The organism is Arenibacter aquaticus (genome assembly GCF_003957295.1).
Taxonomy (GTDB): domain Bacteria; phylum Bacteroidota; class Bacteroidia; order Flavobacteriales; family Flavobacteriaceae; genus Arenibacter; species Arenibacter aquaticus.
The window spans coordinates 1-57,671 of the sequence record NZ_RQPJ01000005.1 but is presented as its reverse complement, the minus strand read 5'-3'; the positions used below and the strand labels follow the sequence as shown (position 1 = coordinate 57,671).

The 57,671-nt window shown below is 40.2% G+C and carries 38 protein-coding genes and 2 tRNA genes (1 of these 40 running past the window's edge); 23 read left to right on the top strand and 17 right to left on the bottom strand.

Going from position 1 to position 57,671, the window contains the following annotated elements; genetic code table 11:
* Both EHW67_RS09730 and rho read right to left on the bottom strand, forming a co-directional pair.
* Positions 1-480, bottom strand: the 5' portion of a protein-coding gene (locus EHW67_RS09730; RefSeq protein ID WP_126162196.1) for a hypothetical protein. It extends 213 nt beyond the left edge of the window; the window shows 480 of its 693 coding nt (coding positions 1-480); its start codon is at positions 478-480; its stop codon lies beyond the left edge, outside the window.
* A gap of 240 nt (positions 481-720) precedes the next feature.
* Entirely contained in the window at positions 721-2,409 is a 1,689-nt protein-coding gene (gene rho / locus EHW67_RS09725; protein WP_126162195.1) for a transcription termination factor Rho, read from the bottom strand.
* Positions 2,410-2,608: 199 nt separating this feature from the next.
* On the opposite strand from rho, the gene EHW67_RS09720 reads away from it, so the two are divergent.
* The gene (locus tag EHW67_RS09720; protein ID WP_126162194.1) at positions 2,609-3,019 is read left to right on the top strand and encodes a DUF4293 domain-containing protein; all 411 of its coding nucleotides are present in this window, start codon (positions 2,609-2,611) and stop codon (positions 3,017-3,019) included.
* 141 nt (positions 3,020-3,160) lie between these two features.
* Here the strand turns inward: EHW67_RS09720 and EHW67_RS09715 are convergent, their stop codons facing one another.
* Entirely contained in the window at positions 3,161-3,658 is a 498-nt protein-coding gene (locus tag EHW67_RS09715) for a metallophosphoesterase family protein (protein WP_126162193.1), read from the bottom strand.
* A gap of 170 nt (positions 3,659-3,828) precedes the next feature.
* Here EHW67_RS09715 and truA point away from each other — a divergent pair, with 170 nt between their 5' ends.
* Complete coding sequence (truA, locus tag EHW67_RS09710) at positions 3,829-4,581, top strand: tRNA pseudouridine(38-40) synthase TruA (RefSeq protein ID WP_126162192.1); 753 nt, start codon at positions 3,829-3,831, stop codon at positions 4,579-4,581.
* The gene (locus tag EHW67_RS09705) at positions 4,574-6,340 is read left to right on the top strand and encodes an ABC transporter ATP-binding protein (RefSeq protein WP_126162191.1); all 1,767 of its coding nucleotides are present in this window, start codon (positions 4,574-4,576) and stop codon (positions 6,338-6,340) included. Before truA ends, EHW67_RS09705 begins: the two co-directional genes overlap by 8 nt.
* Positions 6,341-6,362: 22 nt before the next feature.
* Here EHW67_RS09705 and EHW67_RS09700 read toward each other — a convergent pair whose 3' ends face one another.
* Positions 6,363-7,148, bottom strand: coding sequence for a diadenylate cyclase (locus EHW67_RS09700; RefSeq protein WP_126162190.1), 786 nt, complete (start codon positions 7,146-7,148; stop codon positions 6,363-6,365).
* A 118-nt stretch (positions 7,149-7,266) separates the two neighbouring features.
* On the bottom strand, positions 7,267-8,094 hold the full coding sequence (gene folP, locus EHW67_RS09695) for a dihydropteroate synthase (RefSeq protein WP_126162189.1): 828 nt from the start codon (positions 8,092-8,094) through the stop codon (positions 7,267-7,269).
* A gap of 108 nt (positions 8,095-8,202) precedes the next feature.
* Between folP and EHW67_RS09690 the strand changes: the two genes are divergently transcribed.
* The 5 genes from EHW67_RS09690 (at position 8,203) to EHW67_RS09670 (ending at position 12,032) form a co-directional block, all read left to right on the top strand.
* Positions 8,203-8,751, top strand: a complete 549-nt coding sequence (locus tag EHW67_RS09690) for a DUF1599 domain-containing protein (protein WP_126162188.1) — start codon at positions 8,203-8,205, stop codon at positions 8,749-8,751.
* Between the two features lie 83 nt (positions 8,752-8,834).
* Positions 8,835-9,932: a BT_3928 family protein gene (locus EHW67_RS09685; RefSeq protein ID WP_126162187.1), complete on the top strand. Its 1,098-nt coding sequence runs from the start codon at positions 8,835-8,837 to the stop codon at positions 9,930-9,932.
* Positions 9,933-10,005: 73 nt separating this feature from the next.
* Positions 10,006-10,758, top strand: coding sequence for a triose-phosphate isomerase (tpiA, locus tag EHW67_RS09680; protein WP_126162186.1), 753 nt, complete (start codon positions 10,006-10,008; stop codon positions 10,756-10,758).
* A 140-nt stretch (positions 10,759-10,898) separates the two neighbouring features.
* Positions 10,899-11,735 (top strand): 50S ribosomal protein L11 methyltransferase, encoded by an 837-nt coding sequence (gene prmA / locus EHW67_RS09675; RefSeq protein ID WP_126162185.1) that lies wholly within the window; start codon positions 10,899-10,901, stop codon positions 11,733-11,735.
* Positions 11,736-11,756: 21 nt separating this feature from the next.
* Positions 11,757-12,032 carry an ATP-dependent Clp protease adaptor ClpS gene (locus EHW67_RS09670; RefSeq protein WP_126162184.1) on the top strand — a complete coding sequence of 92 codons (276 nt, stop codon included), beginning with the start codon at positions 11,757-11,759 and terminating at the stop codon, positions 12,030-12,032.
* A gap of 222 nt (positions 12,033-12,254) precedes the next feature.
* Here EHW67_RS09670 and EHW67_RS09665 read toward each other — a convergent pair whose 3' ends face one another.
* The 7 genes from EHW67_RS09665 to EHW67_RS09635 form a co-directional block, all read right to left on the bottom strand.
* Entirely contained in the window at positions 12,255-12,668 is a 414-nt protein-coding gene (locus EHW67_RS09665) for a DUF6691 family protein (RefSeq protein WP_126162183.1), read from the bottom strand.
* Between the two features lie 130 nt (positions 12,669-12,798).
* On the bottom strand, positions 12,799-13,359 hold the full coding sequence (locus tag EHW67_RS09660) for a YeeE/YedE family protein (RefSeq protein WP_126162182.1): 561 nt from the start codon (positions 13,357-13,359) through the stop codon (positions 12,799-12,801).
* Between the two features lie 97 nt (positions 13,360-13,456).
* Positions 13,457-15,514 carry an FN3 associated domain-containing protein gene (locus tag EHW67_RS09655; protein WP_126162181.1) on the bottom strand — a complete coding sequence of 686 codons (2,058 nt, stop codon included), beginning with the start codon at positions 15,512-15,514 and terminating at the stop codon, positions 13,457-13,459.
* Between the two features lie 16 nt (positions 15,515-15,530).
* Positions 15,531-17,024, bottom strand: coding sequence for a DUF1501 domain-containing protein (locus tag EHW67_RS09650; RefSeq protein ID WP_126162180.1), 1,494 nt, complete (start codon positions 17,022-17,024; stop codon positions 15,531-15,533).
* Between the two features lie 2 nt (positions 17,025-17,026).
* On the bottom strand, positions 17,027-19,327 hold the full coding sequence (locus tag EHW67_RS09645; protein ID WP_126162179.1) for a PSD1 and planctomycete cytochrome C domain-containing protein: 2,301 nt from the start codon (positions 19,325-19,327) through the stop codon (positions 17,027-17,029).
* 224 nt (positions 19,328-19,551) lie between these two features.
* Positions 19,552-20,268 (bottom strand): LytR/AlgR family response regulator transcription factor, encoded by a 717-nt coding sequence (locus tag EHW67_RS09640; RefSeq protein ID WP_126162178.1) that lies wholly within the window; start codon positions 20,266-20,268, stop codon positions 19,552-19,554.
* Positions 20,268-21,338, bottom strand: coding sequence for a sensor histidine kinase (locus EHW67_RS09635; RefSeq protein WP_238389889.1), 1,071 nt, complete (start codon positions 21,336-21,338; stop codon positions 20,268-20,270). Before EHW67_RS09635 ends, EHW67_RS09640 begins: the two co-directional genes overlap by 1 nt.
* A 324-nt stretch (positions 21,339-21,662) precedes the next feature.
* Between EHW67_RS09635 and EHW67_RS09630 the strand changes: the two genes are divergently transcribed.
* The 12 genes from EHW67_RS09630 (at position 21,663) to EHW67_RS09575 (ending at position 48,782) form a co-directional block, all read left to right on the top strand.
* Complete coding sequence (locus EHW67_RS09630) at positions 21,663-23,540, top strand: sodium:solute symporter family protein (protein WP_126162176.1); 1,878 nt, start codon at positions 21,663-21,665, stop codon at positions 23,538-23,540.
* Positions 23,541-23,704: 164 nt separating this feature from the next.
* On the top strand, positions 23,705-24,670 hold the full coding sequence (locus EHW67_RS09625) for a glycoside hydrolase family 130 protein (RefSeq protein ID WP_126162175.1): 966 nt from the start codon (positions 23,705-23,707) through the stop codon (positions 24,668-24,670).
* 53 nt (positions 24,671-24,723) lie between these two features.
* On the top strand, positions 24,724-25,797 hold the full coding sequence (locus EHW67_RS09620) for a carbohydrate-binding family 9-like protein (RefSeq protein WP_126162174.1): 1,074 nt from the start codon (positions 24,724-24,726) through the stop codon (positions 25,795-25,797).
* 56 nt (positions 25,798-25,853) lie between these two features.
* Positions 25,854-28,178, top strand: coding sequence for a beta-N-acetylhexosaminidase (locus EHW67_RS09615; RefSeq protein ID WP_126162173.1), 2,325 nt, complete (start codon positions 25,854-25,856; stop codon positions 28,176-28,178).
* A 170-nt stretch (positions 28,179-28,348) separates the two neighbouring features.
* Positions 28,349-30,586 (top strand): GH92 family glycosyl hydrolase, encoded by a 2,238-nt coding sequence (locus tag EHW67_RS09610; RefSeq protein ID WP_126162598.1) that lies wholly within the window; start codon positions 28,349-28,351, stop codon positions 30,584-30,586.
* 21 nt (positions 30,587-30,607) lie between these two features.
* Positions 30,608-32,848, top strand: coding sequence for a DUF4838 domain-containing protein (locus EHW67_RS09605; protein WP_126162172.1), 2,241 nt, complete (start codon positions 30,608-30,610; stop codon positions 32,846-32,848).
* Between the two features lie 11 nt (positions 32,849-32,859).
* Entirely contained in the window at positions 32,860-34,350 is a 1,491-nt protein-coding gene (locus tag EHW67_RS09600) for an alpha-L-fucosidase (RefSeq protein ID WP_126162171.1), read from the top strand.
* Between the two features lie 596 nt (positions 34,351-34,946).
* Complete coding sequence (locus tag EHW67_RS09595) at positions 34,947-38,054, top strand: SusC/RagA family TonB-linked outer membrane protein (protein WP_126162170.1); 3,108 nt, start codon at positions 34,947-34,949, stop codon at positions 38,052-38,054.
* A gap of 10 nt (positions 38,055-38,064) precedes the next feature.
* Positions 38,065-39,537, top strand: coding sequence for a SusD/RagB family nutrient-binding outer membrane lipoprotein (locus EHW67_RS09590; RefSeq protein WP_126162169.1), 1,473 nt, complete (start codon positions 38,065-38,067; stop codon positions 39,535-39,537).
* Between the two features lie 198 nt (positions 39,538-39,735).
* Complete coding sequence (locus EHW67_RS09585; protein ID WP_238389888.1) at positions 39,736-42,972, top strand: VCBS repeat-containing protein; 3,237 nt, start codon at positions 39,736-39,738, stop codon at positions 42,970-42,972.
* A gap of 545 nt (positions 42,973-43,517) precedes the next feature.
* Entirely contained in the window at positions 43,518-46,910 is a 3,393-nt protein-coding gene (locus tag EHW67_RS09580) for a SusC/RagA family TonB-linked outer membrane protein (protein ID WP_126162167.1), read from the top strand.
* Between the two features lie 18 nt (positions 46,911-46,928).
* Entirely contained in the window at positions 46,929-48,782 is a 1,854-nt protein-coding gene (locus tag EHW67_RS09575) for a SusD/RagB family nutrient-binding outer membrane lipoprotein (protein ID WP_126162166.1), read from the top strand.
* A 397-nt stretch (positions 48,783-49,179) separates the two neighbouring features.
* On the opposite strand, the gene EHW67_RS09570 is transcribed toward EHW67_RS09575, so the two are convergent.
* Positions 49,180-51,102, bottom strand: a complete 1,923-nt coding sequence (locus EHW67_RS09570) for an FG-GAP-like repeat-containing protein (RefSeq protein ID WP_126162165.1) — start codon at positions 51,100-51,102, stop codon at positions 49,180-49,182.
* Positions 51,103-51,467: 365 nt separating this feature from the next.
* Here EHW67_RS09570 and EHW67_RS09565 point away from each other — a divergent pair.
* The 3 genes from EHW67_RS09565 (at position 51,468) to EHW67_RS20370 (ending at position 53,107) form a co-directional block, all read left to right on the top strand.
* Positions 51,468-51,541, top strand: a tRNA-Pro gene (locus EHW67_RS09565).
* Between the two features lie 227 nt (positions 51,542-51,768).
* The gene (locus EHW67_RS09560; protein WP_126162164.1) at positions 51,769-53,013 is read left to right on the top strand and encodes a site-specific integrase; all 1,245 of its coding nucleotides are present in this window, start codon (positions 51,769-51,771) and stop codon (positions 53,011-53,013) included.
* Positions 53,012-53,107 (top strand) — tRNA-Arg (locus EHW67_RS20370). Before EHW67_RS09560 ends, EHW67_RS20370 begins: the two co-directional genes overlap by 2 nt.
* A 167-nt stretch (positions 53,108-53,274) precedes the next feature.
* Here the strand turns inward: EHW67_RS20370 and EHW67_RS09555 are convergent.
* The 4 genes from EHW67_RS09555 to EHW67_RS09540 form a co-directional block, all read right to left on the bottom strand.
* Positions 53,275-53,484 (bottom strand): hypothetical protein, encoded by a 210-nt coding sequence (locus tag EHW67_RS09555; RefSeq protein ID WP_126162163.1) that lies wholly within the window; start codon positions 53,482-53,484, stop codon positions 53,275-53,277.
* Between the two features lie 23 nt (positions 53,485-53,507).
* The gene (locus tag EHW67_RS09550) at positions 53,508-54,116 is read right to left on the bottom strand and encodes a plasmid pRiA4b ORF-3 family protein (protein WP_126162162.1); all 609 of its coding nucleotides are present in this window, start codon (positions 54,114-54,116) and stop codon (positions 53,508-53,510) included.
* Between the two features lie 1,165 nt (positions 54,117-55,281).
* Positions 55,282-56,169: a PorP/SprF family type IX secretion system membrane protein gene (locus tag EHW67_RS09545; protein ID WP_126162161.1), complete on the bottom strand. Its 888-nt coding sequence runs from the start codon at positions 56,167-56,169 to the stop codon at positions 55,282-55,284.
* A gap of 18 nt (positions 56,170-56,187) precedes the next feature.
* On the bottom strand, positions 56,188-57,671 hold a 1,484-nt coding region (locus EHW67_RS09540; protein ID WP_158285116.1), incomplete at its 5' end, for a gliding motility-associated C-terminal domain-containing protein.

Here is a 57,671-nt window from a genome sequence, read left to right as displayed (position 1 = left end):
TATATAAAATCCGTAATCTCTATCGTCTTCTGTTTTTAGAGTAGGGATGATAAAGAAAGAATTTTGTTTGGGATGTTTAATTTCCCTTCCGTCTTCAAAGGATTTTTTATCCGGGTAGTTAGAAAAGTAAAACCGAAGCGTAGAAATTTCCACGTTGGCCTTTTTGGCTTCCTGCTCAATATAGGCAAGGTAATCTTTAATAGTATTATAGTCATAATACCCAAAGCGGGCCACATCAAATTTTTTCTCAGGGGCTTGTTCATTTTCAAATTTCTCTATTAAGCCTACCCTGCGCTCCCCATAGGCGTCGTACATGGATTTGGCTTGGGCAACGCTAACAATTTGTTTAGGGGCGGTAACTTCCGATACTTCCTGCACGGTTACCGGTTTTTTATCTTTTTTGGTTTCACAAGACAGAAATCCTATAACAATTAGGGATGTTAAAAATAATTTCAAGAAATTTTTTCTTTGGTTTTTCATAAGACGGGTTTTTACAAGTTTTTTCTTTGAATAAATGTTGCATTTATGAGTAGGATTGGGGGAAAACCCTTGTTAAAATTAAAAAGTTAAATTACACATTATTATATAGCTACAAAAATTTCAAGAGCTTAGGCGGCATTTTTTTTTATATATAGTAATAGAAAATAAAAAATCCCATTTGGTTACCAACCAAATGGGATTAAAGATTTTCCCTTTATATAAGGGGTATACTGCTAGTAATTATTGATTCATTGTCATCAAAAATTCCTCGTTGTTTTTTGTTTGCTTAAAGCGTTGCTCAATGAATTCCATGGCTTCTACAGGATTCATATCGGCCAAATACTTTCTCATGATCCACATTCTTTGAATGGTATTTTCATCCAACAACAGATCATCACGTCTTGTACTAGAGGAGGTAAGGTCAATGGCAGGGAATATTCTTCTGTTGGATATTTTTCTGTCCAATTGTAATTCCATGTTACCGGTTCCCTTAAATTCCTCAAAAATCACCTCATCCATTTTGGATCCGGTTTCTGTAAGTGCGGTGGCAATGATAGATAATGATCCTCCGCCTTCTATGTTACGGGCGGCACCAAAGAAACGTTTAGGTTTATGAAGGGCATTGGCATCCACACCACCACTCAAAACCTTTCCGGAAGCAGGTTGAACCGTGTTGTATGCACGCGCTAAACGAGTGATGGAATCCAGAAGGATCACTACATCATGTCCGCATTCTACCAAGCGTTTGGCCTTCTCCAATACTATATTGGCAACCCTAACATGCTCTGTAGCCTCTTTGTCAAATGTGGAGGCTACTACCTCTCCGCGAACGTTGCGTTGCATATCGGTAACTTCTTCTGGGCGCTCATCTATCAGAAGGATAATTTGGTATACCTCAGGATGATTGGCTGCTATACCATTTGCGATATCCTTTAGGAGCATTGTCTTACCTGTTTTAGGTTGAGAAACAATCATGCCCCTTTGTCCTTTTCCTATTGGAGAGAATAAATCTATGATCCTCGTGGAAATGGTACTTTGTCTTTCAGCTAAGTTAAATTTCTCTTGAGGGAATAAGGGTGTTAGATGCTCAAAAGCTACCCTGTCCCTTACTACTTGGGGGTCAACTCCATTAATTTTATTAACCTTTATAAGAGGAAAATATTTTTCCCCTTCTTTAGGTGGACGAACGTTGCCAAGAACGGTATCCCCTGTCTTAAGTCCAAATAGTCTTATCTGTGATTGGGAAACATATATATCATCTGGTGAGGAAAGATAATTGTAATCGGAAGATCTTAAGAATCCGTATCCGTCCTGCATTATGTCCAAAACACCTTCGCTTTCTATAATACTATCGAACTCAAATTCGGGTTCTTTGTATTTATTTCTAAGGTCTTTATCAAAGTTGCTATTGTTCTTGTCCGAACCGCCCTTTTGATGATGGGTATTTTTTTTATGCTGAGGTTTATTGTTTTGCTGGGTGTTCTGTTGTGAACTATTTTGTTGTGAACCGGTCTTTTGGTGCTCTTTTTTTCCTTGATTGGACTTATTGTGCTGCCTTGGTTTACGCTCAGGTTTTTGCTCTTCCTTTTTATCTTCAGTTGTTGGGGCAGGAGTCGGGCTAGAAGCCGTCTTTTGATCCGCATTGGTGTCCTTGCTCTCTTCTTTCTTTGGGGCAGGAGACTTGGTTTCCTTTGCCTGTGGCTTTGCCTTCACAATTCTGGACCTTTTGGGTTTGGGTGCCGGCTTGTCCTCTTCGGTAGACTTTTCGGTCCTTGCCTCTACAATTTTCGGGTTCGATGCCTGTACATCCAAAATTTGATAGACCAAATCCAGCTTCTTCAAAGTTTTAAACTTGGCTACATTTAGTCCCTTGGCTATCTCTTGAAGCTCAGGAAGCTTTTTTGATTTTAAATCTGAAATCTCAAACATTAAGTGTTGAATAAATTATACTTATTACGAAAATACGAAGTGTATGTTGTTCTTGTCTTGGATAATATAAAGGGAATGAAATTCCCTTTTGGTAAGTATTCTGACTTATAACGAAGCAATATTACAAATTATTTTCAATATTTTGGGGATAATTTTTAAAAAGACGCTTATTTTTGCGTCAAAAATTGGTTTAAATAGCATGATTCAAAGAATACAGACAGTTTATTTAATGGTAGTTATACTATTGGGGGCGGTTCTTCCGTTCTTTGTAAATCTGTGGTCCGACGCTGCGGGAAATGAAATTTTTGCCGAAAATGAGGTGTTTATTTCAATTGCTTTTTATATTATTGCAGTACTGGCGCTTTTAGCCATAGTATTATTTAAAAATAGGAAAAAACAATTTGTGGTAAACAGATTGAATATAATATTGAATCTTTTTTTACTAGGATTTTTCGTTTTCCGATCGCTAAATTTATCCGGAGAGACCAACGTTTCTGAGAAGGGTATTGGGATGTTGATTCCTGTATTTTCTATCGTTTTTTTAGCCCTGGCCAACAGGGCGATCAAAAAGGATGAAGATCTTGTAAAATCTGTTGATCGATTGCGTTAAGCCTAACATCTTAGTAGTATTAGTGCGTTAAACCCGGGGTAGTGCCCGGGTTTTTTATTGGAAAAAACTGCCTTGCAATTTCTGCATTTCCCTTTTTTGGGGGATATATTAATTTTAGCCCTTAATGGAGGCTCATGAAAATTACCCCCTTTTGCCCAGTTCTATAATTTCCAGGTCCTTTATATTTTCCTTGTCAATAACAAATCGCAACATGGTCCTTATTTGATGAAATCCTTGGATACCGCACGCACCGGGATTCATATGCAAGAGGTTTAATTTTTTGTCCCACATGACTTTTAGGATATGCGAGTGCCCGGAAATAAATAGTTTGGGAGGGTTCTTTTTAATCTCTTCCCTAATTCGCACATTGTATTTGTTGGGGTAACCGCCAATGTGGGTTATCCAAACATCAACATCTTCACATTTAAATCTATTGTCCAACGGGAATTCCAATTGTAATATATGATCATCTATGTTGCCGTAAACTCCCCTTAGCGGTTTAAATTTTTGTAAACTGTCTACTACTTCTAAATTGCCGATGTCACCAGCATGCCATATTTCATCGGCTTCCCTAGCATATTTTAGAATCTTTTCGTCTATGTGTCCGTGAGTGTCCGATAGTAGCAGTATTTTTTTCATTCTTAGCCTTAATTGTATTTAACGTTGCCTATGGCGCTGTCAAAGGTAGTGGTTTCATTGTTCCAATTAAATAAAGAGTGCTGTAGTTGTCCGGTGATTTTCTGTGATGGGCTTATTTATTTCTCCTCAATAACAAGTATCTTTGGCAACCATAATTAGATAATATACTTTTGAGGTATTTCGTTCAATTTTCTTATAACGGTAAAAACTATCATGGCTGGCAAAAGCAGCCAAACGCAATAACTGTGCAAGAGGTATTGGAGAAAGCACTTTGTTTGCTTCTAAAAGAGCCTATTTTATTGACTGGGGCAGGGCGTACCGATGCCGGTGTTCATGCAAGGGAAATGTATGCGCACTTTAATTCCCAAGCAGTATTTAATTGTGAGGAGTTAAAGTATCGTCTAAATGCCTATTTGCCCAATGATATTGGGGTGAAAGTAATCTTTAAGGTACATGGGGATGCGCACGCCCGTTTTGATGCCTTGGAACGTGTATACGAATATTGGGTAGTACAGGAAAAAAATCCATTTTTGACCGATTCAGCATATTATGTGAAATATCCGTTAAATATTGAGCAGATGAACAAAGCTGCCACTATTTTAGTGGACTATAGGGATTTTGAATGTTTTTCCAAATCCAATACGGATGTTAAAACCTATATCTGTGATGTGAGAGGAGCCCATTGGGAACAGCAGGAAGGTAAACTGGTTTTTACCATTAGAGCGGATAGATTTTTGCGCAATATGGTGCGGGCTATTGTAGGAACCCTCTTGGATGTAGGGATGGGCAAATCGTCCTTGGCAGACGTAATCGCTATATTGGACAGTGGGAATAGGAGTAGGGCAGGGGTATCTGTGCCCGCACATGGATTATATTTAACAGCAATAAAATACCCAGAATTAAGTATTGAGCACAATGGATAAGGACACGGGAAAAGCATTTGATTTTAGATTGTTTAAGCGGTTGTTGCGGCATGTAAGACCTTATTTAACAACCTTCTATGGTGTTGTCTTGGCGGCAATATTGCTATCGGCCTTTGCGGTACTTACGCCAATTTTGGTTGGGGAGGTCGTAGACAATGCCATTACAAACAAAGACGGTGATAAATTGCTGATATTGACTCTGGCCATGTTGGGAACCTTAATTGGAGAGGTGTTGAGTCAGCTCTATTTTAATTACTATGCCAACTGGTTGGGAGAATCGGTTATCATGGATATTCGGATCAAGCTTTTTGATCACCTCATGGGCTTTAAAATGAAATACTATGACAATTCTTCCATAGGGCTGTTGGTGACCCGAGCGGTGACCGATATGCAACGAATTGGGGAGATATTTAGTCAAGGTTTTTTTGTAATCGTATCAGACCTTTTAAAAATGCTGGTTGTGGCAGTGGTCATGATTGTGGCCAATTGGAAGTTGTCCCTCATCGTTTTTGCAGTTTTGCCCATTATTTTATATGCTACAAGGTTGTTTCAAAAGGCCATGAAGGTAGCCTTTATAGAGGTAAGGGCACAAGTTTCCAACCTAAACTCCTTTGTGCAGGAGCGTATTACGGGAATGAAGATAGTGCAGTTGTTTACTAGGGAAGAAATAGAAAAGGAAAAGTTTAGGAAGATTAATGAAAAACATCAAAATGCTTGGCTAAAAACAGTTTGGTACAATTCTATATTTTTTCCAGTTGCCGAAATTGTTTCTTCTATAACCGTGGGCTTGATTGTCTGGTATGGGGGACTTCAAAATGTTGCCAATATAAGTAGGGAAGAATACGGTACCATCTTTATGTTCATATTACTTTCCAGTATGTTGTTCCGTCCTCTTCGTCAAATTGCTGATAAGTTCAATACCCTTCAAATGGGGATGGTTGCTGCCAATAGGGTGTTTAAAATTTTAGATACCAGTAGCAATATTGAAGACCTTGGGACCGTAGAAAAGCAGGAGGTGGAGGGGCGTATAGAGTTTAAAGACGTACGCTTTGGTTATTTGGAAAATGAAGAAGTGCTGCACGGTATATCGTTCAACGTCAATGCAGGGGAAACCATAGCCATAGTTGGGGCAACGGGGGCCGGAAAATCAACTATTATTAACTTGCTCAACCGGTTTTATGAAATTAATTCCGGAGCTATATTGGTAGATGGGGTCAATATTAAGGACTATAAGTTAAATTCTTTAAGGTCTAAAATTGCGGTGGTACTGCAAGACGTATTCTTGTTTGCCGATACCATTGCCAATAATATTTCCTTAAAGAACCAGGATATTAGCTTAGGAGATATGGAACAGGCCGCTAAACAAATTGGGGTACATGAGTTTATTTCCAGTCTGCCAGGAGGGTATACTTATAATATAAAAGAAAGGGGGACCATGCTATCCAGTGGACAACGACAACTCATAGCATTTTTAAGGGCCTACGTAAGCAATCCCAGTATACTGGTGCTGGACGAAGCTACTTCCTCTGTTGATACTTATTCGGAGCAGTTGATACAACGTGCTACCGAGAAAATAACCGAGGGTCGTACCTCTATTATAATAGCACATAGACTGGCAACAATAAAAAAGGCAGATAGGATTTTGGTAATGCAAGATGGAAAGATAGTGGAAACGGGTACACATAAAGAGTTGTTGCGTAAAAAAGGTTATTATCAAAATCTATATGAATCTCAATTCCTGGCTGAAGAAGTGGCCTAATGATTGGGGTACAACAATTGGGCTACATAAGGTCTGCCTTGATTAAACTGGACAATTCTGACAGGTCTTTGTAAAGAACAAATTCCCCATTTTTTATATAGGAGATTAGTCCGGTCTCTTCACTGACTATTAGGGCCAACGAATCTGTTTTTTCGGTAATGCCAACGGCAGCACGATGTCTAAGACCAAAACGCAATGGTATGGTGCGCTCGTTGGAGACGGGGAGTATTACCCTAGTTGCAACAATAAAGTTGTCTTCAATAATGGCGGCCCCATCGTGCAAGGGGCTGTTCTTATAGAAAATACTTTCCAATATTGGCTGGGTAATCTCTATGTACATTTTGTCGCCGGTAGATTTAACAAAGTCCAATGAATTATTTCTTGCAATAACAATTAAAGCTCCGGTTTTTGAGTTTCCCATTTTTTCACAGGCTGCCAAAATAGCATCTACATTGGTGCCAATGGTGAGGCCATCTTCCTTTAAAAATTTAAAGTGTTTTAGGAAGTTGCGTTTGGAAGCCAGATTGGTGGAACCTACCATTAGGAGGAACTTCCTGATTTCCTGTTGAAAAACAATAATCAAGGCAATTAGTCCCACTTGCATAAAGCCCCCTACCATGCTACTGATCATTTTCATTTCCAAGACTTCGGTAAGTTTCCAAAAGCCCCAAACAATAACGATACCTATAAAAATATTAATAGCCACCGTTCCCCTAACCAATTGGTAGACATAATACAAAAGTACGGCCACCAAAAAGATGTCTAAAATATCAGTAATACTAAAATCTAGAAAGTTTAAAAAATCCAAGGCTGTGGTTTTTGTAAAAATAGGAAATAAGCCAGTACTGCAAATTAAATTATTAAAAAATGTTTCCGGTAGCTTTGTACCGTATTCCCCAATACGGACAATTATCAGGGGTCATCCTTTATTTTGTGTCAATAGTATTAAACAGTGTAATACATTCCATAGCCTCCTTTACGTCGTGTGCCCTTAGAATTTTGGAGCCTTGGCCCAAGGCGTACATATGCAAAGCGGTTGTGCCGTTTAGGGCTTCCTTGGGGGTGTTTTGCAAGAGTTTGTAAATCATGGATTTTCTACTGATACCGGTAAGTATGGGCAGTTCTAACTGCTGTAATAAGCTGAATTTTTTTAGAATTTCATAATTCTGTTCCAAGGTTTTTGCAAAACCAAAACCAGGGTCTATAATAATATCCTGGATCCCTGATTCCCTGGCCAAGGCTACTTTTTCTGAAAAATAGAAAATCATTTCGCCAAGAAGGTCCTTATAATGGGTTTTATGTTGCATGCTGTTAGGGTTTCCCCTCATGTGCATCAAAATATAAGGGGCCTTGTATTTACCCACAGTAGATATCATTTTGGAGTCCAAATTACCGGCCGATATGTCATTTATGATAGCTGCACCATGTTTAAGGCATTCCTCCGCAACAGTGCTTCTAAAGGTGTCTATAGAGAGTATAATATCGGGGAAGTGATGTATTAGTAGTTTTACAATAGGAACAATACGTGCCAACTCCTCTTTTTCCTCTACATAATCGGCACCCGGTCTAGAACTATAAGCGCCCACGTCTATAAAAGTGGCTCCTTGCAGCAACATGGAATTCACCTTCTTTAATAAGTCATCTTCACTTTTATAGCTTCCCCCGTCATAAAACGAATCGGGCGTAATATTAAGGATTCCCATAACTTTTGGGGTGTCCAGATCAAGTAACTGTCCTTTGCAGTTTAAGGTCATATTATTTTTGATATAAAATGGGGCAAAACTTTGGGAAGTTAAGTTTAAACCTCGATTTTTGAATAGTTTAAAATTTTAAGCGAAATTTACACAAATTTGAAACATTAAATGCACAATACTTCGGAGCAATACAATGCCGTTATTAAGATTTGCAGGGATCTCTTCTTAAAAAAAATGCAAGATTACGGCAGTGCATGGCGAATTCTACGACTTCCCTCACTTACAGATCAGATATATATTAAGGCGCAGCGTATTAGGGGCTTGCAGGAAAATGAAGTGCACAAGGTAGATGAGGGGGAAGTTTCCGAATTTATTGGGATAATCAATTACTCCGTTATGGCCTTGATTCAGATTGAAAAGGGGATCGTGGACCAGCCCGATCTTTCTGCTGCCGAAGCAATAGACCTCTTTGATAAACATATTTCCGTCACCAAGACATTGATGGAAAATAAAAATCACGATTATGGGGAAGCATGGCGGGAGATGAGGGTGAGTTCATTGACCGATTTAATTCTACAAAAGTTGTTGCGGGTTAAGCAAATAGAGAACAATAAGGGCAAGACATTGGTAAGCGAAGGTATAGATGCCAATTATCAGGACATGATTAATTATGCCGTTTTTGCAATGATCCACCTAGGGGTGGCAGAAAAGGCTTGAGAGTTTGATATTAATGATGTTGAAAAAAAATTATCCTGTGTGTTGTATTTGCAAGGCTCGTTTAAAAAGGAATTTATTAAAATATGAAATATATAGTGACACTATGCCGCATTATTGTGGGGCTATTATTTATTGTTAGTGGATTTATAAAATTAAACGACCCGGTTGGCTTTTCTTTTAAACTGGAGGAATATTTTAGTCCGGGCGTACTTGATTTGGAGTTCCTAATGCCCTATGCTTTGGCAATCTCTATTTTGGTCGTCATTGCAGAGGTGCTTTTAGGGATAATGCTATTGGTAGGATTCCGTATTAAGGTCACGTTATGGAGCATTTTGGCCATGATTGTGTTTTTTACCTTCCTTACTTTTTATTCCGCATATTTTAATAAGGTTACCGATTGTGGCTGTTTCGGGGACGCCATAAAACTAACACCTTGGGAATCTTTTACCAAGGACGTTATTTTGTTGGTGCTCATTGTTATACTTTTGCTTGGTATCAATTCTATTAAATCGCCATTAGGCGAGGGAGGAAAAAGACTTATTGTAGGGGTTGGTTTATTGGCTAGTGCTATCTTTGCGTATTATGTACTTAACCATTTGCCTGCAATAGATTTTAGACCCTATAAAATTGGGGCCAATATAGAGGAAGGTATGAGTGTGCCCGAAGGTGCTCCAGTTGCTATTTTTGATTATAGTTGGAAGTTCAATGTAAATGGTCAAGAGAAGGTTGTTGTAACCAATGGGGATTACCCTTCGGTGGATGGCGAGTTTATTGGCGTTGAGACCGAAGAGGTGCAAAAGGGATATGAACCTCCTATACACGATTTTAGTATAGAAAAGGATGGGGAGGATTTTGCGCCCGCACTGTTGCAGGAGCCTAAGTTGGTGATGGTAATCGCTTATGATTTGGCAAAGAGTCAATACAGTGCTTTTGAAGATGTAAAAGGGGTGACCGATAGGGCCATGAATGAAGGATATAAGGTAATTGGCATGTCGGCTTCCGGACCAGGGTATACGCAAAAGATTAAAAAGGAGTATCAGCTGGGATTCGAATTTTATTTTACGGATGAAACCACCTTAAAGACAATAGTTCGCTCCAATCCCGGAGTACTGGTTTTGGAAAAAGGAACTATAGTCCAAAAGGTACATTATAACGACTTGGACGATTTGGAGTTTAATTAGTTTGTAATACAAATTGTTTTAAGCAAAACAGTAAATAATCATTTAAAGAAAGAACAACGTAAATAGGTATAAAATGAGAAGTAAAATAGTAGCAGGGAATTGGAAAATGAATAAGAACCTTGGGGAAACGAAAGTATTATTGACAGAACTTTCGGCTAAGCTTCCAGAAACACAGGCAGAAGTTATGGTAGCCCCTACTGCTGTGAACTTGGCCTCGGCAGTAACTCAATTGGGTTCTTCAACTATCCAAGTGATAGCGCAGAATATGCACTTTGCAGAAAATGGTGCTTATACGGGGGAGATCTCTGCAGACATGCTTTTGGCCGTAGGTGTGGATACTGTAATTATAGGGCACTCTGAAAGAAGGGCCTATTTTGGTGAAACAGATGAAATATTGGCCAAAAAAGTAGCAGCTGCATTGGCCAAGAATATGAGGGTAATGTTTTGTTTTGGGGAAGAGTTGGAGGACCGCAGGTCAGTAAATCATTTTAATGTGGTGGAAAGCCAACTAAAAAATGCATTATTTACCTTGGATGCTGCAGATTGGAGCAAGATTATCCTAGCCTATGAGCCGGTATGGGCAATAGGTACTGGAGAAACGGCATCACCAGAGCAAGCACAGGAAATGCATGCCTTTATCCGTAAAACAATTACCGAGGCGTATGATGAAGGTGTTGCCAATAATGTTTCCATATTGTACGGAGGTAGTGTAAAACCGGCCAATGCCGTAGAAATATTCTCTAAGCCGGATGTAGATGGAGGTTTAATAGGGGGCGCTTCTTTGGTAGCGGACGACTTTGTAGCCATAATAGAGGCAATAGGATAAGGTATATACGATTTAATTTTAATGTAATTATAAGTTCAAATTTATCCATTAAGAGATTTTGGGCTTAAAGAGTGCAGCTGCCCGTTGATTCGTTAACGGGCATTTTTCCTTATAAGGGGCTAACAAAAAGAAAATATAATATGTCGAATACTATATATTTAGAATATAATTTTAAAGTAGACCCGGTGCAGCCAGCTTCCGATATTCTTACTGCCGAGTTGGGCAATGTGCTATTTGAAAGTTTTGTGGAAACAGAAGATGGTATTCAGGCTTATATAAGGAAAGAAGATTGGCACCCTGGAATCTTGGACGATATACATATCCTTAAAAATCCTTTATTTACAATAACATATGAATTGAAGGAAATAGAACAGGAGAATTGGAACGCCACTTGGGAAAGTAATTTTAAACCAATCCTTGTTAGCGACAAATGTGTGGTAAGGGCACCTTTTCATGATAAGCCTCAAGTTGATTACGATATTGTTATAGAGCCTAAAATGAGCTTTGGTACCGGACATCATGAAACCACCCATATGATGTTGCAGTTTATTTTGGATCACGATTTTAAAGGTAAATCTGTCCTGGATATGGGGTGTGGTACCGGAGTGTTGGCGATTTTGGCTTCTATGAAGGGAGCTACCCAAATAGATGCTATAGACATAGACAATTGGTGCTACCTCAACGCCTTGGAAAATGTGGAGCGTAACCATTGTGAGCAAATAAGGGTACAAGAGGGTACTGCAGAGCTATTGGTAGACCAAAAGTACGATATTGTTATAGCCAACATAAATAGGAATATTTTATTGGAGGACCTTCCTAGTTACGTTAACTGTTTAAATAAGGGAGGAATAGTCTTTTTGAGTGGGTTTTATGAGCAGGACATTACTGTAATAACGGAAAAATGTGTCGGATTAGGGTTGAAGTTTGAAAAAAATCTTAAAAAGAATAATTGGGTTGCCGTAAAATACGTATTTTAGAAGGTGTTAAAATTGAATTCTATGAGTACCAGGGAAAAAGTCTTGGAAGAATTACTTTTGGAGGAGAATACCGTAAAGCAAAATGAGATCGTTTTATTCAATGATGATGTCAACACTTTTGATCACGTTATAGAAACATTGATCAAGGCCTGTGATCACACGCCCGAACAAGCAGAGCAGTGCGCCTTAATTGTACATTATAACGGTAAGTGTACTGTTAAGACTGGGGAATATAATGATCTAGAGCCCCGTTGTGGCAAGCTTTTACAGGCAGGACTAAGTGCTGAAATTGTTTAATCTGGAGTTTGGTGATTGGGATCTTTCCAATAAGTAGCGGATTTGAAAATCTAGTAAAGTATTTAATTATGGGGCAATAACATGTCTGCAGTAATGTGGATTAAGTTTTTGTGGCCAACTCTTAAAATAATACCCTATTAGGTAAACAAATTATCAAAATAAGCCCACCTTCTTGCCTACTACTGCCTTGTTGGTGTAATCTAAATTGCCAGGGACCATGGCTTAGTGTGGCAATTTGTTTTTTAGGACACCATATGTAAAGGTTCCCAAAATAGCCGCGGCTATTACAATAAACATGCTAAAGACACCACTTCCCACAAGTATGTACATAGGACCTGGGCAAGCACCTGCCAAAGCCCATCCCAATCCAAAAATGGTTCCGCCAACGAGATACCTCGTAAGCCCCTTTTCTTTTATGACCAATTGGATTGGCTTCCCTTCTAAGCTTTTTAATTGGGATTTTTTAATAAACGCAACCGAGATCACTCCAAGTAGTACGGCAGAACCAATGATTCCGTACATGTGGAATGATTGGAACTTGAACATTTCATAAATGCGGTACCAGGATACTGCTTCGGATTTTACCAAAACGATCCCAAAAAAGATACCTACAAATAAAAATTTTAAAAATTTCATATTTTCTATGTTTCAATATATGTTGGCCGCTGCAAGTGGCCACTAATGTCATGATGTTATTATTTAAAGAGGAAATGGCCAAATAAGACACTGTGCCTATAATGTATCCTCTTTTTACTGCCATGATTAACTACCCAAAAATTATCGGTAGCATAAAATAAGTCATTACAAGACCTCCAATAAAAAAACCTATAACAGCTATAAGCGAGGGTAGCTGTAGGTTGCTTAAACCGGTAATGGCATGCCCAGAGGTACATCCACCGGCATATCTGGTCCCAAACCCAACAAGAAACCCGGCAATGATCAAAATAGACATTCCCTTAAGGCTTAGTACATTGTCCCAATTATAAATTTCAGGGGGCAATAGGGATTCGCCAATATTGCTAAACCCTAATTTTTCCAGATCCGAAATGGTTGCTGTACTCAAGGCAATGGTAGAACCATCGGATAGGAATTGGGTTGCAATAAAACCTCCAATGACCGCTCCAATAACAACGGTAAGGTTCCAACGTTGAGCCTTCCAATCAAACCTGAAAAAATCTGAATATTTTCCTGCTCCCCCAATGGTACAAAGTGTCTTTAGATTGGACGACATGCCAAATGTTTTTCCAAAATATATCAGCAAAAACATCACCAACGCAATCAATGGGCCGGAGACATACCACGGCCAGGGTTGTAGAATATATTCCATATTTACGATTTTGATGCAAAGATAAAGGTAACTATAAACTGGAATGTAATAATTGTTACATAGCAAGGATGTATGCCACCGCCCAAAGACCCAAAAATTAGTTAAGCACGATCTCGTCTATGAACAACCAACTCTTTTCTCCTGGATTGGGGTGCCATGAGGGGTTTTGTAGTTGGCTAATGACTTCTACCCTCACAAAATTGGATTTGGTAGGGGGTATGGCAAGGTCAAAGAAATTAAACTTAGTATCTGTATTGGGCTTTTCAGCTTCCAAATGTTCAGAATGGATAAGCTTGTAATTGTTCCCGTCATTGGAGACCCAGACCTTGAAGCCCCTTGGGAAGAATATCCATTGTTGTGGTGCCGATAACGAACCTACGGATACCGTAGATATCAACTCCTCCTTTTGTAGTTCAATGGTAGCCCTAAAACTACTGCCCTCATAACCTAGCCAGTTGCCATCAAGGAAATTGTCGCTTCCTCTTTTTTGGTCAATCAAGGTCTTGTTGCCGTGACCCTTGTATTTTTCATGTGGCTGTACTTCTAGGGTAACTGAATCATAGGTAAAGGCCGATTTTTTGAAACTGGCAGATTTTATAGTGCTTAGGTCCCAGCCCGGTTTGTGGGTGACCGCTTTAATATGGGCGGAGTGGGTAAGTAATATAGGTTTTTTGTATTTTAAGGACGTTGAATCTGGAGGGGATCCGTCCAGGGTGTAAAAAATGCTTGTGCCCTTGTGGAACGACTCTAGGCTTACGACTAGGGAATCCTTAAAGAAATCCTTTTCGGAAACGATCACAGGTGGATCTAGGTGGGTAGGGAGAAAGAGATCTTGGTCTATACGAACTACAGTTAACTCAGGGTTTTGACTGTCAAAATTATCCAACGCCTCTTGGCTGATTTCTGATTGCCAAGTATAAACAGTTTTAAGTCCGGATAGGGGTGTAAGTTTCTCCAGCCCTATATCGGTAATGGCGGTGCCATAGAGGTTTAAGGATTCCAGATACCGCATATGGTGTAGGCGGTTCAAGGTCATATCGGTAATTTCCGTATTCTGTAGTTGTAATTTGGTGATGTTTTTAAAGGAGGTTAGTTGTGATGATAGGTCATCGTTAAAATTGGAGTTCGCCAGATTTAGTTCCACAATATGTTCGGCATACTTTTTTAACGCTTTAAAATGTTCTTTTGTCAATTCTTGTTCCCCTGAAAGGTTTACAATTAGTAATGGGTTATTGGTAGCTAATCGTGTGGCGATAATTCCGTTTTGGTTTGTTTTTGACAACCAATTGTCAGGAACCAATTCCAGTGTTTTTGCAATTTGGGCCCTTGGTGAACTGTCCTCTTCCAACGAAACCAATATCTCGTTTATTTTTTCGTTTTTCTCTAAGGTTCCGGCAACACAGTCGAAACAATTTTCATTATCCATCCACCATTGCAACAAGGCTATTTCATTGTTGGTAAGCTGCACTTTTCCTTTGGGTGGCATATGCTCCTCATCTTCCATAGGTAGTTTTATGTGGTGCATCAATCTACTGGGTTCTCCTTGGTCCGCCATCAGCAAACTACCGGAATCACCACCTTTTAAAAGCTGCTCCTTGGTGGTCATTATCAAACCACCCTTCACTTTATTGGGGTTGTGGCAGCCGGTACATTTAGCATCAAAAATGGGCTGAACTATATGTTGGTATACCATTGCCTGTTGTACATTTGTAATGACTACTTTTTTGGTCTCTGTAGTCGTATACAAATATCCTTCACCATGGGTCATACTGCCCCCTAAGTGCCCGGTAAGCCCCAAAAGCCCCATGATAAGGATAAACAGGGGGAGATAGATAGGTTTGCTCCACTTTGTAGGATATTTTTTTAGCAGGAATAGAATGATAGATCCCACTGCTAGTCCAACGGCCATCCAGCGGTGTCTAAAAAGAAGGGTCTCGTCATATCCCCCGTCCTGGCCTAAAAGCCATCCGCTAACAACGGACAGGATTGTGGTGATGGCGGCCAGACCTAAAGCAAATTTTAAAATGTCCTGGTCCGGAACGTTGGTTTTTTTGCGGAAGTATAGTTCCATTAAGAAAACCAATATCAAAATACCTATGGGCATATGAACCAATAATGGGTGTAGGCGCCCTAGATCTATAATCTGTAATATCATTTTATTTCTTGTTGGCTTAGGTTAGAATATCTTTTACAATATGTCCTTCTACATCGGTTAATCTAAACCTTCTACCTTGGTATTTATAAGTTAGCTTTTCATGGTCTATGCCCAATAAATGCAACATGGTAGCCTGAAAGTCGTGCACGTGAACGGGATCCTTAACAATATTATATCCAAAATCATCGGTTTCCCCATAGACCATTCCTGGTTTTATACCACCACCTGCCATCCACATGGTAAATGATCTAGGATGATGGTCCCTTCCGTAATTGGTATCGGTGAGTAGGCCTTGTGAATAGTTGGTACGGCCAAATTCACCTCCCCAGATTACCAAGGTATCTTCCAGTAAACCGCGTTGCTTAAGATCGGCCACCAAAGCCGCTGAAGCCTGATCTACATCTTTTGCCTGCTTGGCAATGGCCCCGGGGAGGTTGTCATGTTGATCCCAGCCCATGTGATATAATTGGATAAAACGAACGTCTTGTTCTGCCAATCTCCTTGCCAAAAGGCAATTGGCGGCATAAGTGCCAGGTATTTTGGCCTCTGGGCCATACATTTCGTAAATATAATCGGGTTCCTTGGCTGTGTCCATTACATTGGGGACCGAAGTTTGCATTCTATACGCCATTTCATATTGGGCAATCCTACTTTTTATCTCAGGATCCCCGTTGTCTTGATAGTGCTTATCGTTTAAGGCAGCTATATTATCCAACATTTCACGTTTAACTTCTTTGGTAATTCCCTTGGGGTCGTTTAGGTAAAGTACAGGGTCCTTGGCTGCCCTGAACTGTACACCTTGATGTAGTGAGTGTAGGAATCCATTGCCCCATAGTCGGGTATAGAGCGGCTGACCGTTAGGTCTTCCGGTACCACGCGATAACAAAACTGTAAAGGCAGGTAGGTTCTCATTTTCGCTGCCGAGCCCATAACTTAGCCAAGATCCAATGCTTGGTCTTCCCGGTTGTTGGGAGCCTGTTTGAAAAAAGGTCACTGCAGGATCGTGGTTTATAGCTTCGGTATACATGGATTTTATAATACAGAGATCATCCACCATTTTTGCGGTATATGGCAATAGTTCACTGATCTCTGTACCGTTCTTTCCATGTTTATTGAACTTGTATAATGACCCAACAAGAGGGAATTTGTCCTGTCCAGCGGTCATGCCGGTAAGTCTTTGTCCGTTTCTGATGGATTCGGGCAGATCTTCGCCCCTGCGTTTGTTCAACAAAGGTTTGTGGTCAAATAGTTCCAATTGGGAAGGCCCTCCACTTTGAAAAAGGTATATAACCCTTTTTACTTTGGCGGGATGGTGCAAGGAATTTAAAATACCTTTTACTCCGTTAAGGCTGTCATCTTTGGTTAAGATGCCATTTTCATCTTTTCTAAACAGGTTGGCGCCCAAGAGTGAAGCCAATGCCACCCCTCCAACGCCAAGTGCGGTTTTCCCTAAAAAAGATCTTCTATTTAGAATTAAGGACCGTTCCTCAATTATTTTTTTTTCGCTCATAATTAGCCTCTACTTATTGTTTCGTCTAAATTTAAAATGGAATGGGCGGTCAGTGCCAAGGCGGCCAATTTGTATTTGGAATACTCTCCTTTTACTTCAAAGGCCCCTATGCTCAAATAATCTTCGGCACCTATACCTTTGTTTTTTACTTTCTCCAGCATGCTACTGTAATAATTGTCCAGCATGTGCAGTTCTTCTTCGTCGGGATCCCTAGAGGTAGCCTGTTTAAAAATAAAGCTAATCTGGTCGCTTTTTTCAATGTGGACGTCCATTGCCGTTTTTGCCAATAACCTGGAGGCTTCAATGAGCTGTGGGTCGTTCAGCAGCACCAAGGCCTGTAAGGGGGTGTTTGTTTCCTGGCGCTTCACGGTACATAGGTCCCTGGATGCCGCATCAAAAGTCATCATACTTGGTGGAGGAACCGTCCTTTTCCAAAATGTATATAGACTTTTACGATAAAGGTCTTTCCCAGTACTGGTAACATAGGTAGCCGTACTTCCACCTCCCCCTCCAGTAGTGGCTTCCCAAATTCCGGACGGTTGATAGGGTTTTACACTGGGGCCTCCTACTTCACGGTTGAGCAAGCCACTTATTTTTAGCGCTTGGTCACGTATCACTTCGGCTGTAAGTCGCAGTCGGGGCGCACGTGCCAAAAGTTGGTTTTCAGGGTCCAATTCCTGTAGTTCTTTGGTAACTTCGGTGCTTTGTTGGTAGGTCGCCGAAAGGGCAATGTACTTTAATATTTTTCGGGTATCCCAACCCTCTTCCCGGAATTTGATGGCTAAAAAATCCAATAGTTTTGGGTGGGTGGGTAAGGAGCCTTGATTACCAAAGTCAAATGAGGAGGCTACCAATCCGTTTCCGAACATCCGCTGCCAAAACCTATTGACTGCCACCCGCGCCGTTAAGGGATTGTCCTTGTGGAACAACCACTTGGCCAGTCCTAATCTATTTTGCGGATATTCGCTTGGAAAGGGTAAAATAGATTGTGGAGTGTTGGGATATACCTGGGTAGTAGGTTGGTCATAAACACCCCTGTTCAAAATAAATGATGGCCTTATATCTTCCATTTCGTTCATGACCATGACCGGGATTTCTTTCATTTCGGTTTTTTGCATTTGCACAAAACTCAGTACCCCGTTTTTTTCTTTTTCGGTTATGGTCATATAGGGTTTGGGAATTTTGCCTGCCCCTCCCGGTGTTAGCCCAAGCTCGTCTATATTGTTAAAGAAGCTATACAGTTCAAAATGTTCTTTTTGGCTAATGGGGTCATACTTATGGTCATGGCAACGGGCGCATTCAAAGGTAAGACCCAGAAAGGCTGTTCCAAAGGTTACTGCCCTATCTTCAACGTATTCTACTCTATACTCTTCAGGGATTACTCCTCCCTCAAAGGTGATCTTGTGGTTTCTGTTAAAACCGGTGGCCAATATTTGTTCGGCGTTTGCATTGGGAAGTAGGTCGCCGGCCAGTTGATAGGTTACAAATTGGTCATAGGGCATGTTCTTACTAAAGGCATGGATAACCCAGTCCCTCCATGGCCACATAATGCGTTCAAAATCATCCTGATACCCATGGGTGTCCGCGTAGCGTGCTATATCCATCCATTCGGCCGACATATGCTCAGCATAGTCTTGTGTTTGTAATAATGAATCTATAACCTGCTCGTAGGCTAGTGGTGAATTGTTATTAACAAATTTTTCAATCTGTCCAACACTCGGAGGTAATCCGGTAAGGTCGAAAAAAACACGTCGTAGCAATTTTTCTTTGGAAGCTTTTTTATTGGGCGCCAATCCGTTTTCCTTCAGTTTTGATAAAACAAATTGATCAATTTCATTATTCCCCCAATTAGCTTGCTTTATTTTGGGTACTTCTGGTTTTTCGGGAGCGATGAAAGCCCAGTGAGTCTTGTATTCAGCACCTTGTTCTATCCATTTTTTTAGGATTTCCTTTTCGTGTTCTTCCAGGACTAGGTTAGATTCTGGTGGGGGCATCAATAGGGATTCGTCAGAGGTATAGATCCTATTTATAAGCTCACTCTTTTCCAAGTTTCCAGGTACAATAGCGTGGTGGTCCTTGTTTTTGCCCAACGCTATATAGGCACCCTCGGCGGTATGAAGGGAGAGTCCGCCCTCTATGGCATTCTTGTCCGGTCCGTGACATTTAAAGCAACGATCCGACAAAATGGGCTTTACATGGAAGGTGAAATCTATTTTGTCAGGAATAGTGACCTGTGCAGAGTTGGAATTTATAGCCACAGTAGTTTTAACGCCAGAAGTACAGCTGACCGTTGATACTGCCATAGCAAAGTATAGAATGGGTAAAATACCTAATCGTGATATCGATAATAAATTATGATTGGATTTAATGGGCATTTGTTTATTGTTAATACAAGCCCTGTGAATTTATGTTATTTACAAATATTTAACGATTATTTTTCGACTAACAACATATAAGAAAAGCTAAATGAGAATAGTACTAATCTTAATTGTTATTTGATAAAATACGTCGGATAAAGCGAAATCTATTATTCCGAATCTTCATTTAATATTTTTCCCTTGACCTCATTCAGGTAACTTCTGCCTATAGTGTATCGTATCCCTTGAACTTCAAGACTGTTCCCCTCAACGGCTTCAATTTTGTCTATGGCCACAGTGTAGGATCTATGTATTCTAATGAATTTGTCCGAAGGAAGTTCATCGGTAAAACTACTTAATGTCTTATGTATTATAAATTTGTTGGATTTGGTCTTAATGCGGATATAATCTTTTAAGCTCTCTATGACAATGATGTCGTCCAAATAAATTTTCTGCAGTTTTTTCTTGTCTATCTTTATGAAAATACTTGGATTTTCACTTTTGGTCTGGGTATTGCTATTGGGGAGTCCTTCCCGGAGTTTTATAATGCGATGTATGGTTTTTAGAAATCTGGGAAACGGAATAGGTTTTACTAAATAATCTATGGCCTCCAACTCATAACTCTTTAAGGCATATTCTTCATGGGCTGTAGTCATAACAACCATAGCCTTGGAATTTAAGGCACCTAGAAGGTCCAATCCGTTCATTATGGGCATATTAATGTCCAAGAAAATAATATCTACCTCATTTCTCTGTAAAAAAGTAGAGGCGTCAATGGCATTGGTAAAGGTTTGTATTAGTTGTAATTCCTTGATTTGGTCAATATAATTTTTTAGTACATTGATTGCTAGTGGTTCATCATCTATTAATATGGCCTTCATACTCATTACACTTTTAATTTCAGAATAACATTAAACATTTCATCTTCTTCAAATATAGATAGGTCGTAGTCATTGGGTTCGTAGCCTATTTCCAATCGCTTTTTTACATTTGTAAGTCCTATGCCCCCTTCAGTGGTAGGCATTATATTTTCCTTTGTGTTTTGGGGAATGTTATTGCTGACTTCAAATTTTAAGATATTGTCTACAACTTCTAGATTAATTTTTATCTGTACTTCGCCAATACTTTTATTGGCCCCATGTTTGAAGCAATTTTCAACAAATGGAATAAGGAGCATTGGGGCTATTCCCTTGCCCTCTACCTCTCCAGACACGTTCATGTCTATATTTAAGGATTTATCGAACCTGATACGTTCCAAATCGATGTAGTTCTGAATGCATTCAATTTCCTTGGTTAGGTCCTGATAAGGCTTATCTGTTGAATATAATAAATAACGCATTAATTCTGATAACCGCAGTACAATCTGTGGGGCCCTGTCCGATTTTTCCAGGGTTAGTGAATAGATGTTGTTCAGGGTGTTGAAGAAAAAATGTGGGGAGACTTGGGATCTTAGGAATTTTAATTCTGTGGTCAGTTGTCTTTTTTCCACCTCGTGCAGCTTGCGACTTTCGTTGAGCCAATCTACCGTGATTTTTATAGCTGTTACAAAAGACATAACGTACAGTTCCCCTAACATGGTTACAATAGCGTAATTTAGGGTTAGGCTTTCGGTGCCTCCCCACTCTGGCATTACATTGGTACTTACAAGGTAATAGGTCAGATTAAATTTTATAAGCAGACCTATGTATAAGGACGCCAGCAGTAACAGGGTGTAGGTCAAATATTTTTTTGTATATACAAACCTGGGCATTAAAAAATAAATATTGAGGTAGGCTAGGGCCATATGGATGGGGAATCCCAATAAGTTGGTTTTTAGTGAATACACAAAGTCATGGTGTACGTTGCCCCATCTAAAAATGTTGAAAAGTATATAAACCAACCAAAAAACTATATGGTGTCGGTAATTAATGCTGAATTCTCCATAGCTCTTCTTACCCAATATATTTTGATACCCCATATTCATTTGAATGCTTAGTTCACGGTGTGGTTGTTTCCAAATAAAGGCGTTTGGCTTTACGGTTTGGTTGTTGGTCTAAATTTATTCTCCTTCCCTGAAAAAAATCAAATATTTAATTCTGAAAGCCGCAAACACTTGTAATTTTTCGTGTAAAAATATGATTGCGGCCAACCCCACCATGAAAATTTGGGGAATTTATAAAAAAAAATAGAGTAGTTGTCTTTTGCTAAGAAAAAACATGGCATAATACCTTCTTTTTAACTTTTGGCACTTCAAAGATAGCTGGTGAATATACTATTTAATAACCCTTAAAACAGGAGTTTAATGAATGTAATTGATATATCGATAATTATTGTTTATGTAGTACTTACGCTCTTTGTGGGTATATGGGTTTCAAAAAAAGCCTCAAAGGGCCTTAAGTCGTATTTCTTGGGAGGGAATAATATTAAATGGTATTATTTGGGGCTCAGTAATGGCTCGGGAATGTTTGATGTTTCCGGAACCGCCTGGATGGTAGGGATTTTATTCCTTTATGGCGTAAAAAGCTTTATGTTCATGTGGCTATGGCCAATATGGAATCAAATTTTTGTCATGATGTTTTTGGCCGTCTGGATTAGGAGGTCTAACATTATGACAGGTTCGGAGTGGATATTAACCCGTTTTGGGGATGATAGGGCCGGAAGGGCCTCGCATAGTATAGTTGCCGTATTTGCCATTGTAGCTGCCGTTGGGTTTATTGCTTATTTCTTTGAAGGGGTAGGTAAGTTCTTAACTATAATTTTACCATGGGATTTAGCTGTTCATTTGGGAGACATGCTTTTGTTGACCTCAGAGCAGACCTATGCCGTGATCATTATTTTCCTCACTACTATTTATACGGTAAAGGGAGGGATGTTCTCTGTAGTGGCTACGGAGGTATTACAATATATTATTATGGTTATCGCCGGAATCCTTGTTGCCGGTTACGCCTTTTTTGCCTTTACCGATGTGGAAATAAATTCGGTAATAAGTGCCGAATGGAAGAATGTATTTTTTGGCTGGGAATTGGGTACCCATTGGGACCGGGAATTTCAGGCCTTTAATGATTTGATAGATTCTGAAGGGTATAAAATGTTCGGGGCCTTGATAGGGATGACCCTTTTCAAAGGCTTTTTTGCAAGTATTGCCGGGCCAACGCCAAGTTATGATCTTCAGCGAATTTTATCTACCAAGACCGTTAAGGAAGCTGCATATATGAGCGGATTTACCAATTTGGTGTTGTTTATACCACGTTATCTGCTTATTACAGGTATTGTGGTAATAGCCCTTGTAGTACTGACGCCCGGTATGGTTTCAGATACCTCCTTAACAGGTGGGGATATGGAAGTTATTTTGCCCAAAGTGATCAATTTTCACGTTCCCGTGGGAATAAAGGGGTTGTTGTTGGCTGGTTTGTTGGCGGCCTTTATGTCTACCTTTTCAGCCTTTGTCAATGCCGGTCCCGCATATCTGGTCAATGATATTTATAAAAAATATTTTAAGCCCGAGGCCTCCCATAAACATTATATTAAGGCCAGTCATATCGCTTCTTTTGTCGTGGTGTTTTTAGGGGTATTCATGGGGTTCTTTGCAGATTCTATTAACTCACTTACCCTTTGGATTACCAGTGCCCTGTTTGGAGGTTATGTGGCTGCTAATTTTCTAAAATGGATATGGTGGCGATTTAACGGCTGGGGTTATTTTTGGGGCATGCTCTCCGGTTTGGTCATTGCTTCCTTGCAATTTGTACTGGATCAGAATAAGGGCAATTTTATAGAGGATAGTATTTTGTACAATCTTTCCCATATCCATGCTATATACCTATTTCCTATAATTTTTGGGGTTTCTTTATTGGGGTCGTTTTTGGGGACCTATTTAAGTGCCCCTACAGATAGGGAAATTTTAAAATCATTCTATAAAAATGTAAGGCCATGGGGATGGTGGAATCCAATATATAAGGATTTAAAGGCTGAAGACCCCAGCTTTCAAAAGAACAATGAATTTTGGTGGGATATGATGAACTGTGTGGTTGGAATTGTGTGGCAGTCCAGTATGATTGTACTGCCTATATATTTTATGATCCGTGACTATCCAAAGGCATTAATTGCTTTGGCGGTGTTTGTTCTTACATCGGCTATTCTTAAATTCACATGGTTGGATAAAGTTAGGAAAATACCCAATTAAGGGAATCCCGTTAAGATTTCTTAAAGCGTGCCAAAGGGTGTCTAAAGATGTTGGATGAACAAGTGGATTAAGGTAAGTAGGTTAAATGTTGCTACTTTTTCCTTGGTATCAGTTTATTTTTAAGAAGACAATTAAATAAAGTTTAACATATAAATTATTATAAAGTGAATAGTATTCCATGGCAAGAAAGGCCTGCTGATTGTGCAGATGTAGTATGGCGGTATTCGGAAAATCCAGTGGTTGAGAGAGATGCAATACCCTCTTCCAATAGTATCTTTAATAGTGCGGTGGTTCCCTTTGAGGACGGATTTGCCGGGGTGTTCCGTTGTGATAACAAGGCCGTGCAAATGAATATTTTTGCAGGTTTTAGCAAGGATGGTATCAATTGGGATATTAACCATGAGCCAATAGTATTTGGTGAGGGGAATACCAATATGATAGAATCGGACTATAAGTATGATCCCCGTGTGGTATTTATAGAGGATAGATATTGGATTACATGGTGCAATGGGTATCATGGTCCTACTATTGGAATTGGTTATACATTTGACTTTAAGGAGTTTTTTCAATGCGAAAATGCCTTTCTGCCCTTCAATAGAAATGGGGTGTTATTTCCAGAAAAAATAGATGGTAAATACGCCATGTTAAGTAGACCAAGTGATAACGGGCATACGCCTTTTGGGGATATTTATATAAGTTATAGCCCTGATATGAAGTATTGGGGAGAACACAGATGTGTGATGAAAGTTACCCCCTTTGTAGACAGTGCATGGCAGTGTACCAAGATTGGGGCTGGCCCTATACCGATCCTTACGGATGAAGGGTGGTTGACCTTCTACCACGGTGTTATAAATACCTGCAACGGATTTAGGTATTCCATGGGTGCCGCCATATTGGACAAGGATCGTCCAGATCAGGTATTGTACAGAACAAAACCATATTTATTGTCTCCACAAACCAATTACGAGTGTGTAGGCGATGTGCCAAATGTGGTTTTTCCGTGTGCTGCTTTACATTCTATAGAAGAGGATAAGGTTGCCATATACTACGGTGCCGCAGACACAGTGACCGGTTTGGCCTTTGGTCGTATTTCAGAAATAGTGAAATTTACCAAAGAAAATAGTCTATAGGGGCTAGTCCTTTGGTTTGGTTGTTACCGCATATAATCAATAAAATACATCATATGGAACACAGATATTTTAATAGAGCAGTAAAATGTGCTTTAGTAATTTTTCTAATGCAATTGGGTATTCATGCCCTGGAAGCCCAAGATAAAGTGCCAAGGGATTATATAGCCTACAAGGCCAATGATGCCTTGGTTATAGATGGAAAGAGTGATGAATCGGCATGGAAGAAGGCACCTTGGTCACAGGATTATATTGATATAGAAGGGGTGAAGACGCCAACTTATAGGACCAGAATGAAAATGTTGTGGGACGAGGATTATTTGTATGTGTTGGCAGAAATGGAGGAGCCGCATGTGTGGGCAACCTTAAAGCAAAGGGATACAGTGATCTTTTACAACAACGATTTTGAAATTTTTATAGACCCTGATGGGGATACCCATAATTACTACGAGTATGAGATGAATGCCCACAATACGCTATGGGATTTGTTTTTGACCAAGCCTTACAGGAACCATGGCAAGGTAATAGATAGTTGGGACATACAAGGGGTGAAATCGGCAGTACATATAGATGGAACTTTGAATAATTCATCGGATTTGGACAAAGGCTGGACGGTGGAGATTGCCCTTCCTTGGAAGGTTATTACCGAAGCCAGTTCTGGCGGAGGCGTCCCGGAGAATCAATTTTGGCGAATTAATTTCTCTAGGGTAAACTGGGATTTTGATCTAAAGGAAGGGCGCTATTCCAGAAAAAAAGATGAAAAAGGGAAGTTTATGCCCGAATACAACTGGGTATGGTCGCCACAAGGAGTAATTAATATGCACGAACCCGAGCATTGGGGCTATGTGTATTTTTCTTCGGAAGAGGCAGGGGGTAATGCTAATTTTTCGATTCCAAAGGACGACCATATAAAATGGCATATGTATTCCCTTTACAGAGGTATTTTGCATGTAAGGGAAGGTGCGGTAGGACAGGTGTCCCAACCCAAGGTAATTCTGGGCCAGACTGTGAAAGCGGTGTATGAACAAAGTAGTTTTGGTTGGACCATTTCGGTAAAAAGTCCGTTTACGGGAAAAACATTGGTGATAACCGAGGATGGTAAGTTTAAAACTTTGGACGTAAAGAACTGATTCTTTTAAAGGGAAAATAGAAGGGATACCCATTATAAATAGAAGTTGAGTAAAATATGAATAAGGCTGTTGTTGGTAGTGTGTTATTGTTCTTGCTTTTTGTTGCGTTTGGCTGTACAGAGAAAAGTAAGACGGTTTTTTCTCAGGAGGACATACATATTGTTCCCCAACCTAATGATCTAAAGTTAAATCAAGGGGCTTTTGAGTTTACCCCGGATACCAAATTCGTGGTGGACGGGAAGTATGCTGAGGTAGTTAATTTTTTGAGAGAGAAATTTAATCGGTCGGCAAATTGGGAATTGGAAGTAGTAACCGCTGCCCCAGCTAATAACTTTGTTGAATTAGTTGTTGACACTTCCCTGAAGGAAGAGGCTTATGTACTTGAGGTGTCCAGGGAGAAGGTAACTATAAAGGCCAAGGGGTATTCTGGATTTTTGTACGGACTGGAGACAGTGAGGCAATTACTTCCGGTATCCATAGAAAGTAATACCCTTGTGGATGCTGTGGATTGGGTTATTCCCAATGTTGATGTCTCCGATGCGCCTCGGTTTAAATGGCGTGGATTTATGATGGATGTTTCCAGACATTTTTTTGGCAAAGATTATATTATGGCCACCATAGATCAGCTTGCTTTATTGAAAATGAATACGCTGCATTTACACTTGGTAGATGATCAGGGCTGGCGTATAGAAATAAAAAAATACCCCAAATTGACCCAAGTGGGGGGCTTTAGGGTAGACCAGGAAGAAAAACCATGGAATGCGCGTCCAACACCAGAATTGGGGACCAAGGCTACTTTGGGAGGCTTTTATACCCAGGAAGATATTAAAGAAATAGTGGCCTATGCCAGTAGTAAGGGAGTTAATGTTGTTCCGGAAATAGAGATGCCCGCCCACGTTATGAGCGCCATTGCAGCCTATCCGGAATTGTCCTGTTTTCAACATCAAATTATGGTGCCCTCGGGAGGTGTATGGCCTATTACCGAAATATATTGCCCAGGAAAGGAATCTACCTTTGCGTTTTTGGAAAATGTTTTGCTGGAAGTAATGGAGCTGTTTCCATCCCAGTACATTCATATTGGGGGCGATGAGGCAACCAAAACAAATTGGAAAGTGTGTGCGGACTGTAAAAAAAGAGTGCGTGATGAAGGTTTGGCCAATGTGGAGGAATTGCAGAGTTATTTTATAAAACGCATGGAACGCTTCGTTAGTTCCAAGGGAAGGACCCTGATTGGTTGGGATGAAATTTTGGAAGGCGGTCTGGCACCAGGGGCAACGGTTATGAGTTGGCGGGGCGTAAAAGGTGGCCTAGAGGCCTCCGAGGCAGGCCACGACGTGGTAATGTCGCCTACTTCACATTGTTATTTTGATTACTACCAAGGTGATCAGAATTTGGAGCCATTGGCCTGGGGTGGCAACCTACCTCTTAGCAAGGTCTATAAGTTTGATCCGGTAGTAGAAGAAATGACCCCTGAGCAAGCCAAGCATGTCTTGGGAGGCCAAGCCAACTTATGGACAGAATATGTGCCTACCGAAGCACAGGCACAATACATGACCTATCCGAGATTAGCGGCCTTGGCAGAAGCTGTATGGAGTGAAAAGGAAGATAAGGAATGGTTAGATTTTTCAAGAAGGGTTAGCAGTTTGTTTGAACGATACAATGTATTGGGAATCAACTATGCAAAAAGTGTTTATCAAGTCTCAATGGAGGCTACTGTTTTGGAAAGTGGAGCTATTTCCTTGGTGCTGGAATCAGAATTTCCAGATTCCGATATACGCTTTACCTTGGATGGAAGCCCCTTAACTGCGACATCTGAACAATACAGCTCTCCCTTAACTATTGATAAGACCACAACTATCAAAGCACAGGTGTTCAAAGAAGGCGAGCCTATTGGCGACCTGTTTGAAAAAACAATTACCTACCACAAGGCTGCAGGAAAACCGGTGACCTATATTAATAGGTATCACGATAGCTACCAAGGTGCCAAGGATCTGGGAATGGTAAATGTAATGCGGGGATCCAAAAATTTTCATGACGGTCAGTGGCAAGGATGGTTGGGAGATGATATGGAATTGATCATTGATCTGGAAAACCCAACGGAGATCAAAACAGTAACTATCGGGTCTTTGGAAAACCAAGGGTCAGGGATATATTTCCCAGTTGGTGTGGAGGTATTCTTATCAGATGACGGAAATACCTATAAGAGTGTAGGAGCCATAAATAGGCCCTATGCGGTAAATAGTAGCTCGGAATTAAAAGATTTCGTCCTGGAAATTGGGCAGCAATCGGCCAGATATGTCAAGGTTATTGCAAGAAATTTGGGTACGCCCCCTACAGGTGGCGGTTCTTGGATGTTTATAGATGAGGTGGTCGTAGAATAGCTGTAAGCTAGAAAGTATGCAGAATAATAGCCAGTCATGTGGTGTTAAGGTAGGGTGTTTGGTGCCTTTAAAATAAGGTAATTATATAATTGTTAATAGAGTAGAGGGGGGCAAAACTTAAGCTAATAGCTCCACTTTTATTTAAGAATATGGAAACGAAAGAAATAATGATGAACTTACCATGTAAAATTGTCTTGGTTATGCTTTTTTTGACCATAGGTGCCAAGGCCCAAAAAAAGCCGGTAGATTATGTAAATCCGTTTATCGGGACTTCTAATTTTGGAACAACAAACCCTGGTCCTATTGCCGTAAGGGGGATGGTAAATGTGTCACCATTCAACGTTGCAGGACCTGAGAATTTGCCATTGGAGAAGGATAGTAGATGGTTGTCCACTCCTTATGTGCACGAAAATTCGTTCCTAACGGGTTTCAGTCATGTTAATCTTAGTGGTGTTGGCTGTCCGGAGCTGGGAGTTATTCTTGCCATGCCAACTACGGGAGCATTAAAGGTGAATCACCTGGATTACGGCACTACCTATTCCGAAGAGGTGTCCAAGGTGGGGTATTACTCCAATTTCTTGGACAAGCATAAGGTAAAGGTAGAGGCAACTGCCACAACTAGGGTAGGAGTAAGTAAGTACCACTTCCCCAAAGGAGAGGCCAATATCCTGATCAATCTTGGCTTGGGGCTTACCAATGAGCAAGGGGCCTCGGTCAAGGTAGTGTCGCCCACAGAGATAGAAGGGGTGCGCACAGTAGGTTCTTTTTGTTACTACAAGCCAGAAGAAGCCTATCCCGTTTATTTTGTGGCTCGATTTTCCCAAGCCGCAAAGGAGTTTGGTGTATGGAAAAAGCCTACTACCTATAAGGGAGCTGAGGCGGAATGGATGGGGTATAACGGGAAGACCCGTAAAATGCCCGGATATAAGGCCGTGGTGGTAGGGGATAGTATCGGAAGCTATATGCGGTATAAATTTGATGAACCCACTGTTGTGGAAATGAAAATTGGTGTTTCTTATGTTAGTATAGAAAACGCCCGAGAAAACCTGGAGAAGGAAACCTCTACCCGCACATTTGATCAAATATTGGCAGAAGCCAAAGCCAATTGGAATAGCTATTTGTCCAAAATTGAAGTTGAGGGCGGGCAGGAAGAGGATAAGGTTAAATTTTATACGGCCTTATATCATACCTTGATCCATCCCAGTACTTTAAACGATGTGAATGGCGAATACCCGAAAATGAAAACTAGGGATGTGCTAAAGACCGAAGATACGCGGTATACCGTTTTTTCCTTATGGGATACCTATAGGAATTTACACCAGCTCATGAGTTTGGTATATCCCAAGCAACAATCGGATATGGTAAAAAGTATGCTTCAGATATATGATGAAAGCGGTTGGTTGCCCAAATGGGAATTGAACGCTACGGAAACAACTACCATGGTAGGTGACCCTGCAGGTATTGTAATTGCCGATACCTATTTAAAGGGTATCACGGATTTTGATATAGAAAAGGCCTATTCTGCAATGATAAAGAGTGCAGACCAAATTGAGGGCAACCCATTGCGTCCGGGAATCAAAGACTATTTGGAGAAGGGGTATCTTACCACAAAAACAACCAATAGTGGGTCGGTTTCAACTACACAGGAGTACAATATATCTGATTATGCTATTGCCCAATTAGCTAAATCCCTGGGTAAAAAAGAGGACTATAAGCGCTTCTCAAAAAGAGCTATATCCTATAGAAAGCTCTTTGATAAGGAATACAACCTACTGAGGCCAAGGAATGATGACGGCAGCTGGTTAACTCCTTACAATCCAGAATCTGGGGCCAATTTTGAAAAGAACCTGGGTTTTATAGAGGGGAACGCATGGCAGTATTCCTTTATGGTGGTCCATGACACCAAGGGGCTGATGAGGCTAATGGGAGGCGGAAAGGCTTTTACAGACCGACTGCAGGACGTATTTGACAAAGGGCAGTACGATATGGCCAACGAACCTGATATTGCTTATCCCTACTTGTTCAATTATGTAAAAGGGCAGGAAGGTAGAACGCAAGAAAAGGTTTCAGAACTATTGGATACCTATTATAAAAATGCAGCGGACGGACTCCCCGGCAATGATGATACCGGAACTATGTCTGCCTGGGCGGTCTTTTCCATGATGGGGATATACCCAGTTAGTCCGGCCAATCCAATCTATACCATTACTACCCCTAAGTTTAGTAAGATTACCATACATTTGGATACGGACTACTATCAGCAGGAAAAACTAACGATACAAGCCAATTTATCAGAAATGAATAAACGTATCCAAAGCATAAGTGTTCAGGGGAAATCCCATAATAGTTATTTTATTCCACATGATAAGTTGGTGAATGCGAAGTTACTGGAGTTTAAACTAAAATAATAACCTTAATCCTATTTAGCCATGAAGTTTATTCTATACCACTACAGGATCCTTTTGTTAGTTGCTTGGTGTCTATTGTCAGTGTCCTGTAATAATGGAATTGAGTTGGTTGATGGTGGTAAATCGGACTATAGAATAGTTCTAGGGGAAGGTGCTTCAGAACATCAATACAAAACTGCTGAAGAATTACAATATTATCTGTACGATATAGGTGGGGAAAGGATCAATATTGTAGAAGGGGAACCCCAAAAGGAGGGTGAAAATTCCATATTTCTGACTGGTGAATCGGGAAAGGATTTGGGAGAGCATGAAATCCATATTAAAACACTTAACAAGGATCTTTATATTTCGGGGGGGTCGGACAAGGCTTTGAGAAATGCCGTATATGAGTTTTTAGGACGATTTTTGGGCTGTAGGTGGTACGCTCCTGGAGTGGAGAAAATCCCCACTGTTAAAACGGTGCGACTACCCACTATTGATTACCGGTATACCCCCGATATTACAACAAGAACGGTACATTCCCAACTGTATTATGACAATCATGATTTTGCGGATAAACAAAAGGTGACCTACGAGTCCTTCCCGGATTATGTGCCGCAGGCTAGGGTGCATACTTTTCACAGGTTTATGCCGGAAGATAAGTTTTATAAAACCAACCCGGAGTATTATGCCTTGCGTGGAGATAAAAGATTGCCCACCCAGTTGTGTTTGACCAATCCGGAGGTACTTGCTATTGTTAAGGATTCCGTGGCCTCATTGTTTGCCCGGCATCCAGGGAAAAATGTGTTGTCCGTAAGTCAGGATGACAATCAACAACATTGTCAATGTGAAAACTGTAGTGCTGTAGATACAGAAGAAGGGAGTCCGTCCGGTACTATGATCAGATTTGTAAACGAGATAGCCAAGGACTTTCCGGAAAAAACCATTTCAACATTGGCGTATCAATATACCCGAAGACCTTGTAAAACAAAGCCATTGGACAATGTGTTGATTACACTGTGTTCCATTGAGTGCGACCGTAGCGCGCCCATCGCAGAAAAATGTACCGAATTTGCAGACGATTTAAGGGGTTGGGGAGAATTAACCGACAATATTAGGATATGGGATTATACTACCCAATTCACCAATTTTTTGGCACCCTTTCCCAATTTGAATACGCTGAGACCAAATATTCATTTGTTTAGGGACAATAATGCCCAATGGGTCTTTGAACAACACAGCAATCATCCAAGTGAACTCTTTGAATTGAGATCTTATATAACCGCTCAACTATTGTGGAACCCAGATAGGGAATTGGAAGAGTTGATCGCCGATTTTACAGACGGTTACTATGGGGAGGCGGGCGTATATATAAAAAAATATATAGATAAGATCCATACCAAGATTGCTGAGGACAAAGATTTTTTCTTGTTTTTGTATGGAGATCCTTCTGAAGCCTTTACCTCATATTTAAGTCCGGGATTACTGCTGGAGTATTCAGAGTTGTTCAATAAGGCCGAGGAAGAAGTGGTGGGTAAACCGGAATTATTGGCACGTGTAAAAATGGCGCGTTTGGGAGTAGATTACGCGGTGTTGGAAGCTAGCAGGAAAAACCTAACAGACACTTTTAAACTTTTGAATGAAAGTGAAACGGGTAAAACAATCATAAACCCCATGGTAACCACCCTATTGGATAATTTTAGGGAAACCAGTTCCACCAACAATGTGGTTCTTATGAATGAAATGGGTTTTACCGTTACCGAGTACTTGGCCAATTATATGTCGGCATTGGAGGTTGCTGCGATGCCTAACAAGGCTTTGGGGAAAAAAGTGATTAGTATAACACACCCCAAGAAGTATGCCCGGGAAGACCCTATGGTGCTGACCGATGGGGCGTTGGGCGGTAGTAGTTTTTATGCAAATTGGTTAGGGTATGAAGGAAATGATATGGAGGTGGTGGTAGACTTGGGCGAGCCAATGGATATCAGCACTATTTCTACAGCTTTTTTACAGGTAACCAATCATGTGGTGTTCTTCCCTACATCTGTTAGCTTTTCTGGATCCATGGATGGGGAGGAGTACTATAGTTTGGGGGAAATTCAGAATTCTTCGCCCTTGACCAAGGAAAGTAAGGTAAACGATATTCAGTATTTTAAGCTGGATTTTGACCCCCAAAAGGCACGATATATAAAGGTTAAAGCTTTAAATACCAAAACTCCCTACTGGCACCACGCAGCCGGATTACCTTCCTGGTTGTTTGCCGATGAAATAATAATTAATTAAAATCCGTATAAATGAAAATTATAAATACTAGGTTACGATTCATTATGATAGTGGTAGCATCCGCCCTGTTTTGTCAGTTAGTTGGCGCCCAAGCCATTTATGAGGACGAGCGGTATGTTCCGGAAACCGATCCGTTGGTACTGGAAAAGTTGGATCAATGGCAGGATTTAAAATTTGGTCTTTTAATGCATTGGGGAACCTATAGTCAATGGGGAATAGTGGAGTCTTGGTCCCTATGTCCTGAAGAGTACGGATGGTGCGAACGAACAAAAGGTTCCAATCCCAGTGACTACAATACCTATAAGGAAGAGTATGAGGCATTGCAGAAGACGTTTAACCCCGTAAAATTTGATCCGGAAAAATGGGCCAAGGCGGCGAAGAAGGCTGGGATGAAATATGTGGTGTTTACTACAAAGCACCATGACGGTTTCTCTATGTTTGATACCAAGTATACGGATTATAAAATTACAGATCCCAAAACCCCCTTCTCTAGTCACCCCAAAGCCAATATTACCAAGGAGATTTTCAATTCTTTTAGGGATCAAGGGCTATGGGCCGGGGCCTATTTCTCCAAACCAGATTGGAATACCCCTAGTTATTGGGATCCATATTATCCGCCACGGGATAGAAACGTAAATTATGAACCAGAGGCCAATCCGGAAAAATGGCAAGAGTATATAGATTTTACACACAATCAAATCTTAGAACTGCTTACCGATTATGGCAAGGTAGATATTTTGTGGCTAGACGGTGGCTGGGTGGCTAAGACACCTAAGTCGGACATAACCAACTGGTATGAACAACAATTGGTCAATAATGACAATGGCTATTTAAAACACCGTATCGTCAATCAGGATATTAAAATGGACGAGTTGGTAGAGAAAGCCAGGAAGAAACAACCGGGTTTAATAGTGGTAGACCGTGCGGTACATGGAAAAAATCAGAATTATCTAACCCCGGAGAACAGGGTGCCAGAAAAACCCCTTCCCTATCCATGGGAATCCTGTATGATTGCCGGCGGGGGCTGGTCCTACTCATTTGACGCCGAATACATGTCTGGTCGGGAAGCTATTCATACCTTGGTAGATATTGTTGCCAAGGGAGGTAATCTTCTGCTGAATATTGCGCCTAGCCCTGAAGGGGAATGGGATGAGGGAGCATACAGATTGTTAAGTGAAATTGGGACATGGATGTCTATAAATGATGAGGCTATCTATGGAACTAGAGCTATGGCGCCCTATAAGTTCAATAATACTTGTGTAACAGCCAAGCCCGATGGCAGTGTGTATCTTACCTATTTGGTTGAAAAAGGACAGACAGTCTTGCCCACGGAGATAGTGTTTCCAGATTATAAGGCTTCAAAAAGGGCCAAAGCTAAGCTTTTAGGGTCCAATAAAAATCTAAAGTGGTCTCAAAAAGATCAGGGTATGGCCATTATACTGCCCAAAGAATTGGAGACGGAACTTTTGAAAACCGAGGCCTTTGTGATTAAGATAAAATAATTTGTAAGGGTCTGAACCTTTGTTGTTTATATATTTTTGAAGGTAATTAATTGAGAATTAGTTAGATGTTTTTGCATTATTACTAGGTATGGGAAAGCACTCGCTTTGCTGATAATAGAACCTAGTTTATGAGAAATTGATGAGGTATAGTGTAAATCCTGACCGTATATGTACGTGTCAGGATTTTTTTTGAGGATTTCAAATTTTTCCAACTACCAATTTATAAGAAAATTTTGATTGATAATTAACCTTTATAACCGAAATATTGTTAAATCGTGTTTATTACCAATAAAGCAGTATCATTACTTTATAATCAGTTCTATATTTAGTTGTTGAATTGTTAATTAAAACATAAATTAAATCAAAATATATTAGTACTTTTTGGACCCAGTTAGATGTTTTTTATGCTAAAATTGGTGATATTTTGTTTGTTTTATTTGGTTGGAATTGTCTTTAATTCCGTTATTTGTGGGTAATTGGTTGTTGTCGGTCGAATATATTTTGGCATTTGACTGATAAATAGAAAATTTAATAAACAATTAACATTTCGGGTGACTCCCGATTAACTCTAAATTATCTAACTTAAAATTACTAGTATGATTAAAAAAGTTCATTATTATTTAATGTTCTTGGTTATTTTCTGCATGCAGGGAATTACGGCCCAGAACATAGTTGTAACCGGAACGGTCACTGATGATTTGGGTGATCCGCTACCTGGCGTCAATGTCGTAGAAAAAGGAACAGTAAACGGTACCTCTACGGATTTTGATGGTAATTATTCCATAAATGTATCCAGTAAAAATGGTGTTTTAACCTTTTCGTCTTTGGGATTTTCTTCCAAAGAGGTTGCTATAAATGGTCAATCGGTGATCAATGTAGGATTGGAAGAGGATGCAGAACAACTTGGTGAAGTTGTTGTGACCGCTTTGGGTATTAAAAAAGAAACCAAGGCTCTGGGATATTCCCTGACTGAGGTAGGGGGAGAGGAATTGTCTACCGTAAAACAGACCAATGCTATTAATGCTCTACAAGGAAAGGTTGCTGGGGTTAACATAACCCAAAATGCTACAGGTGCGGCAGGTTCCAGTAGGGTTATTATACGTGGGGCCAGTTCTCTGTCCGGGGATAATCAGCCATTGTATATTGTCGATGGAATCCCGATCGGTAATGAAAATAATGGTTCAGCTGGCCTATGGGGCGGTTCGGATGGTGGTGATGGCATTTCCAGTCTTAACCCTGACGATATTGAATCTGTTAGTGTCCTGAAGGGTGGTGCTGCTTCCGCGTTGTATGGTTCTCGTGCTGCCGGTGGGGTTATACTTGTTACTACTAAATCAGGAAAAGGCCAGGAAGGCTTTGGTGTAGAGCTTAGTAGCTCGGTAACCTTTGACACTGTGGATACTTCCTTGCAAGATTTTCAAAAAGAGTACGGACAGGGAACAAGAGGTAGAAAACCTGTCAATCAGTCTGAGGCTCTGGATTTGGGAACCAGTTCCTGGGGGGCAAAATTGGATGGCTCTTCGGTTGTGCAGTGGGACGGTGTAGAAAGACCATATTCTTATGTAGGAAGTAATTTGGACCATTTTTACAGAACGGGAACAACATTTATTAATACTGTGGCGCTTACAAGTGGTTCAGAAAAGATGAGCTATAGATTTTCAGCTTCCGACCTTACCAATGAGGATGTAATGCCCAATGCAGGTTTGAACAGAAAAACTTTTTCTTTGAATTCCAGTGCTGTTTTAGGAGAGAAATTGACTTCTCAAGTAAATGTAAAATATATCAATGAGGATGTTCAGAACCGTCCACGTTTATCTGATGCCCCGGGTAACGGGAATTTTACGGTTGCCAATCTGCCTCCTAACGTTGATGTAAGATTTATGGAGCCAGGTACAAATCCAGATGGAACTGAAAGACAGTACTCTAATAATACTTTTTCGCAAAATCCATATTTTGCTGCATATAACTTCAGAAATGAAGATACCAAGAATAGGATAATTGCTTCTACCTCTCTTCGTTATGATATTACGGATTGGTTATACTTATCCGGGCGGACGGGTATAGATCATTCTACCATTAAACGAACTGCAGTAGAACCTTTTGGCACAGCCTATAAGCCCTTGGGAGGAATTAATGAAACGGAAATTCGTTATTCTCAAATAGATGCTGATGTTATTTTAGGTGTTGAAAAGGATATCACCGATAAGTTTTCTACTGTAGCTTTTGTTGGAGCAAACAGTAACCACATTAAACAAGAACAATTAAATTTAGGGGGTAGTGATTTTATTGTTCCCGGCCTGGAAGATATTGCCAATACGGCCAATCAAAACAGAAGCCGTAGTTATAGCGAAAGAAAAATAGGATCCTTGTACGGGTCAGTGGAGCTTTCTTATGACCGTTGGGCCTATGTTACTTTTACCGGTAGGAATGACTGGTTTTCTACCCTTTCCTTTCCTGGTAAAACAACCCCTAATAACGATTTCTATCCTTCAGTCAATGCGAGTTTGATATTGTCTGATGCATTTGACATGCCAGAGCCAATCAGCTTCTTGAAATTAAGAGGTGGGTACTCTGAGGTTGCTGGTGGAGCACAGGACGCGTACGCCTTGGCACTTACATATGAAATTTTTGGACAGGGGTTTTTAGGACAACCTACAGGCCGGGTTAACGGAGGAACCGTACCTAATTCCAATTTAGTGCCATTTAGTAAAACTGAGGCGGAAATAGGATTGGATGCAAGGTTTTTTAATAATAGGCTTTCCTTGGATATGGCATATTATGAAAACGAAACCACCAAGGATATAGTAGATGTGTCCACTTCTGTATTCTCTGGTTACGGAGGAGCTAAGGCCAATATTGGAAAAGTAGAGAACAAGGGTGTTGAATTCTTGTTAAGTGGCAGCCCTATACGCACTCAGAATTTTAATTGGACCACTAGCATCAACGGAGCTTATAATCAAGGAAAAGTGTTGGCTACGAATGCTGCCAATGCCGACGTGAATTTGGATGAGCCACGTACCCGTAATGTTAGAATTACACATATTGTTGGTGAGGCATATGGTACTATAGTTGGAGTTTCTTATGACAGGGATGAGAATGGTGTAATTAAATATACCATAAATGGAGACGGAGTTCCTGTAGCTGTTGAAGGAGAGAGAAAGATTTTGGGAGAAGGCGTGCCTCCTTTAACTTTAGGTTTCAGTAATAGCTTTTCCTATAAAAACTTCAATTTAAACTTCTTGATCGACGGTAAATTTGGAGGTCAAATATTTTCTGGTACCAATACGACCGTATACGGGAATGGGTTACATAAAGCGACTTTGGAAGGTAGGGAAAACGGCCTTACTGTTTCCGGTATAGATGCTGATACCAATCAACCATTTACTACTACGGTAGCCCCGGAGTTTTTGCAAACCTATTATGGAGAAATAAACGATATAGCAGAAGAATTTGTTGAAGATTCTGATTATATCAAATTTAGACAATTGAGTCTTGGGTATAGCTTGCCCAAGAAATCATTGGAGAATATATTCTTGACCAATGTAAATATTTCGGTTATTGCCTCCAATTTGTTTTATTTAAAAAGAAGTGTAGATAACATAGATCCAGAAAGTGCTTATAACGTAGGAAATTCCCAGGGGTTGGAGTATTTTGGAGTTCCTTCCTCTAGAAGTTTTGGATTAAATTTAAGTGTTAAGTTTTAAAAAAATGACTATGAAAAATTCGATTTATATATTATTAATTGCATTCTTGTTGGGTGCATGCGATAAAGGTTTTGAGGAATTAAATGTTAACCCAACCAAACCGGTTCAGGTTAGCCTTTCCACAAAACTGACCGCAGCACAAAAATTTATGTCTAGTGAGCGTTATGACAACTGGCGCGCAAACCTTATATACCAATCAACCATGATGCAGCATCTTGCGGTAACGGCAGGATATTGGTCAGGTGATAAATACACTTGGAACAAGGGGTATGCCTCTTCATTGATTGATAGGTACTACGGAAATGTAGTAAAGTCTTTAGAGGATATGATGGTTCAACTGGAAGAAGAGGAAGCTCCTGAGGAAATGAGGGCCATTACTAGAATTATGAGGGTTTATGTGTATTCCAGATTAACTGATCTGTATGGTGATATCCCTTACAGTGAGGCTGGTAAAGCTTTTATTTCTGGAATACTTACACCTAAGTATGATTCACAAAGTGAGATATATCCAGACCTATTAAAAGAGTTGGAAGAGTCTGCGGCTGCTTTGGGAACAGGTACATCGCAGTTTGGTGCCGCTGATTTAATTTATCAGGGAGATCAAACCAAATGGAAAAAATTGGCCAATTCATTGATGTTAAGACTAGGTTTTCGCTTAATCAAAAGAGATCCTACAGCTGCACAAGCTTGGGTTACCAAAGCCATTGATGGTGGGGTTATGGAATCTAATGACGATATTTTTTATCTTCAACACGATGTCAACAACCGTAATGGCAATAGTGAGGCTTTTGATGCGGATGGGAATCAGCGTTTGAGTAAAACATTTGTGGACTTTTTGCAAGGAGATCCTAGGCTTCCCATATTGGCTTCAAGAAGAAGCGATGGCAGTACAGATCCTTCAGATTTGAAGGGTTTGCCTAATGGATTGGATTCAGAGTTGCTATTGGAAGCAACCGGAGAGGAGGATACTAATCTTTATGCAGAGCCTAGTGACATCATAACTTTTTTTGAAGCTCCAATGTTCTTTCAGACCTATGCAGAAGTTGAATTTATGTTGGCAGAGGCTGCGGTGAGATGGAATTTGGCTGGAGGCGATCCAGAACCCCATTACAACGCAGGTGTAAGGGCAGCAATGAAAATGCTAGAGATATACGGCCCAGATGCTGTAATTGCTGATGATGATATAGATGCTTATTTGTTGGCTAACCCTTTCGATGCGGCTAATGCAATAGAACAAATTAATACCCAATATTGGGCAGCTACTTTCTTAAATGAATACGAGGCATTTTCCAACTGGAGAAGAACCGGTTTCCCCAATTTAGTACCGGTCAACTATCCTGGTAATGTTACCAATGGTACAATTCCGAGAAGGCTAACCTATTCTGAAAGTGAACAAAGTAACAATCCAGAAAATTATGCAGCTGCTATCGCAGCACAAGGACCCGACCTGCTTACCACGAGAGTTTGGTGGGATGCTGAATAAGCTTTTGCAATTACAATTGTAAATGTACTGGTAATGTTTTAAATTGAGAAAGGAGGGGAAACCCTCCTTTCTTTGGTTTAATAATTAATTTATATCTTATTGGATGTGATGAGTAAAGGTAGAGTGATACTTTTTATATGGGTGTATCTTTTGGGGTGTTTTCTTGTAGTAGCACAAGAAAGTTCAAGGTTTACGTTGATGAATGGCAAACACACGGGGATACATTTTAACAACAAAATAAAAGATACCAAGGACGCCAATATACTGCTGTATTCCAATTTTTATGGAGGAGCAGGAGTGGGGGTGGGCGATTTTAATAATGACGGTCTTCAGGATATTTATTTTGCCGGTAATATGGTTCCCGATAAACTGTATTTTAACCAAGGCAATTTAAAGTTCAAGGATATGACCAGCTCCGCAGGTATCCAAGATGACGGAGGGTGGTCTACCGGGGTTACTGTTGCGGATGTGAACAATGATGGCAATTTGGATATTTATGTAAGCCGTGAGCTATATGACGATAAGCCACAATGGAGGACCAACCTGCTGTATATTAACGACGGAAACGGGAAATTTATAGAGTCGGCCTCTCAGTACGGAGTTGCCGATACCCAAAGGACTAGACATGCTACTTTTTTGGATTACGATAAGGATGGCCTATTGGATCTTTTTTTGTTGACCCAGCCACCAAACCCTGGGAGTTATTCCAAATTTTCAGGTACTGAACTGTTAAAGGAGGAGTACCACGTTAAGCTATATCGGAATACCGGTAAGGAGTTCTTTGAGGAGACCACAGAAGAGGCCGGGCTAATGTTGACCGGTTTTCCCAATGGCGTTTCGGCCAGCGATCTTAATAACGATGGTTGGACGGACCTCTATGTGGCCAATGACTTCAATGCCCCTGACTTCCTGCTTTTAAATAACCAGGATGGTACATTTACCAATGTGGCCGATAAGGCGCTTAACCATACCTCATATTATAGTATGGGAGTAGATGTGGCCGATATAGACAACGATGCCCTTTTGGATATTTTTGTTGTGGATATGGTGGCAGAGGACAATTTTCGTCTGAAATCCAATATGAGTGGCATGAATCCCGAGGCCTTTTGGAAGGTGGTGAATGAAGGAGGCCACTATCAATATATGTACAATGCCTTGCAGCGCAACAACGGCAATGGCACTTTTAGTGATGTAGCCCAATTAACGGGGATGGCGGCCACAGATTGGAGCTGGTCCAATCTTATAGCGGACTTTGATAATGACGGACTTAAGGATACCTATATTACTAATGGGCTATTACACGATATTAGGAATACCGACGCTGATAAAAAAGTTGGAAAGCTCATTAATGAGACAAGCTTTAAGTACCTACAGGAAAATCCCCAAGGTGGCAATATAACCAGTGTATTTGATATATTGGATCTAGACAAGGTTTTGGGGGTGCTTCCGTCCCAACCCTTACAGAACTATGCCTATAAGAATCTAGGTGGATTGAATTTTAAGAAAATAATGAATGAATGGGGGCTAAAAGAAAAGTCTTTTTCCAACGGATCTGCCTATGCAGATTTGGATAATGATGGGGACTTGGATCTGATCGTAAACAACATTAACGAAAAAGCCTTTATTTATAGAAACAATTCTGAGAAAATAGCGGACGGTAATTACCTTCGCATAGCTTTAACAGATTCAGGGAACAGTACGGTATTTGGAACAAAGGTAACCTTGTATACCCAAGGGGAGCAGCAATTTTTGGAGCATACCAATGTGCGTGGTATCTATTCTACCAGTGAGCCTATTCTCCATTTTGGAGTAGGACAAAGATCGGTGGTGGATAGTATAATTGTACACTGGCCCAATAATACTGTTACAAACTTACGCAATATTAGTACCGGTCAACAGTTGACGCTCAATATGATAGAGGGTATACAACCAAATACAACCAATGATTTAACGGTGTCTTCATTGTATAATGACATTACCCATAAGGCAGGGATTTATTTTAAGCACCAAGAGAATGTTTTTGATGATTATAAGTATCAGGTTCTGCTTCCTCATAAAATGTCCCAGTTTGGTCCAGCGATGGCTAAGGGGGATATTAATAATGATGGCTTGGAAGATGTTTTTATTGGTGGTGCCACAGGATTTGCTGCTTCATTGTTTATTGCGGATAAAAATGGGGGCTTTGTAAAAAATGAAGGGGGTATTTGGGACAAAGATGCCGCTTATGAAGACGTTGCCGCGCTCTTTGTTGATGTTAATGGAGACGGGTTTCAGGATATCTATGTTGTTAGTGGCGGGAATGAATTTAAAGTCAATGACCCTCATTATATAGACCGACTTTATATAAACGACGGCGATGGAGCTTTTTCCAAAGGAGCTATTCTAGGTATGGATCGTAGCAGTGGCTCCAGTGTTGTGGCAGCAGATTATGATATGGACGGTGATATGGATCTTGTTGTGATGGGCAGGCATGTACCGCACCATTACCCATTGCCGGCTACGAGTATGTTTCTAAGTAATGAAAACGGGCAGTTGGTAAATAGAACCAAGGAGGTTGCCCCAGAGTTTAAGGATCTTGGGATGGTTACCGATGGCATTTGGAGCGACCATGATGGTGACGGTGACCTTGATCTAATAGTGGTTGGAGAATGGATGCCCATAACAATTTTTAACAACGAAAATGGGGTTTTAAAGAAACTAATTATCCCTGATTTGCAAGCTACCGCAGGATGGTGGTACAGTGTAGGCCAAGGCGATTTTGATCAGGATGGGGATATGGACTTTGTAGTGGGGAATATTGGTCTTAATTATAAGTACAAGACCTCTCCCAAAAAACCTTTCGATATTTATTTTAACGATTTTGACAATAATGGCAACTATGATATTGTTCTGGGCTATTACAATGGGGAGAAACACTACCCTTTAAGGGGATTTTCCTGTTCTTCAGAACAGATCCCCGGGTTGAAGGACAAAATACAGAAGTATGATATTTTTGCCTCCTTGGAGATTGACGAGGTTTATGGTAAGGAAAATTTGGATAGGTCCCTGCATTATAAGACCGATACCTTTGCCTCTTCCTACGTAGAGAATTTGGGCAATGGAAATTTTAAGGTCAGTGCGCTTCCCAATTTGGCACAATTATCCAGTATTAATGATATGTTGATCAAGGATTTTGACGGTGATGGTTATCTGGATGTTTTAGTTGTGGGAAACTTGTTTGTTGCGGAGATAGAAACTCCTAGAAATGATGCAGGTACTGGTGTTTTGTTGATGGGTGACGGAAATGGTAACTTTACCCCAAAAGAACAAAGTGAAAGTGGCATATTTGCCAATAGGGATGCCAAAGGTCTTTTGTCTATCACCGTAGGCCAAAAAGAATGGATACTGGTAGCCAACAACAACGATAAATTGCAAGTCTTTGAGAAATTACCTTAATCCATGTGGCCAATCCAAATGATGTGCAGGGTTAATTGACTATGTTGAAATCCTCAAATATTACATAGATTATCTATCTTCCAAATAAAAGTGCCTTGTCTTAACTGTGCAAGGCACTTTTATATTAGCCTCTTCTTAATGATTTATGATACTGGTAAAATCCGGTTTGTAAAGCTATTAATGAAGTGGTTATTAGTTGCTCTTTCCAAAATTTTATCACTTTTTGTGAACTTAAACTCAGTCGGTTTCAAATGTTCTCACTTTAATTCTTTGATTATAGAGTTAACGATTTACAATCAAATTGTTAAGTAATCTTTGTTTTTAAGATATTATTTATGCCTATTGTTATACGATTTTTACTTAATAGCTAAAATGCTATTTGGGGACAAGGATGCATTGTGAGGTGAGAATAGGTTATTGATTGTTTCTGCTTGGTTGTCGGTCGAATTAATTTTAACATTCAATGGAGAAGTGGAAAATTTAGCAATTATTTAACATTGGGGTCACTACCCAAAAATCTAATTAACTAACTTAAAATTATTAGTATGATTAAAAAAATTCATTACTATTTATTGCTGACCGCACTTCTCCTTGTCCAAGGAGTGTTTGCGCAGAACAAAACCGTTTCCGGTACGGTAAAAGATGATACTGGGACTCCCTTGCCAGGGGTAAATGTGGTAGAGAAAGGTACTTCTAATGGTACTTCTACCGATTTTGATGGGAACTACTCCATCAATGTATCCAATTCAGCAACCTTGGTTTTTTCTTCTTTGGGTTTTGCAACCAAGGAAATTGTAGTAAGTGGGCAAAGCACCATTAACACCAGTTTGGAAGAGGATTCGGAACAATTGGGAGAGGTAGTGGTTACTGCCTTGGGTATTAAAAGAGAGGCCAAAGCCATTGGTTATGCAATGACTGAAGTTCAAGGAGAGGAATTGGCAAGAATCAATGTCGTGAACCCCGTTCAGTCCCTACAGGGAAAGAGTCCAGGGGTAAGTATTGGTTCTTCCGACGGAGGTCTTTTTGGTAATTCCAAAATCCAAATAAGGGGTGTGTCTACGCTAAACTCTAGTAACAACCAGCCTATTTTTGTAATAGATGGTGTTATATTGGAAAATGCTACTTCCAATGCCAGTGCAGATTGGAATGCATCGTCCAACGATTATGGAAATATACTTAAAAACCTAAATCCAGATGACTATAAGAGTGTTTCCATTTTAAAGGGTGCTGCAGCTACTGCTTTATACGGTTCTAGAGGTATCAATGGTGTAGTGTTGATTACCACCAAAGATGGATCTGGAACTCGAGGTCTTGGAGTTTCTATTAAACAATCTGTTGGGTTTGATATTGCTTATAGGTCACCAGCCTTGCAAAATGAGTATGGTCCAGGTGCCTTGGCTGGTTATATAGATTATGGAGATCAAGACGGATCTGGCCAGTATTATGCGTATGATTCTGGACAATTTAACTATAATTCTGACGGCGTACCTTCTTTAAGAAATCACGGTTGGGATTGGATGAGTTTTGGACCAAAATTTGATGGTAGGTTAATAGAGGACTACGACGGGAATATGGTTCCTTATGAAGCTCAAAAGAATAATATGTTAGACGCTTATAGTACTGGTGTTAATACCAATACCTCAGTTGCTTTGAGTGGTGGTAATGAAAAAGGTAATTTTTATCTTTCCGATTCATATACGGATAGGACAGGTATTTTGCCAAACAATTCCTTTAAAAGAAATTCATTACTGTTTAGAGGGTCTTATAAGCTTGCACCTTGGTTAAGAGCTAGTGCATCCATTTCTTTTACCGATTCCAATTCCCATAACCCAAGAAACGATATTTCCCAGAGCTTTTTTGATGGTACTTTTGGAAGAATGTACAATACTGAAAAATATAGTCAACAACAGTACTGGCAGGCATCCCATGGGGGGGTTCCCAACGCTAACTACGGTGATGATTACGCAGATGTTCCTAACAAAGGACTTTGGTTTGCCTATGAAAACAATAATAATTACAACAAAGAAACTGTTGTTCGTCCAATTGTTACTTTGGCGGCTGATGTAACGGACTGGCTGACTATTACTGCAGAGGGAAACCTTAACCATTACACAACCGAGTACGAAGCAAAGAATTTGGGTAGCGGATTTGCCAATGAGGGTGGTTACTATGAACTAAGGCATAATAAGGATGTTAGTAAAACTGGAAAATTAACTTTTGCCTTTAATAGGGATATTTCTGAAGAATTGTCAGCCAACCTTATTTTAGGTGGGGAAATATGGACGCAAGAAAAGTCATATACCAGAGGATGGACAGATGGCGGTTTAATAGTTCCAGGCAGATTTTATTTAGGAAACTCTCTTAGGACCCAAAGAGGTGATGGTGGCGTTTCGGACACAAAACAATTAAATTCGGCTTATTTCTTGGGAAGTTTGGCATATAAAGAACAATTATTCTTAGATGTTACAGGTCGAAACGACTGGTCATCTGCCTTAGTGTATACGGATGGAACAGGTAATAATTCCTACTTTTACCCTTCTGTGTCCGGTTCTTGGTTGTTTAGTGAAGTAACAGGGACTTCCAATTGGTTTACATTTGGAAAGATTCGTGCTTCATGGGCGCAAGTCGGTTCTGATACCAGCCCTTATACCATTAACAAGGGGTACGGCCAAGGAAGTATAGATAATGGGGGGAACTTTATTTATACCAATACGGTTAATACCACCTTGGTAGATAGGAGTATTAAGCCAGAGCGAAAGGACTCATATGAAATAGGGGCCGATGTTCGTTTTTTTAACAATAGATTGGGTGTAGATGTAGCCTATTATGACGAAACTATTTCGGAGCAAATTGGCAATGTTCCTTTACCCAGTGAGTCTGGATATAACAACCTGCTTACCAATATTGGTACCTTGACCAATTCTGGGGTTGAATTGACAGTTATGGGTACCCCCGTTAAGACCAATAATTTTAGTTGGAATTCCACTTTTAACTACTGGAACAATACCACTAAAATAGATGAGGTACATCCAGATTTTGGAGAGTATAAGAGTTTAGGGGGTAGTATAAGCTACGGTAACTTCCGTGTAGGATCGGTTGCTTTTGAAGGTGGTGAGTATGGCGTATTGTATTCGGATAGTGCTCCAAAGAAATTTGAATCTTCGGATCCCAACCACCCAAACAATGGAAAGAATCAGTTGATTTGGGTAGATTCAAGAAGAGGAGCTTATTTTGAAAGAAGTGGAGAAGCCGAAGAAGTTGGTAAAGTTCAACCAGATTTTGAAGGGTCTTGGAACAATGAATTCAACATAGGTGATTTTAATATGTCTGTACTGCTGGATGCTCGATTTGGTGGACATATGGCATCTTACTCCAGTCGTTACGGAACTGCTTACGGATTCACGGAGAGTTCCTTGTACGGTAGGGATCCTGAGCATGGTGGTGTAACGTGGACGTCGGGATATGATGATGTTCAAGGAACTCAATTTAGTGATGGTATTATACCTGACGGAGTTTTTGCGGAAGGACAAACCGTTACAGCTCCTAACGGATCTACTGTTGATGTTGGGGGTATGACCTATCAAGAAGCTTATGAAGCCGGTCATGTAGAACCTACCCACGCTAGCTACTATCACTATCGTCTAAATTCTTGGGGGAATGGAGTAATCAATGATGACTGGTTTGCTGAGGTAAAATACATTGCTTTAAGAAATATTTCATTAGGTTACAACTTACCCAAAATGGCGGCAGAAAAATTAGGGGCCAGAAGCGTATATCTTGGTATAAACGCACGAAATGTGGCCTATTTGTATAATTCATTGCCAAATGATATTAACCCTGAAAGCTTTAGGGGAACAACTAGTTCGGATTCTTTCCGTGAACGATCCTTTAGTCCTTACTTGGCGAGCTACACATTCTCCATTGCAATTGACTTTTAATAATAAAAAATTAAAAAGATGAAAGAAACATATAAATTACTTGTAATTCTCTTGGCAGTTTTTATCGTTGGTTGCGATAAGGACGAGTTTGCTGAGCTGAATAGTAACCCATCAACACTTTCCGAACCAGATCTTAGGTATTCGGCAGCCAAGGTAATCAATGACATGTATACCAATGATTATTTAATTTGGTTTTACACCAATTTTGATTATGTATATCCTTGGGGCCAAATAACGGGAACTGGAGTTGGTAACCCTGAGACGTTTGTTGAAATGGCTGCTCAAGGAGGGGCTCAGAACGTTTATAATATTATTCCTAATGCAAAGGATATTAGGTTTAAGATTGATGCTTTACCAGAAGATGAAAAGGCGACTATGCGAGGAATTGTAGGGGTGACCTATGCAGCCCAGATTGCCACGGCTTTGACCCAGACTGATTTTAAAGGATCAATGGTATATACAGAGGCCGGATTGGCACCCTACACCACTCCACCCTTGATTACGCCAATCTATGATCAACAGGAGTTGTTATTTGATACTTGGTTGTCAGAATTGGACGGTGCCATTGCTGATCTTACTGCTGCGGATCAATTTAGCTTGGGAAGTCAGGATATAATCTATAATGGTGATTATGGTAAATGGGCAAAGTTCTGTAACCTTTTAAAGCTTAGAATAGCTGCTAGATTGGTCAATGCCAATAAGAGCAAGGCACTTAGTATTGTAGAGGAAGTGGTTAATTCTTCTGCCGGATATATGAACTCTTTGGATGATGACTTTATTTATACTAGGGGAATTGAATACAGAGGAACCGGCAATGGTACACAGCCAGGAACAGGAGGCTTAAATCTAATTGATTTTCTACGAGACAATAGGGACCCTAGATTGCGTTTTCTTTTTGATAAAAATGATTTTAACGCTGAAGTAGTACAGGCATTTATTGATGCTGGCAACCCACTGCCAAGCTACGTAGAGCAATATGTGGAATATGATATTTTTGGAGATTTCGCGGGCTGGTCTGGTCCGGGGGAACCATGGGTACGTTACCATGGAGCTCCTCTATCTCCTGATAAACAGCAGGATGGTGCTTATGATGATTATTTTCAACAAGCTTCACAAAACAGGATAACCATAGATGGTGTGGACAAGGCATATAGTTCTACCTCTTCGTTTGCAGAAAAGTTAACCCGTACAGGAATAGACTATACATACCCTACAAGGCCAGGGGGGCGCTTGATCCAAAAGCTTAACAACCATCCGCCATTGGAAGTAATATTAGGATCATCTGCAGAAACTAATTTGTATTTAGCAGAATTTAAGTTGTTGGGAGCCAATATATCCGGGTCTGCCCAGGCTTATTTTGATTTAGGGGTAGAGCTTTCGGTTAGGAGAATGGATGCTTTGGCTAAAAGTACAGAAACCTTTTACTATGAAAGCGATCCTGTATATGAAGATGAAACCATGGCAGAAATGGCTTCAACGAAACTAAAGGAGAATGAAATTTCCGATTTATTGGCACAGCCGGCTTACGATTTGTCTACAGATGGATTGGAGAAAGTCTATATTCAGCAATATATTAACTTTGCTGCTACTCCTCATGATGTTTATACAACAGTAAGAAGATCCGGTATACCTAAAGTAGGTAGTGCTATTCTACCTTGGGAGCCCATTTTGGCGGCTGGTTCTGAATTGAGTATACCAAGACGTTTTGAGATAGGTACGCCAACCGAGGACAATGTGAACTTTGAAAATGTACAGCAAGCTTATGATGAGCAAGGCTTTACTACAGGTACTAATGATCCGAATATTCTAAATTCGGAGCGAATTTGGTTCGATGAAAACAACCCAAATTACGGGGAAGGACCAAATAATTAGTCTACATTGAGTTAGTGTTAATCAGGGTCGACCTTTTTGGGTCGGCCCTTTTTTGTTGTTATCATTTTATCTTGAATAAAACTTGGGAATAGAACATCCTTTAAAAAAAAACATTGGTCTATTAGCATCTCTAAATAGATTTTAATTGGCTTATGGACTAAGCTTTTAATTCACGTTGGCATATTTTTTTGTTTCGGATTATAAGGAAGGCATTATCTCCTTGCAGTGGGCTAAGTTTGGTCTTTCCCTATAACAAATAGGGCACAAAAAAAACCTTAAAACCAATAATCATATGGTCTTAAGGTTTCTTAATATAATGCTGGCTTGTTGACTGTTAAGTTAAAATGCACTATCTATAATTTATAGACAGTAAGAACCCATAACAGAAACAAACGGACTATTCCTTTAAATAATAAAAATGTCCGTCTTCTGCACCGATCAACAAATTTGGTTTCCCATCCTTGTCCCAATCCACTACTGTGGGGCTGGTGGTATGTCCGGCCAATTTGGTGTTAACTATATTTCCTTTGTGCTTAAAGATGGTGTTTCCTTCTTTTTCTCCAAGGTTCTCATACCACTCTATGTTGGTACTATTGGCTAAAAGATCCAAGTCTCCATCCCCGTCCCAATCTGCAAAGGCAATTTTTCTTCTGCCACTGCCTCCTGCTTCACGCTCATTTAAACGCAGCCAGTTGTTGTTATGTGCGGCATCTGCGTTTTTAAAGATACGTTGACCGGGTTTTAGGTAAAGTTTCCCTCTTTTTTTAAATCGTTCAAAAAATGCCAAATAGCCCTCGTGGTCCAACATTACCAAATCCATTAGGCCATCTTTGTTCCAGTCGATGGCGCAGGGGGTGGTCCTCCATTGTGTAACCAACTCGTCCTTTTCAGGATTCCACCAATTCCATTCTGGTTTTGGGAGGTGGTTTTTTTTCCAATCCACTTTAACTCCGCCCATCTTGGTTAGTTTGGGAGCTCCTTTAGTACCTGAGTTTTTATACCATTCCACTTTTCCAAAGATGGAATTCAGTACTATATCTTTAAGTCCGTCACCATCCCAATCGGCAACGGAAAGAGTGGTATATCCCCATTTGCGTTCGGCCGGGCCTTGTATGGATCCGCTTTCCCCCGCCAATACCCTAATAATTTCCCCATCTGCTTTTAGATAAACCGGTTCTTTCCAATCCGGTGTGTCACCACCATCCAAATTCTCTATGAATCCAATATAGCCAGCGGAATTTCCACAGATTAGATCCTCGTCACCGTCTTCGTCCCAATCTACACTAAAAGGGGTAACCAAGGCTCCAAACTTTAGGAACTGACTCTTTTGTTTTATGTATATTGGGGACTTAAATACAGGCATATTATCTGTGGTTTGTCCTGTGTTTTCTATAAATACAACCCTGCCGTCCTCATCGCCTACGATCAGGTCTATTTTTGAATCCTTGTTCCAATCAATAGCCACTGGCCTCATCATCTCCAAATCCATTTTTAGGAGGCCATCTTCATTCTCTAGAAATCTCCCTTTGGAATAGACAGGTTTTTCCCTGCTTCCAATATTTTCAAAATAGGTAAATCTATCTACAAACTCCCCACATATTAAATCAAGATCGCCATCCCCATCAAAATCGGCCATGTTGGGAGTGGTATTGCCATATACATCTATGGGTTTATTATCTGCCAGAATTTTGCCACTATTAATGTAGTTGCCATTATCATTGGTAAGCAGATAGAGGTAGCCCCTGAGGTCTCCGTTGGTCCATTCCCCTTTGTCATTAAAGGCATTGTCCCATCCGTATTCGCTCCAATCATCTATTCCTACAATGAGGTCCATATCCCCATCGTTGTCGTAGTCAACATATTTCCAATCGCTGAATCGTTCCTTGTACTGGTCTAGAAGTTGGGAAGCCTGATATAGGCCTTCGGGCCTGGTATATCCATATTTTCTAAAATTGTTGTATTCCAAACCAACACCCAATACCCTAGGCTCTTCCTCTACATAAGAGATAGCCACATTTCTCATTCCTGGTCCAAGCTTTATAGGGGCATCAAATACAGCTTGACCATTTTCTACTTCAAGGTTATTTTTAAAAAGAAAAGTACCGTTAAAAGGGACGTCCGTACAGGAGATGACCAGATCCAAATCTCCGTCCTGATCATAGTCCATAGGTAGTGGATTGGCCCAAAGACCTACGGCCAAATCTTTTGTGGAGGTGGTGTCCTTATACTCCAGTCTAATCAAGGATTCATCTGGGGTTTGTGCGTAGGAAATGATACTGGACGTAACAAATAGGCATTGGATTAATCGTTTAAGCTTCATAGGTGGTTTATTCTATAGTTTATGGTTTGTATTGAGTCAATGAATTAAAACTTTCAAATTAGTATTTATTTTTTAATTGACCAATATTTTCTGTTTTTGCGTGTATGCGATTGTATTTCAGCTTTTAACTCCTTTAGAAAACAAAGAAGAAAGAAGTAATCTAAATAAACATTGACCTATGAGCTAAAAAAAGATTCATTTTTTGTCAAAAGTTTTGGGTATAATTGTTTGAACTTTCCTATTTTTGCAATCGGATTTTTGGGATGCGGCCCTTCGTCTACGCTCAGGACAGGCTGCCCCACAGAGGATCCAATTTAAATGGAGATGCTGAAAAAGAATTGAGAGTATTGAGTAAATTGTAGTATCGGGATGTGGCGCAGTCCGGTAGCGCACACGGCTGGGGGCCGTGTGGTCGCAGGTTCAAATCCTGTCATCCCGACGAACCTAGAAATAGGTAATTGCAAAAACACTGTTAATCTGCTGATTATCAGTGTTTTTTGTTTTTATGGATTTCCTTTGATATCATTTGATATCATATGTGTACACCTAATTCGGTGTGCAATTCGGTGTGCAGTTGTTCACTGAAATTGTAGTAACTTGAAAGAACTTTAGGGTAGGATTTGACTTTTCTCCTTAGTGATTTTTGTCTAACTAAAGCTATTTCAAATGAAAACGAACCAGACATTTACGGTAATTTTTTTTACAAGAAAACCTAGGGGCACTTCAGGTCTCCTGTCCATTTATGTGCGTATCACTACTTTGGGCAAACGTGCAGAGATCAGTTTAAAGCGAAAAATTCACGCAGAGCATTGGGATTATAACAAGGGTAGGGGTAAGGGCAGATCTGAAGCTATCCAAAACCTAAATACCTATTTGGATCAGGTAAAAGCTAAATTACTACTGTGCCATGGTCAACTCGTAAATGAGGACAAAATTGTATCTTCCAACTCCATAAAAATGCGTTTCCTGGGAGAAGATGAAGTAAGCCGGACCTTGTTGGATCTTATAGACTACCACAACGGGAATATGGTCCATGTCCTCAAGCCAGGCACCATGAAGAACTATTACACGACAGAAAAATACATAAAGCGTTATTTAAAAACGAAACTGAAACGTGAGGATATTTATCTGAAGCAACTCAATTTCGGGTTTTTATTGAATTTTGAGCAGTTTTTAAGGAAAAGTGTTAACAAGAAGAAACAACCTTGCCTCAGTAATAATGGGGTGATGAAACACTTGGAACGCTTTAAAAAGATGGTAAACCTAGCTGTAAAGTTGGAATGGATGCAAAAGAACCCCTTCGACCGGTTCCAATTAAAGTTCAATAAATTCGATCGCGTGTACCTGACCCAAAGGGAATTAAGACGGTTAGAGGAAACGGAATTTAAACAGGACAGGCTGCAACATGTAAAAGACTGCTTTGTTTTTTCCTGTTATACGGGTCTTTCATATGTGGATGTAAAAAGTCTTACCGCTGAAAAAATTACTAGGGGAATGGACAATCGCAACTGGATCTATACCAAACGGGAAAAAACGGACGAGCTTGTGAAAATTCCCATTCTTCCCCAGGCATGGGAGATTTTAGAAAGGTATAAAGATTTTCCAACCTATAATGGATTACTTCCTATGTGCTCCAACCAAAAAGTGAATGTTTACCTCAAAGAAATTGCAAGTGCCTGTGGCATTCATAAGAATCTAACCTTCCATGTGGCACGGCATACCTTTGCTACCACCGTCATGCTGTCTAACGGGGTTCCTATAGAAACGGTATCAAAACTATTGGGTCATACCAAGTTAACCACTACCCAAATATATGCCAAGGTTATGGAGTCAAAAATAAGTGAGGATATTGGTGTGCTTCTGGAGCGGTTCAAGGATAGGGAACGTAGGGAAACTGTGGATGCCTACTGATCGCTGAAGGTGTGACAGGACAATACTCTATCTATCTTATATCTCCTGTCTTCTAATCAGACGGTCAAAGGTTCGAATCCTTTCGCGATCACCACATTATACACGGGACTTCCAAGGGATTGGAGGCCCTTTTTTTATAAGCCTAATTTAGGAAAAGGTTCATTTTTTATATTTTTAACAAAAATTTAAACTATAGAAAACACAAATGTTATCATTTAACGATATTTCGCAATTTTTAAACGTAACGGAAATTTAAACCTTTTACTTGGGTTTTGTTCTGTGATAATTGTCGATTAAAGCTTCAGATACTATAAGGGACTTTTCTTTGGTTATACAATCGAAAGTAATTTTTTTGGTGGAAGTATACTCTTTTAATAAATTACAAACATCCTCAGTACTTAGAAATCCATTATCTTTAAGGTGATCCAGTATGTCGCTATACTTGTCCGAGCTAAAGCCATCTTTCAACATAAACTTTCTATGAATTTATATTATTAGTCACTCTCATTCTCCCAATCCATAATGTACTTATCTAAATTGAGAAGTATAAAATTTACCCTTTCACTATAGAATTTCATAGGTTCATATTTGCTGCCAACAGAGACCAGCTTACTTTGTACCCATTTTTGGAGTTCTTTATACTCGGGGTGCTTGGGTTTGTTTATGATTTTAAGAAAATCATAAAACCCAGGTAGTCCGCCAATATCCTCCGGGGGACAGTTCAAATTTCCCGAGCAACATATTGGAAATGGAACTGTCAGGTCTTCTACAATTCTCTCCAAGGTCAAGGAATGCTGCCAATAATCCCCAAAATCATAAAGATAGTCCAATTTCTGACTTTTGTATTTTAGTACATCACCGATTTTTAGAGTCTTGGAGTCTATAATCTCATTAGGTCCGTTAAAGCCGTCCTCCTCAAATTGTTGACCTATTCGATAGCTGTCGATGGAAAATTCATATAGGTGATAGTTCTCCCATCCCATAACGATTTGAACGGTATGGTGAAGCTTATAAAATGTGAAATCCGATGGTACCAAAAATTCACGTGATATAGGAGGGTGACTGCCATCCAGTTGGATACGAAATTTAAATGTGCTACTCAACTCTTATTATATTTTAGCTTTGCTAATTTATAATATTATACCGAACAGGCACTTTTATTTTGCTTTTTGATTATAAATCTAATTTCAGAATTAAAATTACATAAAATTATAGGGTCACGAGTAGGTATTTTTAATAAAAAATATTGAATAATTAAGTGTTTCCTGTTGAGTGAAGTCAAAATAAAACGGATGCACTAAAAGTACATCCGTTTTAGAATTAAAAGAGATCGTTTCAAAGGTGACTTAATGATGACCTCTTTGTTTTATGAATATTAAGTAAGTTCTTCAATTTGGCTTACACTCTAGATTTGCGTTTTTTCATCTTTTTTTCTTCCATACGCTGAAGGATCTTTTCTTGTCTTTTAGCTTTGACCTGCTGTTTGGAAAGTTTTTTTTTGCCAATGGCCATAATGAAATGTTTTATAATTAATGAATAAATAGTGCACTAACCCTATAATTAGTGTAAATAGATCGTAACGAGTAGTTGACCCCTTTTTTAAAGGGTCTGAAGAATGGATTGTTAGTATAGGAGGTTTTAGGTACACTCTTGGGTACCCTTTACTTCGGAAAGATGATTTTCGGCTTAATAGACTCCATATTAAATAAAAAATGAAATTTCATATGACCTTAAAAAAATACCGCAGATTATTTAAAAATTTATCCGATCGGAATTTATTACTATTATTCTATAATTACAGTATCAGACATACTCTTCATGTAATTAATAATTTCAAACATATGACTAAATTTATTGATTTCCAAGTATTATATAGAATGTCCTGTCACGAGGTGTTTCCTTCCGTTAATTGGGTTGATAGGTGCCAATCTTTATCTGCCAGACCTTGTGATCCCTCTTATGGGAACAATATCGTAGGGGTGTGGATGAAGGGTTAGATAATAGCCGAAAGTATGCAAGATGGCCACTATTCGGGGTTGGCCGGCAAAACTGGTTGCCGGATGAAAAAAACTTTATCCCTTACGGGACTATCTGGAACTGAAAGTTTTAAAATCCTTCGAGGGTTGAGTGTACCGTTTAGTCTTCAATCATCCTCCTGATACTTGAATTTCATTTGATTTTTGCTAATTTAGAGAATAATACCTTGCCCTTCATTCAAAAAAAGCTGCCTTTGCAGACAGCTTCCAATGTTAAAAAGACTTAAGTTATTTATAGTTTTAGGTTCAACATAATCTCATGTGTTCCATTGTCAATGTTACTTATCGAGTTTTCCAATGGACTTTCGTATACGTACCCGATCAACATGCCGCTGGATACCTTAAAAAGGGCCATACCACTAACACTCTCATTGATCCTGTAGGCAGCGCCCAGGTCAAAGAAATCATTAAAGGCAAGAAAGGTGGTCAGGTCTATAGATAAAGGGGATCCTTCCACATAACGGACCAAAGTGCTGGGTTTTAGGGTAACGTTTTGCCCCAGATATAAATCCAGACCACCTGCAAAATACAGGTGTTTTTTGTCTGCTCCCACAGTGGCGACACCCTCCTCTTCTTCCAATCTGTCCCTACTTAAAATTTTGGGGACGGACAGGGATAAGAAGTATTTGTCATGTCTTAGGTGAATACCTACCCCAAAATTGGGATTTAGTCTACCATTGAGGTTCATAAGGCTCGGGTCTTCCTGTATGCCATAAGTGACAAGTCCGTCCGTATTGGCACTATATGAATTGAATCCGGCTTTGAGTCCAAAAAATAAGTCATGGTTTTCATCCAGTTTTATTTGATAGGATAGGTCCAGGGCTATTGAAGTTTGTTTTTCAATAAAGGTCTTGTCGCTTATCAGAGATAGACCCATACCAAGGTTTTTGCCCACAGGTGTTCCAAAGTTTAAGCTTTGGGTCTCAGGGGCGCCTTTAACATTGGACCACTGGCTACGTACGTTAACGCCTATGGTGGTTCCGTCATTGGCCCCGGCATAGGCTGGGTTTATCAAGTTCATGTTGTATCTGTACAGGGTATAATTGGGATCTTGTTGAGCATTTGTTAAAATAGAAATAGAAAAGACCAAGATTACTATTATTTTATGAAATAGGTTCATTTATTTGTTTGATTTTTATTAATAATTGATGAATATCCAACCTTGTAATGGTGCAGTGCCATTTCCTAAGTCAATAACGTATAGGTAGGAACCGGCCGGTAATTTTGAAGAGCCTGACTTATGCCTACCGTTCCAATCATTTTGGTAATTACGTTTTGCGTATACCTCATGACCGGACCTATTAAATACCTTCACTACATTGTTGGGGTAGTTGTTGATGCCTGGTACAACCCATGCGTCATTAATTCCGTCCCCATTTGGCGTAAACGCCTCTGCAGGGATAGGGATATTCACGGTTGCGAGCGAATCATCATCAGTATCCGCATTATCACCAATACCATCGTTATCGCTATCCTTGTCCTCCGTAGGGTCCAAAGGGAAGGCATCTTCGGAATCCGGAGTACCGTCATTGTCATCATCAGTATCTACATTGTTTCCTTTGCCATCACCGTCGGTATCGGTATCCTCGGAATTATCCAAGGGGAAATCGTCTATGGAATCTAAGGTTCCATCATTGTCATCGTCGGTGTCAGCATTGTTTCCTATGCCATCACCATCGGTGTCGGTATCCTCGGAATTGTCTAATGGGAAGGCATCTTCAGAATCCGGGGTACCGTCATTGTCATCATCAGTATCTGCATTGTTTCCTGTGCCATCACCGTCGGTGTCGGTATCCTCGGAATTGTCCAATGGGAAGGCATCTTCAGAATCAGGGGTACCGTCATTGTCATCATCAGTATCTGCATTGTTTCCGGTACCATCACCATCGGTGTCGGTATCCTCGGAATTGTCCAAAGGGAAGGCATCTTCAGAATCAGGGGTACCGTCATTGTCATCATCAGTATCTGCATTGTTTCCGGTACCATCACCGTCGGTGTCAGTGTCCTCGGAATTGTCCAATGGGAAGGCATCTTCGGAATCCGGGGTACCGTCATTGTCATCGTCCATATCGCAGACATCGCCCTCACCATCAGTGTCAGTGTCCAACTGATCAGAATTGGCCATCGAGGGACAATTGTCCGAGCTATCCTGAATTCCGTCATTATCAATGTCAGTACCTTTAATTACGGCATCCGAAACAGTATTTCCTAAATTGTTGTGTATATCTGTTAAGGTAAAATCTAGGGTAATGGTTCCATCTGCTAAAGTACTTAGATCGATTCCGCCAACATGATCGTTAGTTGTGACAATGGTTCCCGTACCGGTCACATTGGTTTCTCCTTCCGAACTGCTTATAGTATAGTTGTATGTTGACCCGATTTCGGCCCCAGTGATGGAAAAGCTAATTGAGGCTGCATTGGCATCATTGATGGGGTTTTGATCGAAACTCACGGAATAACCAACTGGCCCTAGGGCATCCACCAATACCGCCGTGGTGCTTCCCACACTGTTCAGGGTGGTGTTGAGACTGTTGGAGGCAGCATCGCCCAAGGTCCCTCCATTGGCGCTCAGTGTCCCAATGGCAATACCATCTGTATCCAGTTCACCGGCCTGTACGGTAT

Bases quoted from the DNA above. Each gene is read 5' to 3' on its own strand.
- EHW67_RS09630 (WP_126162176.1), top strand. From the start codon at position 21,663: ATGAATGTAATTGATATATCGATAATTATTGTTTATGTAGTACTTACG.
- EHW67_RS09555 (WP_126162163.1), bottom strand. From the start codon at position 53,484: ATGTTGAAAGATGGCTTTAGCTCGGACAAGTATAGCGACATACTGGAT.
- EHW67_RS09645 (WP_126162179.1), bottom strand. From the start codon at position 19,327: ATGGCAGTATCAACGGTCAGCTGTACTTCTGGCGTTAAAACTACTGTG.
- folP (WP_126162189.1), bottom strand. From the start codon at position 8,094: ATGACCTTAAACTGCAAAGGACAGTTACTTGATCTGGACACCCCAAAA.
- prmA (WP_126162185.1), top strand. From the start codon at position 10,899: ATGTCGAATACTATATATTTAGAATATAATTTTAAAGTAGACCCGGTG.
- EHW67_RS09705 (WP_126162191.1), top strand. From the start codon at position 4,574: ATGGATAAGGACACGGGAAAAGCATTTGATTTTAGATTGTTTAAGCGG.
- EHW67_RS09600 (WP_126162171.1), top strand. From the start codon at position 32,860: ATGAAAATTATAAATACTAGGTTACGATTCATTATGATAGTGGTAGCA.
- EHW67_RS09575 (WP_126162166.1), top strand. From the start codon at position 46,929: ATGAAAGAAACATATAAATTACTTGTAATTCTCTTGGCAGTTTTTATC.
- EHW67_RS09655 (WP_126162181.1), bottom strand. From the start codon at position 15,514: ATGATATTACAGATTATAGATCTAGGGCGCCTACACCCATTATTGGTT.
- EHW67_RS09585 (WP_238389888.1), top strand. From the start codon at position 39,736: ATGAATGGCAAACACACGGGGATACATTTTAACAACAAAATAAAAGAT.
- tpiA (WP_126162186.1), top strand. From the start codon at position 10,006: ATGAGAAGTAAAATAGTAGCAGGGAATTGGAAAATGAATAAGAACCTT.
- EHW67_RS09640 (WP_126162178.1), bottom strand. From the start codon at position 20,268: ATGAGTATGAAGGCCATATTAATAGATGATGAACCACTAGCAATCAAT.
- EHW67_RS09670 (WP_126162184.1), top strand. From the start codon at position 11,757: ATGAGTACCAGGGAAAAAGTCTTGGAAGAATTACTTTTGGAGGAGAAT.
- EHW67_RS09635 (WP_238389889.1), bottom strand. From the start codon at position 21,338: ATGGGGTATCAAAATATATTGGGTAAGAAGAGCTATGGAGAATTCAGC.
- EHW67_RS09580 (WP_126162167.1), top strand. From the start codon at position 43,518: ATGATTAAAAAAATTCATTACTATTTATTGCTGACCGCACTTCTCCTT.
- EHW67_RS09595 (WP_126162170.1), top strand. From the start codon at position 34,947: ATGATTAAAAAAGTTCATTATTATTTAATGTTCTTGGTTATTTTCTGC.
- EHW67_RS09560 (WP_126162164.1), top strand. From the start codon at position 51,769: ATGAAAACGAACCAGACATTTACGGTAATTTTTTTTACAAGAAAACCT.
- EHW67_RS09610 (WP_126162598.1), top strand. From the start codon at position 28,349: ATGAACTTACCATGTAAAATTGTCTTGGTTATGCTTTTTTTGACCATA.
- EHW67_RS09545 (WP_126162161.1), bottom strand. From the start codon at position 56,169: ATGAACCTATTTCATAAAATAATAGTAATCTTGGTCTTTTCTATTTCT.
- EHW67_RS09665 (WP_126162183.1), bottom strand. From the start codon at position 12,668: ATGAAATTTTTAAAATTTTTATTTGTAGGTATCTTTTTTGGGATCGTT.
- EHW67_RS09615 (WP_126162173.1), top strand. From the start codon at position 25,854: ATGAATAAGGCTGTTGTTGGTAGTGTGTTATTGTTCTTGCTTTTTGTT.
- EHW67_RS09690 (WP_126162188.1), top strand. From the start codon at position 8,203: ATGCACAATACTTCGGAGCAATACAATGCCGTTATTAAGATTTGCAGG.
- EHW67_RS09715 (WP_126162193.1), bottom strand. From the start codon at position 3,658: ATGAAAAAAATACTGCTACTATCGGACACTCACGGACACATAGACGAA.
- EHW67_RS09590 (WP_126162169.1), top strand. From the start codon at position 38,065: ATGAAAAATTCGATTTATATATTATTAATTGCATTCTTGTTGGGTGCA.
- EHW67_RS09660 (WP_126162182.1), bottom strand. From the start codon at position 13,359: ATGGAATATATTCTACAACCCTGGCCGTGGTATGTCTCCGGCCCATTG.
- EHW67_RS09685 (WP_126162187.1), top strand. From the start codon at position 8,835: ATGAAATATATAGTGACACTATGCCGCATTATTGTGGGGCTATTATTT.
- EHW67_RS09605 (WP_126162172.1), top strand. From the start codon at position 30,608: ATGAAGTTTATTCTATACCACTACAGGATCCTTTTGTTAGTTGCTTGG.
- EHW67_RS09720 (WP_126162194.1), top strand. From the start codon at position 2,609: ATGATTCAAAGAATACAGACAGTTTATTTAATGGTAGTTATACTATTG.
- EHW67_RS09620 (WP_126162174.1), top strand. From the start codon at position 24,724: ATGGAACACAGATATTTTAATAGAGCAGTAAAATGTGCTTTAGTAATT.
- EHW67_RS09650 (WP_126162180.1), bottom strand. From the start codon at position 17,024: ATGAGCGAAAAAAAAATAATTGAGGAACGGTCCTTAATTCTAAATAGA.
- rho (WP_126162195.1), bottom strand. From the start codon at position 2,409: ATGTTTGAGATTTCAGATTTAAAATCAAAAAAGCTTCCTGAGCTTCAA.
- EHW67_RS09570 (WP_126162165.1), bottom strand. From the start codon at position 51,102: ATGAAGCTTAAACGATTAATCCAATGCCTATTTGTTACGTCCAGTATC.